This window comes from Roseobacter sp., from assembly GCF_039970775.1.
GTDB lineage: Bacteria > Pseudomonadota > Alphaproteobacteria > Rhodobacterales > Rhodobacteraceae > Roseobacter.
Genome location: NZ_JBDVLG010000001.1, coordinates 1 through 42,542, shown reverse-complemented (window position 1 = coordinate 42,542; position 42,542 = coordinate 1). Strand labels below are relative to the sequence as shown.

The 42,542-nt window shown below is 55.4% G+C and carries 37 protein-coding genes, 1 tRNA gene and 1 pseudogene; 21 read left to right on the top strand and 18 right to left on the bottom strand.

Annotated elements, in window-relative coordinates; all coding sequences use genetic code 11:
- Positions 1-38: 38 nt before the first annotated feature.
- The 7 genes and pseudogenes from ABJH13_RS00195 to ABJH13_RS00165 all read right to left on the bottom strand — a co-directional run bounded on the left by ABJH13_RS00195 (position 39) and on the right by ABJH13_RS00165 (position 5,534).
- Positions 39-122 carry a hypothetical protein gene (locus ABJH13_RS00195; protein WP_348404193.1) on the bottom strand — a complete coding sequence of 28 codons (84 nt, stop codon included), beginning with the start codon at positions 120-122 and terminating at the stop codon, positions 39-41.
- A gap of 39 nt (positions 123-161) precedes the next feature.
- Positions 162-797: an IS3 family transposase gene (locus ABJH13_RS00190; RefSeq protein WP_348404192.1), complete on the bottom strand. Its 636-nt coding sequence runs from the start codon at positions 795-797 to the stop codon at positions 162-164.
- Between the two features lie 508 nt (positions 798-1,305).
- Positions 1,306-1,476, bottom strand: a pseudogene (locus tag ABJH13_RS00185) (IS3 family transposase); the annotation flags it as partial.
- Positions 1,477-1,605: 129 nt separating this feature from the next.
- Entirely contained in the window at positions 1,606-2,472 is an 867-nt protein-coding gene (locus ABJH13_RS00180; RefSeq protein WP_348404188.1) for an SGNH/GDSL hydrolase family protein, read from the bottom strand.
- A gap of 24 nt (positions 2,473-2,496) precedes the next feature.
- Positions 2,497-3,357 carry an SGNH/GDSL hydrolase family protein gene (locus tag ABJH13_RS00175; protein ID WP_348404187.1) on the bottom strand — a complete coding sequence of 287 codons (861 nt, stop codon included), beginning with the start codon at positions 3,355-3,357 and terminating at the stop codon, positions 2,497-2,499.
- 676 nt (positions 3,358-4,033) lie between these two features.
- Positions 4,034-4,444, bottom strand: a complete 411-nt coding sequence (locus ABJH13_RS00170; RefSeq protein WP_348404186.1) for a DM13 domain-containing protein — start codon at positions 4,442-4,444, stop codon at positions 4,034-4,036.
- 451 nt (positions 4,445-4,895) lie between these two features.
- Positions 4,896-5,534, bottom strand: a complete 639-nt coding sequence (locus ABJH13_RS00165) for a VOC family protein (RefSeq protein WP_348404185.1) — start codon at positions 5,532-5,534, stop codon at positions 4,896-4,898.
- A 189-nt stretch (positions 5,535-5,723) separates the two neighbouring features.
- On the opposite strand from ABJH13_RS00165, the gene ABJH13_RS00160 reads away from it, so the two are divergent.
- The 10 genes from ABJH13_RS00160 to ABJH13_RS00115 all read left to right on the top strand — a co-directional run bounded on the left by ABJH13_RS00160 (position 5,724) and on the right by ABJH13_RS00115 (position 19,023).
- Positions 5,724-8,054, top strand: coding sequence for a molybdopterin-dependent oxidoreductase (locus tag ABJH13_RS00160; RefSeq protein ID WP_348404184.1), 2,331 nt, complete (start codon positions 5,724-5,726; stop codon positions 8,052-8,054).
- Positions 8,047-8,835 (top strand): IclR family transcriptional regulator, encoded by a 789-nt coding sequence (locus tag ABJH13_RS00155; protein WP_348404183.1) that lies wholly within the window; start codon positions 8,047-8,049, stop codon positions 8,833-8,835. Before ABJH13_RS00160 ends, ABJH13_RS00155 begins: the two co-directional genes overlap by 8 nt.
- A gap of 108 nt (positions 8,836-8,943) precedes the next feature.
- Entirely contained in the window at positions 8,944-10,218 is a 1,275-nt protein-coding gene (locus ABJH13_RS00150; RefSeq protein WP_348404182.1) for an FAD-binding oxidoreductase, read from the top strand.
- Between the two features lie 3 nt (positions 10,219-10,221).
- Positions 10,222-12,306 (top strand): hydantoinase/oxoprolinase family protein, encoded by a 2,085-nt coding sequence (locus ABJH13_RS00145; RefSeq protein ID WP_348404181.1) that lies wholly within the window; start codon positions 10,222-10,224, stop codon positions 12,304-12,306.
- A complete protein-coding gene (locus ABJH13_RS00140) occupies positions 12,306-13,952 on the top strand; it encodes a hydantoinase B/oxoprolinase family protein (protein WP_348404180.1) in 1,647 nt (548 codons plus the stop codon). Before ABJH13_RS00145 ends, ABJH13_RS00140 begins: the two co-directional genes overlap by 1 nt.
- Positions 13,953-13,955: 3 nt before the next feature.
- Positions 13,956-14,702, top strand: coding sequence for an SDR family oxidoreductase (locus tag ABJH13_RS00135; protein ID WP_348404179.1), 747 nt, complete (start codon positions 13,956-13,958; stop codon positions 14,700-14,702).
- An 11-nt stretch (positions 14,703-14,713) separates the two neighbouring features.
- The gene (locus tag ABJH13_RS00130) at positions 14,714-16,627 is read left to right on the top strand and encodes an AMP-binding protein (protein WP_348404178.1); all 1,914 of its coding nucleotides are present in this window, start codon (positions 14,714-14,716) and stop codon (positions 16,625-16,627) included.
- Entirely contained in the window at positions 16,624-16,968 is a 345-nt protein-coding gene (locus ABJH13_RS00125; protein ID WP_348404177.1) for a RidA family protein, read from the top strand. Before ABJH13_RS00130 ends, ABJH13_RS00125 begins: the two co-directional genes overlap by 4 nt.
- Positions 16,969-16,975: 7 nt before the next feature.
- Positions 16,976-17,935 carry a LuxR C-terminal-related transcriptional regulator gene (locus tag ABJH13_RS00120; protein ID WP_348404176.1) on the top strand — a complete coding sequence of 320 codons (960 nt, stop codon included), beginning with the start codon at positions 16,976-16,978 and terminating at the stop codon, positions 17,933-17,935.
- A 104-nt stretch (positions 17,936-18,039) separates the two neighbouring features.
- A complete protein-coding gene (locus ABJH13_RS00115) occupies positions 18,040-19,023 on the top strand; it encodes an MBL fold metallo-hydrolase (protein WP_348404175.1) in 984 nt (327 codons plus the stop codon).
- A 126-nt stretch (positions 19,024-19,149) separates the two neighbouring features.
- Here ABJH13_RS00115 and ABJH13_RS00110 read toward each other — a convergent pair whose 3' ends face one another.
- Together ABJH13_RS00110 and ABJH13_RS00105 are read right to left on the bottom strand one after the other, a co-directional pair.
- The gene (locus tag ABJH13_RS00110) at positions 19,150-19,797 is read right to left on the bottom strand and encodes a glutathione S-transferase N-terminal domain-containing protein (RefSeq protein WP_348404174.1); all 648 of its coding nucleotides are present in this window, start codon (positions 19,795-19,797) and stop codon (positions 19,150-19,152) included.
- Positions 19,798-19,875: 78 nt separating this feature from the next.
- Entirely contained in the window at positions 19,876-20,655 is a 780-nt protein-coding gene (locus ABJH13_RS00105) for a transporter substrate-binding domain-containing protein (protein WP_348404173.1), read from the bottom strand.
- A 129-nt stretch (positions 20,656-20,784) separates the two neighbouring features.
- On the opposite strand from ABJH13_RS00105, the gene ABJH13_RS00100 reads away from it, so the two are divergent.
- Positions 20,785-21,519 carry an amino acid ABC transporter ATP-binding protein gene (locus ABJH13_RS00100; protein ID WP_348404172.1) on the top strand — a complete coding sequence of 245 codons (735 nt, stop codon included), beginning with the start codon at positions 20,785-20,787 and terminating at the stop codon, positions 21,517-21,519.
- Between the two features lie 10 nt (positions 21,520-21,529).
- Entirely contained in the window at positions 21,530-22,267 is a 738-nt protein-coding gene (locus tag ABJH13_RS00095; protein WP_348404171.1) for an amino acid ABC transporter permease, read from the top strand.
- A gap of 623 nt (positions 22,268-22,890) precedes the next feature.
- Here the strand turns inward: ABJH13_RS00095 and ABJH13_RS00090 are convergent.
- The 5 genes from ABJH13_RS00090 to ABJH13_RS00070 all read right to left on the bottom strand — a co-directional run bounded on the left by ABJH13_RS00090 (position 22,891) and on the right by ABJH13_RS00070 (position 28,180).
- Positions 22,891-24,330 carry a sulfatase-like hydrolase/transferase gene (locus tag ABJH13_RS00090; RefSeq protein WP_348404170.1) on the bottom strand — a complete coding sequence of 480 codons (1,440 nt, stop codon included), beginning with the start codon at positions 24,328-24,330 and terminating at the stop codon, positions 22,891-22,893.
- 2 nt (positions 24,331-24,332) lie between these two features.
- Positions 24,333-25,157 carry a carbohydrate ABC transporter permease gene (locus tag ABJH13_RS00085; protein WP_348404169.1) on the bottom strand — a complete coding sequence of 275 codons (825 nt, stop codon included), beginning with the start codon at positions 25,155-25,157 and terminating at the stop codon, positions 24,333-24,335.
- Positions 25,150-26,037: a sugar ABC transporter permease gene (locus ABJH13_RS00080; RefSeq protein ID WP_348404168.1), complete on the bottom strand. Its 888-nt coding sequence runs from the start codon at positions 26,035-26,037 to the stop codon at positions 25,150-25,152. The genes ABJH13_RS00085 and ABJH13_RS00080 overlap by 8 nt, the downstream gene beginning before the upstream one ends.
- A 70-nt stretch (positions 26,038-26,107) precedes the next feature.
- On the bottom strand, positions 26,108-27,385 hold the full coding sequence (locus tag ABJH13_RS00075; protein WP_348404167.1) for an extracellular solute-binding protein: 1,278 nt from the start codon (positions 27,383-27,385) through the stop codon (positions 26,108-26,110).
- 30 nt (positions 27,386-27,415) lie between these two features.
- Positions 27,416-28,180, bottom strand: a complete 765-nt coding sequence (locus ABJH13_RS00070) for a helix-turn-helix domain-containing protein (RefSeq protein ID WP_348404166.1) — start codon at positions 28,178-28,180, stop codon at positions 27,416-27,418.
- Between the two features lie 154 nt (positions 28,181-28,334).
- Between ABJH13_RS00070 and ugpC the strand changes: the two genes are divergently transcribed.
- From ugpC to argE, 5 genes are all read left to right on the top strand, one after another.
- Entirely contained in the window at positions 28,335-29,414 is a 1,080-nt protein-coding gene (gene ugpC / locus ABJH13_RS00065; protein ID WP_348404191.1) for a sn-glycerol-3-phosphate ABC transporter ATP-binding protein UgpC, read from the top strand.
- Positions 29,414-30,229 carry a formylglycine-generating enzyme family protein gene (locus tag ABJH13_RS00060; RefSeq protein WP_348404165.1) on the top strand — a complete coding sequence of 272 codons (816 nt, stop codon included), beginning with the start codon at positions 29,414-29,416 and terminating at the stop codon, positions 30,227-30,229. The genes ugpC and ABJH13_RS00060 overlap by 1 nt, the downstream gene beginning before the upstream one ends.
- Positions 30,230-30,686: 457 nt before the next feature.
- Positions 30,687-32,060, top strand: coding sequence for an aminotransferase class III-fold pyridoxal phosphate-dependent enzyme (locus ABJH13_RS00055; protein WP_348404164.1), 1,374 nt, complete (start codon positions 30,687-30,689; stop codon positions 32,058-32,060).
- Positions 32,060-33,238, top strand: a complete 1,179-nt coding sequence (locus ABJH13_RS00050) for a M24 family metallopeptidase (RefSeq protein ID WP_348404163.1) — start codon at positions 32,060-32,062, stop codon at positions 33,236-33,238. The genes ABJH13_RS00055 and ABJH13_RS00050 overlap by 1 nt, the downstream gene beginning before the upstream one ends.
- 4 nt (positions 33,239-33,242) lie before the next feature.
- Positions 33,243-34,436 carry an acetylornithine deacetylase gene (gene argE / locus ABJH13_RS00045; protein WP_348404162.1) on the top strand — a complete coding sequence of 398 codons (1,194 nt, stop codon included), beginning with the start codon at positions 33,243-33,245 and terminating at the stop codon, positions 34,434-34,436.
- Between the two features lie 390 nt (positions 34,437-34,826).
- Here argE and yidD read toward each other — a convergent pair whose 3' ends face one another.
- The 3 genes from yidD to rpmH are packed head-to-tail and all read right to left on the bottom strand — an operon-like array spanning position 34,827 to position 35,643.
- Complete coding sequence (yidD, locus tag ABJH13_RS00040; RefSeq protein WP_348404161.1) at positions 34,827-35,069, bottom strand: membrane protein insertion efficiency factor YidD; 243 nt, start codon at positions 35,067-35,069, stop codon at positions 34,827-34,829.
- Entirely contained in the window at positions 35,066-35,479 is a 414-nt protein-coding gene (rnpA, locus tag ABJH13_RS00035; RefSeq protein ID WP_348404190.1) for a ribonuclease P protein component, read from the bottom strand. Before rnpA ends, yidD begins: the two co-directional genes overlap by 4 nt.
- Before the next feature lie 29 nt (positions 35,480-35,508).
- Positions 35,509-35,643 carry a 50S ribosomal protein L34 gene (gene rpmH, locus ABJH13_RS00030; RefSeq protein WP_084350332.1) on the bottom strand — a complete coding sequence of 45 codons (135 nt, stop codon included), beginning with the start codon at positions 35,641-35,643 and terminating at the stop codon, positions 35,509-35,511.
- Positions 35,644-35,962: 319 nt separating this feature from the next.
- Between rpmH and ABJH13_RS00025 the strand changes: the two genes are divergently transcribed.
- From ABJH13_RS00025 to ABJH13_RS00010, 4 genes are all read left to right on the top strand, one after another.
- Positions 35,963-36,697, top strand: coding sequence for a VTT domain-containing protein (locus ABJH13_RS00025; RefSeq protein ID WP_348404160.1), 735 nt, complete (start codon positions 35,963-35,965; stop codon positions 36,695-36,697).
- A gap of 2 nt (positions 36,698-36,699) precedes the next feature.
- On the top strand, positions 36,700-38,118 hold the full coding sequence (locus ABJH13_RS00020; protein ID WP_348404159.1) for an FAD-dependent oxidoreductase: 1,419 nt from the start codon (positions 36,700-36,702) through the stop codon (positions 38,116-38,118).
- A 13-nt stretch (positions 38,119-38,131) separates the two neighbouring features.
- Positions 38,132-39,559, top strand: coding sequence for a HAMP domain-containing sensor histidine kinase (locus tag ABJH13_RS00015; protein ID WP_348404189.1), 1,428 nt, complete (start codon positions 38,132-38,134; stop codon positions 39,557-39,559).
- A 113-nt stretch (positions 39,560-39,672) separates the two neighbouring features.
- A tRNA-Arg gene (locus tag ABJH13_RS00010) sits at positions 39,673-39,749 on the top strand.
- 235 nt (positions 39,750-39,984) lie between these two features.
- On the opposite strand, the gene ABJH13_RS00005 is transcribed toward ABJH13_RS00010, so the two are convergent.
- Positions 39,985-42,192 (bottom strand): P-loop NTPase fold protein, encoded by a 2,208-nt coding sequence (locus ABJH13_RS00005; RefSeq protein WP_348404158.1) that lies wholly within the window; start codon positions 42,190-42,192, stop codon positions 39,985-39,987.
- Between the last annotated feature and the right edge of the window lie 350 nt (positions 42,193-42,542).

Genomic DNA, 42,542 nt, shown 5'->3' with positions numbered 1-42,542 from the left:
TGGACCTATCACGGTTTAGTGCCGCCCCCGGTGCTTGTTTAAGCCACCTTGCGTTCGAAAGCGGCGGTGCTTTTCCAGCCCAGTGCTGAATGGCGTCGTCTTGGATTGTAGAAGCCGTTGATGTATTCGAAGATGGCGATCTCAGCCTGCCTTCGGGTGTCCTATGTGTCCCTCCAGATCAATCCGGCTTTGATGGTTTTGAAGAAGGTCTCGACGGCGGCGTTATCATAACAATCTCCCTTGCCGCTCATCGATAGCTTAAAGCCATGCTGACGCAGGTTCTTTTGATATCGTGCGAACAATATTGGCTGCCACGGTTGGTATGGTGGATGCAACCTTTGGGCGGTGCACGGAACCTTTAACGCTCGGATTGCTAAGTCCCACTTCATTCGATTGCTCACAACCCAGCCGATTGCGCGCTGAGAGTGTAAATCCAAGATCACAGCCAGATAAAGCCAACCTTCGCGTGTCCAGATGTAGGTAATGTCTCCAGCCCACTTTTGGTTTGGCTGATCCGCTGAGAAGTTAGGATCTAACAAGTTCGGGGCGATGTTGAACTTGTGTTTGCGTGTTCTGACAACAGATATTCCGTTCTGGCGCATCAACCTGCCGACACGGCGGTGCCCTACATTTAAGCCGATCTCTTTCAGTTCTTCGGTCATCCGTGGCCTGCCGTAGCTGCCAAGGCTGAGACGGGATTGCTCTTGGATATGCGACAACGTGACCATGTCAGATCGCTGCCTGCGGCTGGCAGGACGGTTCCGGAACGTCCGCAAGCCACGTGCGCTGATGTCCATCACGCGGCACATCCGCCCAATGGAAAACGCTGATCAGTGCTCTTCGATGTACTTAAAACTCACGGCTTTTGGCTCTCGAAGAACACGTTCGACCATTATCCTCGGACCAATGGCGGAAACCGGGCTCACCCTTTTTAGGATCTCCCTTTCCTCCTCGAGAATGCGCCCTCTCACACATGCAAGCATATGCTGTCAGGTAACAGTATCTCGCGACGAAGCCGGTCACTCCCTTGAGCAAGGCTTAAATCTTCTTTCAAAACCACGCCTGTATCTCGATGCGCCGTGATCCATTTGTTCAGCGCCAACATGCCCATACCCACCTTCTCGGGACATTGCTGCGCAATACCCTGCCAGACAAAGGATCGTCAGCTGCTTGCTATCGTCTCAGCCCACTGCTCAGTGCTACACGTACCGCATCTTGGCGAAATTCGCCCGCCCGTTTCAGTCCCATAGTCCATCTCCTTTGTTGCAGTGAATGCTATCAAAAGAGCGGCATCAAACCCCGACAGATCCAACCTTTCTTTGGTTGCCTTGATGGCACGTTAAGCCCCTCACATCGCCATAATCGTTCAACCGGTTCGTCGCTGATCTGCCAGCCTGCGTCTCTCAACGGGGCAGCAACCCCGCGATAGCCATATCGGCCGCACTGGTGTGTCAACTCGATCATATCAGCGATCAGACGCTCAGTGGCTGCATCAAGATGGTTGTCTATTTGGTTGGAAAACAGACTAATAAAAAACGACCGAAGTTTCAGGGGAGTAGGCCACGTTCAAAAGCCCCGTTGCGAGTGCCACTTGTTGTGCGTCCTTTAGTCTATTTGTTCGAAAATCGCATTGCATATACCGTTCATTTCTAACGCAAAGAAATTCCGGGCTGCGGCTGCGTTCGGATGGTAAGGGTCTTTGACCATTCCATTCTTATTGAGACGGAAATAATTCTTGTTGCCCTGATTTGCCAAAACAGTTTGTGGTGTGGCACCGGGGACAAAGGTGCACCGCGCGCCACTCGTCTCAAAGGCTGCCATCAAGTTCTTTTGCGCCTTTAGACGCAGATCTATGATCTTTTTCGAAAACGCGGGCGCGGTTGTCATGAAAATGCAAGGCAGGTCTTGTGGCAATTGCGACATCATTTGCTCGACGTCTTCTAACGCGCGTTCTGGGCTTTCTGCCCACCGTTTTGCAGAGTTTCCCAGGAAAGATAAAAGCAGCAGGTCCGGGGCATAGTAGTCTTGGCGGAACATCTCTTCGAATGCGGATTTTTTCGGTGCACAGAATTGATATTCCTTCCCTTTTCCGATTTGCACGTACTTGTTGTCAGTCATATTGACAAAGCCGTATGTGCCCGCGTTGACGCGCCATTTTCGATCTTCTTTGCAAATGGTGTCCTTGGCCGCGCCCCTTCTGGCGGTCCATGACCCGATAGAGCTCGAACGAACGCCGATAACACCAACGCGCATTTCACCGAGACGTTTGAGGTTTTCTTTCTGCTTTGGTGTAGGGTTGCAGTGTTTTTTGATATCCGAGAAAAATTCCAAAAACGCTGGGCCAGAACCGAATGAAATTTGACTATCGCCCAAGATAAGAATTTCCGGCGAGATAAATTCATCGGCTTGCGCCGGTTTAGACATTGCAACAGCCAGCAGGCCTGCGAAGACGAATTTGAAAATAGTGTGCATGGGCGTAGTCTCTTTGAAGTCGTGTTATTTGAGGGCTGAAAAGATAGCGTCGCAAAGTGCGGGCGTATTGATATCCAGAAATTTCCGAATGGCCGCTTTGCTTGGATGCAGCGGGTCTTTGACACGGCCGGACGCATTTTTCCGGAAATATTTGGCCTGACCTTCGATGGCTGCGCGTGTTTCGTGACTGAAACCTTCGACGACCTTGCAATGTCCCTTCGTTGACTTGAACGCCTGCGCGATGGCGGCTTGTGCTGCCATGCGCGTGTCGTTGGTTGCCTTTGAAAAGACAGGGGCCGTTGTGAGGAAAACGCAAGGAATGTCTTTGGGGATCTGGGCCTGTGTTTGCTTGGCATCCCGACGTGCGGCGTCAGGGTCGTCGCGCCATCTTTTGGCAGAATTGCCGATAAAGGCCAGCACAACGAGTTTCGGTTTATAGTAGTCTTCCGCGAAGGCCGCCTCAAACGGTGACACTTTGGGCGTACAAAATTGATAGTCGCGGCCCTTGCCGATTTGCACGAATTTGCGGTCGGGGTTTCCGGCGATGCCATAGGCCCCGGCGTTCACACCGTAGGTCTTGTCGACATCGCAAATTGCGCCTTTGGCAGCGCCTGATTTAGCCGTCCAAGAATTCAGAGACGTGGAGCGAACGCCAATTGCTGCGGTCTGACGATCGCCGAGTTTGGCAAGGCGCCGTTTGCGGGACGATGTCATTTTGCACCGGTCCGGCAGTTCATCGAAATAGTTGAGGTAGACCTCGCCAGCTCCAAAAGAGATTTGACTGTCGCCTAAGACCAAGATGTCAGGCGTGGATTGTGCCACCGCAAAGGTGGGCGCCACCGCAGCAAATCCGGCAAACAGGGCAAGGCGAAGTGCGCGTTTCATATGTGTCTTTGACCTTTTGACGTGCGCTAGGTGTGGTGAGCCACCCCAAATGATGCACGGTATCGTGGAGGAGTGTTCGACTATGCGGGACAGTCTGCACATCTAACGTGTCTTTTTCAACGCCGCATGCGGCTAAAGCCGGGTGCATGGGGGGTATCTTGTCGATACGGGCCTAGCGTTTGGGCCACTGGAAAACCGCAGCTCCCATAAGCGCCCAGCCCATAAGGGCCTGCCCGTGCGCCGCGAGGTTTTGACGGCCTTGGAACGTCAAAAGTTCAATTATTTTCGCCACGCTGACGGGTGGTTTGATCACCCATTGAACTGGCAGGTCGGTGAATAGAAACCAATAGTATGTGTAGTAAACCTGTGGTGACAGCCAAACGAACGCCCAGAAAAAACCGAGTGCCCCAGCGACCCGAAGCCATGCGGGCCTGCGCCACAACACGACCCGAGCGACAGCGAAGACGAGAGCAAACAAAGTGAGGCTAAGGCAGGCGAGCCCGAATTGCCCCAATGGGCTCAGGTCAAAAAATGAATCCTGCGTGTACATTTGTTGGTTTTCCGGGCCGCGGCGACCTGGCCGGTCAAAGAGCCGCGCATGTTGTTAGGCCGATGCCAGCAATCGCATACGACCGCCGATGCCGGCGATCGTATTGGGCAACTGTCAGACAGTCCCTTACTTCAGGGGAGCAACAGCCAAAATGACCGTGAATTGTTCACAATAGATGTAAAGTTCACTGTATTTGCTGGTGTCAATGCTGGCCGGAACTTCGAACGTAGCCGACCCTTTTTTAACGGTCAGCTCGTCGTGGATTTTCGAACCTTTGGCGTATTTTTCGCCGTTGCCGAAGCCGATTTTGATATCTGGTGGGTTTTTCGCTGGATCAAAGAGGTAATCGTCCCCCAAGATGACCACAGTTTTATCGCCATGTTTTTTGACCTGAACGCTACCAGATACTTTGTATCCTTGGCGACCAGACAGGCTGCCTTTGCGCTTTTCGGCCGCGAGCAGCGGAGTGGCGCCAAGCATTGCTGACGTTGTGCCGATGAGGGTCATGCCAACGAATTGGCGACGCGATAGTGTCATTTGGTGCTTCCCTTATTAAATTCACTTATGTGCACACCAGGTTATATGCCCCTTTATTGCGCCATTGGGGATTAAAATTATGTCACGTGTCAGTGATTGGGCTGCAATAAAATTTCAACGGGTACTTTCTGACGATGGGTGCCAGAGCCGCCCTATAGTCACTTGGATTGTTGCCGCCAGCATCGGGCCATAAGATGCGATTTGCAGGCGACGAACTGTCAACATTTCCATTGTCTGATATCGCCAAACGCATCAATGCGGTATCACGACAGGCGGTGCAGAATGCGACTGTGGCGCATTTTTATGCGCTAGACTGTCTTGATTTGTTATGAATGTTAAAATTTCTTGGTGCCTAGAGCCAATCCTGCGGATCTGTACTGTGGGGCTTTGCGGGAACATTCTGCCCAGCTGAAGCCCCATCCTGCCTCAGGGCAAAGTTTGCGACACGACCCTAATCAATCGTAACGGCCCCATTCGGGGTGTTCAGGGCAAAAGACAGGGCGGAATTGCCGGCCTGCACCTGCACCAGATGATCCACATTGAGCGCCTTTAGCACAGTGATCAATTCATCCGGGTTAGGGTGCGTCAGGTGGACCTTGTCCAATGTCACTCCAAGGTCTTGTTGACCTGTGCTGGGATGAGGGCCGGGGGACCATTCAATGAACGCCGGCAAGAGGCCGCCCATCGGTAAATGACCGTCTTGCGGTACGGTCAACCGCCAAGATCTATCCCCACGGGTAAATAAAACCACCTCGCCCAGATCAACAGGGCTGGCCGCGATCACGGCGTCTAGGTTATCGGTCCCAACGACCCAACATAACGCGCGCGGTCGCTGCGCCAAACGCGCCTGCGTGGCGGCATCATCCAAGGTAAACCACCGCACGCGCCCGGGATCGGCAGGGGCGTCGGGGTCAATCGCGATCAGTTCAAAAAAGCTTTCGTTGCCGGACTGCATCACGCAGTTATGCGTGCTCATGGCGTCGTGTTTGCCACCATGTGGGATGGTCACACCCAGTTGGGTTTCCATGGCCGCGACGCCTTGATCAAGGGTGTCAGCGCCAATGGCGAAATGGTCGATCTTATTGTGCATGGTCGGCTCCGCTGCGGTATTCAGGTGTGGATGGGTTGGGGCCCATGTTGGTCAGATCGTGTGTAATTTTGGAAAGGGATGAAGACATGACGATCTCATGCGTATTGCGTTTCGCAACGATGCCAGTCAGAGTATTTCGTGTCAATATTTGGCATTTCTGTGTTGTATAATAGCACATTGCGAGGCCGCATGAGCGAAGATGTAAAAATGCTAACCGCAAGCCATTGGGGCATCGGTGTGGCGACTGTTCGGGGCAATCGCATTGTCGCGGTGGAGGGCCACGCGGGCGACCCGGCGGCGTCTGCGATCAACCAGAACATCCCCCAAAGCATCCACGGCAAGGCGCGTGTTTTGCGCCCCGCAGTCCGCAAAAGCTGGCTGGAGGGCACGCCAAATGCGGTACCACGCGGGCGCGACAGGTTTGTCGAGGTCAGCTGGGACCGCGCGCTGGATCTTGTGGCGGCAGAAGTAACCCGCGTGCGCCGTGATCACGGCAATACTTCAATTTTCGCGGGCTCCTACGGGTGGTCAAGCGCCGGGCGGTTTCATCATGCGCAAAGCCAACTGAAACGGTTTTTGAACACCCAAGGTGGGTTTGTGCGGTCCGAAGGCAATTATAGCTACAACGCAGCGCTTGGTCTGATGCCTCACATCGTGGGCCCGTACCGCCAGCATATCATTCAAGCCACCCGTTGGACGGTCGTGGCAAAACACACTGATCTGGTGGTGATGTTCGGCGGCATGGCGTTGCGCAACAGTCAGGTCAGCGACGGCGGGGTTGGCAAACACCGGATGGCCGAAAACCTAACGCGCTGCGTGAATGCAGGCGTTCAATTCGTCAATATCAGCCCCCTGCGCAGTGACGCAACGGATGTGTTGAACGCCGACTGGATGCCCGTCACGCCGGGAACCGACACCGCGTTGATGATGGGGCTGGCCCATACGCTTTTGGTCGAGGGTCTAACAGATACCGCGTTTCTGGGCAGTCATACGGTCGGATACGACGCGATAAAAGCATACCTGTTGGGCAAGACGGATGGCCTGCCAAAAGACGCAGATTGGGCGGCAGGCGTAACGGGTATTGAGCCAGATGCGATCCGCGCACTTGCGCGCCGCATGGCGGCTGGTCGCACCATGATCAGCGTGGGCGCGGGGGTCCAACGGACCGATTTTGGCGAACAACCAATGTGGATGGCCGTGACGCTTGCCGCGATGTTGGGGCAAATCGGCCTTCCCGGCGGGGGGTACACCGTTGGCTATGGCGTGAACGCAAATATCGGCAATATCGAACGCCTGTTTCGTTGGGGAACGTTGCCGCAGGGTCGAAACCCGGTGCAGGAATTCATCCCGGTGGCCATGATCAGCGAGATGCTGCTGAACCCCGGCGCCGCGTATAGTTATCAGGGCGAAACCCGGACCTTCCCCGACGCACGGCTGGTTTGGTGGGCCGGGGGAAACCCATTTCACCACCATCAAGATCTGAACCGCCTGCACGCCGCGTTCCAGACCCCGGACACAGTTGTCGTGAACGAGATGAACTGGACGGCAACAGCCCGCCACGCCGATATCGTCCTGCCGGTTGCTGCGGCGCAAGAACGCACAGATTTTGGCGCGGGCAAGTCTGATAACGTTTTGGTGCCAATGCCACGGCTAGTGCCTCCGTCGGGCGATGCGCGGATCGAATATGATATTTACGCCAACCTTGCGGGGCGGCTTGGGGCTGCGGAGGTCTTTACCGAAGGCAAAACGCATCAAGACTGGCTGCGCGATATCTGGGACACCACACGTCGCAGCGGGCGCGAAAACGGGATCACCCTGCCGGAATGGGATGAATTCATCGCTGGCGACGTCATAGATCTGCCTGACCCAAGCCCAAACCAGATTTTCCTTGCCGATTTCCGTGCAGATCCGGTCGCGGCAAAACTGCCCACACCAAGCGGCCGGATTGAAATTTTTTCAGACAGGATTGCCAGCTTTGCGCTGCCTGATTGTCCGGGCCATGCCTGTTGGTTCCCGCCGCGCGACCGTACCAACGACCCAAATGCGTCCTTCCCGCTTGCGGTGCTGTCTGGTCAACCCAAGACGCGGTTGCACAGCCAGCTCGACAATGGTGGCTATAGCCTCAGCCACAAGATTGACGGGCGCGAACCCGTCTTGATCAACCCGCAGGATGCGGCGACCTATGGGGTGAACGACGGCGATGTGGTTGAATTGTCGAACGCGCGTGGGCGCTGCCTTGCGGGCGCCAAAATCACCGATGACATCATGCAAGGGTGCGTGTTTTTATGGACCGGTGCGTGGTTTGATCCTGATTTTGACGCCCCGCAGGCCCGCGACCGCCACGGGAATCCGAATGTATTAACCCATGACCTGCGGACGTCGTCGCTGACACAATCGCCCGCAGCGCATTCGGTCATGGTTCAGATGCGCCGGTTTGATGGGGCATTGCCCGCCGTCCAGGCGCATGATCCGCCGCCTTTTGCGCCCCCCACATCAGGGAAAGACCAGCCCCATGATTAGTCAAAACGACAGTGCCGCGCCCACGCGCAAAGCGCCGAAGGTGGATTCGACCCTTTCAAAGGGGTTGCTGATCCTTGAAACCCTCGCCGGGGCGCAAACCGGCAAGGGGGTGACCGAGCTGTCCAAGGAATTGGGGCTGACGAAATCCAATACCTTTCGCTTGCTGCAAACTTTGACGACGCTTGGGTATGTGCAGCACTTGCCAGACAAATCATATGCGGCAACCTTGAAGACATGGCGCGTGGGCCGCGCCTCTGTCGAGAGCCTGAATTTACGCCAAATCGCCGCGCCTGAACTGTCTTATCTGGCGCGCGAAACGGGCGAGACGGTCTATCTTGCGGTCCGCGAGGGCCTCAACGTGGTGTACATTGATAAGCTGGACAGCCCAAAACCGATCCGGTCGTGGAACACAATCGGCGATACCGCCCCATTGCATTGTGTCGGAACCGGCAAGGCGATGTTGGCGGCGGAATTTGCAAACCTGCGCGGCCCGATCAGCGGTGCGTTGACCCGCCACACAGACAAAACCCTAACAGATATGGCCGCACTGGAGGCCGATATCGCGCTAACGCTGGCGCGCGGGTATGCCTATGACACTGGCGAATTTCGGCCGCGCATTCTAAGTTTTGGGGCTGCGATCACGGTGCCGGGGGGCGATGTTGTTGGGGCTTTGGGGATTTCGCTCCCTGATATCAATTTGCCCGCTGATGGTGTGGGGCAGTTCGGCGGCTTGGTGTTGCACGCTGCAAATAGTGTCTGTGCGAAATTGGGCCGTGGGTGATCAATTGTGCTGATATACGGAACATGTATATCAAATATTGACACTGCAAAGACCGTGATGCACCCTTTTGCAAAACCTGCCGCACTGTTGAATTCGGGGACTAACCACATGACGCAGCAAGACGCGATATCGCTTTGGGATTCGTCCGCCACAGAACGCGATTACCATGCGCCACTCGGGGTTGATACAACCGCTGATGTGGCGATTGTGGGGGGCGGTTTCACGGGCCTGTCAACGGCGTTGCACTGCGCAGAAAAGGGCCTGTCGGCACATGTTTTGGAGGCAGAACAAATCGGGTTTGGTGGCTCGGGCCGCAACTGTGGGCTGGTGAATGCCGCGCTTTGGTTGCCCCCTCAACAGGTGCGCGAAAAGCTGGGGCAGACATATGGGCCGCGCTTTATCAAGACGTTCGGCAACGGCCCGGAGTATGTGTTTTCGTTGATCGAAAAGCACCAGATCCAATGCGACGTCACGCGCACGGGGACGATCCACGCCGCCCACGGACCGGGCGGTTTTGATGACCTGCAAGAGCGCCACAAAGAATGGCAGCGCCTTGGTGAACCTGTTGACCTGCTCGGCCGTTCTGAGGTTGCCGAGATGATCGGAACCGATCATTTCCACGGCGGTCTGTTGGACCAACGGTGTGGCACGATCAATCCCATGGGGTACTGTCGCGGCCTTGCGCGCGCGGCTCTTGGGGCGGGTGCGAAAATCAGCACGGGGGTGCGGGCGACAAAGCTGGTGCGCGATGGCGATGTTTGGAAAGTTGAAACCGGACAGGGTGTCGTGACGGCCAAGGCGGTGGTGTTGGGCACCAATGCCTATACCGACACGTTGTGGCCGGATCTGAACCGCATTTTTACGCCAATTCACTACTTTCAGTTGGCCACACAGCCCATGGGCCCTGAGGCGGACCATATTTTGCCTGGGAAGCAAGGCGTCTGGGACACCGGGCAGATCATGTTTAACGTCCGCCGGGATGCAGCCAACCGGTTGCTGGTTGGGTCGATGGGCAAGGTGATTGGTCGCAAAGATCGCGGGCTTTCGCACCGCTGGGCCAAAAAGCAGATCGCACGGATATTCCCGACATTGGGCCCTGTGGAATTTGATGAGGCGTGGCATGGGCGGATCGCCATGACCCCGGATCACCTGCCGCGCATTTATGAACTTGCAACAAACCTTTTCACACCGATAGGCTATAACGGACGTGGCATCACGACCGGTACGATGTTCGGCGCAACGATGTCGGGGCTCTTGACGGGGATGGACCGTGCAGATCTACCGCTTCCGATGACCGACCTGAGCATTGCCGCGTCGGCCCCTATCATGTCACGCATTTACCAGTCTGCCTTTACGGCCAATCAAATTTTAAAGGCGATCTGATCCATGACCACATACATGACCCGCGTCGGCGTTGACATCGGTGGCACGTTTACAGACGTCGCGCTGTCCCATGAAAACGGAATGTCGACCTGCAAGGTCCTGACCAACCACACCCAACCAGAACAGGCCATTCTGGATGGTATTCGCATTGCGGCGGACGCGGCGGGTGTCGCGATGCGTGATATCGGCCAGGTCATTCACGGCACAACGCTTGTCACCAACGCGCTGATCGAACGGCGCGGCGCCAAGCTTGCGTTCATCACGACCCAAGGGTTTCGGGACGTCATCGAAATGCGGTCTGAAAATCGGTTTGAACAATATGATTTGAACCTGACTTTGCCCAAACCCATGGTCCCGCGCGAAGACCGGTTGACGCTGAACGAACGTATGGGACCAAACGGAGAGGTGCTTCTGGCGCTCGACCCTGCCGAGGTTGATGCGATGGTCAAAACCGTTCTGGCAGGTGACTATGACGCCGTCGCAATTGGGCTGATGCATTCCTACGCCAATGACGCCCACGAGACACAAATGGCCAAAGCCCTGCGCGCGGCGGCTCCGGGTATGTCGGTCTCGTTGTCTTCGGTGATTTCGCCGCAAATGCGGGAATTACCACGCTTTAACACCGTGATCGCAAACGCCTATGTGCAGCCGAAGGTCGCTGATTATCTTGGGCGTTTGGTTGGTCGCCTTGAGGCGGCTGGCGTGACGGCGCCGGTTTTTATGCTGCATTCCGGCGGTGGGTTGATATCGGTTGATGTCGCGTCCGAACAACCCGTGCGGTTGCTGGAATCAGGGCCTGCAGGGGGCGCGATTTTTGCCGCCGATTTTGCGCGCGGGCATGGGTTAAACAGCGTGCTGTCGTTTGACATGGGCGGCACAACGGCCAAGATTTGCCTGATAGAAGACGGCGCGCCCAAGACCGCGAACACCTTTGAGGTTGCGCGCACCTACCGGTTTAAAAAAGGGTCTGGCATGACGGTGTCGACCCCGGTTGTGGAAATGGTCGAAATTGGCGCGGGCGGTGGGTCGATTGCGTCTATCGACACCTTGGGGCGCATTCAGGTGGGGCCGCGTTCGGCGGCATCAGAACCGGGCCCGGCGTGTTATGCACGCGGTGGCCAAGACGCCACGGTGACCGATGCAAACCTTGTGTTGGGGCGGCTTGACCCCGATAATTTTGCAGGCGGTGCAATCGCGCTATCAGCCCAAGCCGCCACAGATGCGATTGAGGCCAATCTGGCCCGCAGTTTGCAGATGGGGCCCGCGGACGCGGCCTTTGGCGTGACAGAAATGGTCGATGAAAACATGGCCAATGCCGCCCGGGTTCATACGGTTGAAAACGGGCGCGACATTGAACATTTCACTATGATCGGTTTTGGAGGGGGCGCGCCTTTGCATGCCTGTCGTCTGTGCGAAAAACTGGGCATCAAAGAGCTGATCATCCCCCCCGGCGCGGGCGTTGGGTCTGCCATTGGTTTCCTCAAAGCGCCGTTCAGTTACGAGGCCACGCGGGGGTTCTTTCAACGTCTGGACCAGCTCGACGTCGCGGCCGTGAATGCAGCACTGGTGGATTTGCAGACAGAGGCCACAGCGTTTGTTGAAACGGGCGCGCGCGAAGCCGCCACGACGACACGACTAACCGCCTTTATGCGGTATGCGGGGCAAGGCTGGGAAATTCCGGTTGTGTTGCCTTTCAAGGTCTTTGCTGATGCAGATCAGGCCGATATCCTTGCGGCATTCGAAACCGCCTATCGTGGGCTTTTTGGGCGCGTCATTGACGGTCTTGCCATCGAAATTACCAATTGGTCGCTGGTTGTTGCCTCTGTGTTGCCAGACACACTGCCCGTTGAACGTCACGCGCAGGGGGCGGCGGTCACACCATTGCGCACGCGGCAGTTCTTTGACGCGGCTTTGCGCAAAACCGTCGATGCGCAAGAGGTGGACCGCGCCGCCATGACAGCGGGGCAGGCCATAGATGGCCCCGCGATCATCATCGAAAGCGAGACAACGACAATCGTGACGTCTGGGTTTCGCGCCGTTGGCCAAGGTGACGGCAGCCTGCGTTTAGTCCGCAAAGGAGACAGCTGATGACCCCGTCTGCCATTGACTACCAGATCATGTGGAACCGCCTGATCGCGGTGGTGGAAGAACAAGCGACAACGCTGATCCGTACTGCGTTTTCAACATCTGTCCGCGAGGCGGGCGATTTGTCGGCGGGTCTGTTTGACCGCCACGGCCGGATGATGGCGCAAGCCGTGACAGGCACGCCGGGGCATGTGAATGCGATGGCCGAAAGCGTGACGCATTTCGTGCGTGAGATCGGCACAGAGAATATCTTTGAGGGCGATGTTTTCATCACCAATGACCCTTGGCTTGGCACTGGGCATTTGCACGATATTACGGTCGTTTCACCGACGTTTCGCGGGGGCGCGCATATCGGGTTTTTCGCCTGTACCGCGCATGTGGTCGATATTGGCGGGCGCGGGTTTGGCCCGGACGGCAATGAGGTCTTTGAGGAAGGCTTGCAGATACCGATTATGAAATTCGCCACTCGTGGCGAGGTGTCGGGCGACCTGATCCGCATTGTGCGCGCCAATGTCCGCGAGCCCGACCAAGTCGTGGGCGATATGTATTCGCTGGCGGCCTGTAACGAGGCCGGGGACCGTCGCCTGCAAACGATGATGGGCGAGTTCAAGATTGCCGATCTAGATGGGTTGTCGGACTTTGTGATCGACACGAGCCGTGAGGCCACGCGCGCCGCGATTGCCGCCGTGCCGGACGGGTCGTTCAGCCACCAGATGCAGGTCGACGGCTATGACGCGCCCGTATTAATGGCCGTGAAATTAGATATATCGGGCAACAGCATCACCGCAGATTTTGCCGGCACCTCCGGGATGAGCCGGTTTGGTGTGAATGTTCCAGAGGTCTATACCCGTGCGTATGCGTGCTACGGGCTGAAATGTGCGATTGCGCCGCAGGTTCCCAACAACACCGGCTCGCTCGAACCGTTTGTGATCACCGCCCCCGAAGGGTGCATCTTGGCCGCGACGCGCCCTGCGCCTGTGTCTGTCCGTCACGTTTTGGGGCATTTGGTGCCAGATGTCGTGCTGGGGGCGTTGCATCAGGCGCTGCCCAATACGGTGCCTGCAGAGGGGGCAAGCGCGCTTTGGAATATTCAGATATCAGCCAGACCCACCGACCCCAACAGCGGGTTGCGCAATGCCGAAGTGTTGATGTTTAATTCGGGCGGGACGGGCGCGCGCCCCACGTTGGACGGGCTGTCCGCGACGGCCTTCCCATCGGGGGTGTCCACCATGAGCGTTGAGGCAACAGAACACGTCGGGCCCATCACCGTTTGGCGCAAAGACCTGCGCGAAGGGTCCGGGGGGGCGGGTACCCTGCGCGGCGGGCTTGGCCAAATCATCGAGATTGAACCGCGCGCAGGTTATGATATCTACTTTAACGCCATGTTTGACCGCGTCGACCACCCCGCCCGTGGCCGAAATGGGGGCGGTTTGGGGAAAACCGGTCGTGTTGAGCTTGCAGATGGTGCAAAGCTACGCAGCAAGGGGCGGCAGCTTGTGAAAAACGGCCAGCGGCTGAAATTAAGCTTGCCCGGTGGTGGTGGATACGGCGATGCCAAACAACGGGCGCAAAGTGACGTTGCCGCAGATCTGCGCGCTGGGCTGATAACGCCCGAACAGGCCAAAAACGACTATGGATTCGAAGGATAAACGATGACTGACAAACCTCTTGCTTTGATTACGGGTGCCGCCCAAGGCATCGGCCTTGCCTGCGCAGAAGCGTTGATCGACGAGGGCTACGATGTGATCCTGTCGGACATCAATGCCGATGGCGTTGCAGCGGCTGGTAAAACATTAGGGGCGCCGGCGATTGTCTGCGACATGGGGGATCTTGCGCAGGTCGAGGCAATGTTTGCGCAGATCGCAGCCGACCATGGGCCGCTGACCGCGCTGGTGAACAACGCAGGCGTTGCCATGCCGGGCGATTTCCTGAGCTATGACATCGACACCTTTCAGCGGGTCATCGACATCAACATGCGCGGTGTCTTTGTGGCCACCCAAATGGCCGCCCGCGTTATGGTAGAGCACAAAATCGCAGGGTCTATCGTCAATATGTCGTCGATCAACGCGCAGGTCGCTATCCCACAGATCCCGGCGTATTGCGCCTCCAAGGGGGGTGTCATGCAGTTGACCAAAGTCGCCGCCCTTGCGCTGGCCAAAAACAACATCCGCGTGAACGCTGTGGGCCCCGGTTCTATCGATACCGAGATGATGGCCGGGGTAAACGCCAACCCCGATGCGTTCAAAACTGCGATGTCGCGCACCCCCTTGGGCCGTGCAGGCGATGCGCGCGAGATCGGCGACGTGGTGGCATTTTTGTGCTCGAAAAAGGCCAGTTATATCACCGGCGAGACGATCTATGTTGACGGCGGCCGCCTTGGCCTGAACTACACCTGTTAAGGGCATCTGACATGTCGCAATACCCCGCTACATACGCCGCCTGGCAATCTGATCAGGTTGGGTTCTGGGAAGAGGCCGGCGCACAGATCGACTGGTTCACGCCTGCAACATCCGTGTTCAACGCGGACAGCGGGGTGTATGGTCGTTGGTTTGATGGCGCGACGTGCAACACTTGCTACAACTGTGTTGATCGACACGTAGATGCGGGCCACGGCGACCGGTTGGCGGTTATCTATGACAGCCCCGTTACCGAAACGGTGGCGCGCTTCACCTACGCCGAGGTAAAAGATCAGGTCAGCGCCCTTGCCGCCGTGCTGCGGGGGTTGGGCGTCGCCAAGGGGGACCGCGTCGTCATCTATATGCCGATGGTGCCGCAGGCGGTTTTCGCGATGTTGGCCTGTGCGCGGCTTGGGGCTGTGCATTCGGTGGTTTTTGGGGGCTTTGCCCCCCAAGAGCTGGCCACCCGCATTGATGATGCCGCCCCCAAAGCGATCATATCCGCGTCTTGCGGGATCGAACCGGGGCGTGTCATCGCCTACAAACCCCTGCTGGACCAAGCTATTGACCTGTCGACCAGCAAACCGGACGCTTGCGTCATCTTGCAACGCGATACGCTGACCTGTGACCTGACACCGGGGCGTGACCATGATTACGTCCAAACGGTTGCGGCCGCGATGGCACGGGGGGAAGGCACCGAATGTGTGCCCGTCGCCGCGACGGACCCGCTCTATATTCTCTATACATCGGGGACCACGGGCCAGCCCAAAGGCGTTGTTCGCGACAATGGCGGACACATGGTTGCGCTGAAATGGACGATGGAAAACCACTATGGCGTAAAGCCGGGCGAGGTGTTTTGGGCCGCGTCTGACGTGGGATGGGTCGTCGGGCATTCCTACATTTGCTACGGTCCGCTGCTGCATGGTGCGACCACTGTCGTCTACGAAGGCAAACCTGTGGGGACACCGGATGCCGGTGCGTTTTGGCGGGTTATTCAGGATCACAACGTTGTTGCGATGTTCACGGCGCCCACAGCGTTTCGCGCGATCAAAAAGGTAGACCCAGCGGGTGCATTGGTCGCCGACTACGACCTGAGCAAATTTCGCACGTTGTTTTTAGCAGGCGAACGGTCTGACCCCGCGACGATAGAATGGGCACAGGCCAAACTTGACCGGCCCGTTATTGACCACTGGTGGCAAACGGAATTGGGCTGGGCCATGTCGGGCAATCCGGTGGGGCTTGGGGCCTTTCCGGTAAAATTGGGGTCGCCGGGCAAACCGATGCCGGGGTATGACATTCGGGTTTTGGATGACGCGGGGCACGCAGTGCCTGCGGGCACGCTTGGGAATATCGTTTGCAAACTGCCGTTGCCGCCATCGGGTTTTGCAACGCTATGGAACGCGCCTGACCGGTTTATGTCGTCTTACATGGCGGAATACCCCGGTTTTTATGCCACATCAGATGCTGGGATCATCGACGAAGACGGCTACGTTTTTATCATGGCGCGCACCGATGATATCATCAACGTCGCAGGTCACCGGCTGTCGACAGGCGCGATGGAAGAAGTGATCAGCAGCCACCCTGACATCGCGGAATGCGCCGTGGTTGGCAAAGCGGATGCGCTGAAGGGGCAGATGCCGCTTGGGTTTTTCGTGACCAACGACGGGGCAAAACGTGATCCGGCAGATCTTGAGGCGGAATTGATCACGCTTGTTCGGGCCAAAATCGGGGCGGTGGCTGCATTCAAATGTGCGCTCGAAGTCAAGCGCCTGCCCAAGACGCGGTCGGGTAAAGTACTGCGTGGCACGGTTCAGAAAATTGCGGATGGTGCGGCGTTTAAAATGCCCGCAGCAATCGATGATCCAGTGATCTTAGATGAAATCGAAACGGCGCTGGCCGCCCGCAACTTAATTGGAAATAAACCATGATCGAACGGCTCCATACCTCTGACCGGATGAGTAAAATCGTCAAACACAACGGAACGATTTACCTATGTGGGCAGGTCGGCGCCGGCGACACCGTGGCCGAGCAAACGAAGGACTGTCTGTCGCGTGTCGATGCGCTTTTGGCAGAGGCCGGGTCCGACCGTGAACACATGCTGCACGCAACCATCTGGTTGGCGGATATGGCGGATTTCGTCGAGATGAATGCGGTTTGGGATGCTTGGGTGCCCAAAGGCCACGCACCTGCACGGGCGTGCGGTGAAGCAAAGTTGGCGCGTGATGCTCTGAAGGTTGAAATCATCGTAACGGCGGCCGAGAAAGCCTAACGCCATCATGCAAACCAGACCACATATAACCGCCAAGACCCTTACGAAATGGCAATATGTGGTCGACCAAATATCGGAAATCGCGCAGGTTCCGGCGACGCTGATCATGCACAAGCAAGATCAGCAGCACGGTGTTTTTGTGAAAAGTACCGGTGAACAAAACCCCTATTTCGAAGGGCAAACGTTTGAGTTGCACGACAAACTGTATTGCTTTGGTGTGTTTGAGCAAGACGGAGAGCTGTGCGTAGAAGATGCGTCTGAAGATCCGCGGTGGCACGACAATGCTGATATGGATCTCGACATGAGCTTTTACGTCGGGCTGCCCCTGAAATGGCCAGATGGAGAGAATTTCGGGACCATCTGCATGCTGGATAGGTTTCGCAATACGCGTGCTTTGTCGTTTCGCGATGGGCTGCGGCAGTTCTGCCGTATCGTTGAGGATGATCTGGCGATGTTGGAAGAAATTGAACACCGCAAGTTGGCCGAAGCCAAGTTAAAGCAAGAGTTGGAGACACGCGAAACCGTTATCCATGAACGTACGCAGGATTTGGAGGATGCCAACACCGCCTTGCGCGTTCTGCTAAAGGGGGTCGAGACGTCGCGGAACGAGGTTGAAAACCGGATCGTACAGGAGATCAAAGGGTTGGTGTTGCCACATGTCAGTCGGATGCGGCACCTGACGGCTGGGGATGAAACGGCGCAATCCCACCTTGATATCGTCGAAGCGAACCTGAGAAATATTACATCAGAATTCACCGGGAGATTGGCGCAAACCCTTGAACGGCTCACTCCAACAGAGGCTGAAATTGTCCAGCTGATTGTGCAGGGGCGCAGCACCAAGGAAATCGCTAAAACACTGTCGCGTGGCACCAGTACGGTTGATTTTCACCGCAATAACATACGGCAAAAACTGGGGTTGCGGCATGGAGGTAAAAACCTGCGGCAACATCTGATGGCTCTGTCATAATATGGGGGTTTCCCCCACATTAACCCCTTAGATAACTGGTGATACAACTGGCATGTTGATCCCTACTCTTTGCGTATCATGCACGCGATACAAGGAGATCCAAGGTGGACAAGAAAGATCTGAAACCAACAAAACTGAATGGGCAAACCGATGCCTTGGCGCCGGGTTTGTCGCGCCGTTCGTTTTTCATGGCAGCAGGCGCCGCTGGTGTTGGCACCGCTGCGAGCCTGATCACGCCAACAAAAGCACAAGCGCAATCAACCGATTGGACACAACCGGGCAACAACAACCACGTCATCGAATTGCAAAACACTACAAGCTTTGCGGACGGCGCGGTCAACATAGAATACTTCGGGCATTGCGCCTTTAGAATTACTTCACCGGGTGGCGCGACCGTTGTGGTTGACCCGTGGCGCGATGATCCGTCGGGCGCGTGGGGGTTGTGGTACAAGTATAAATTCCCCGAAATCGTGACTGATATCACGTTGTCGACCCACACGCATTTTGACCATGACGCGATTGATAGACCCGTTTCAACGATGGTTCTTGACCGTATGGTTGGGTCGTTTGAATTTGCAGATCTGAAAATCACAGGGTTCGCGGATAAACACGTTTGCAAAGCGCCGGGATATTACAACTGGACAAATGCGCTGGCCGAATTTGGTGTTGAAGCCTGTGGGCCCAATAACGTGAGCCATATGGATATGGTCGTTTATCTCATTGAAACCGGTGGTATTCGGACCCTGATTTGGGGCGATAACCGCGCAGATCCGGGGCCTGGGTTCTGGGACGCGATCGGTCAGGTAGATGTGTTGACGTTGCCGGTTGATGGGTCAGAACACATTTTGTCTTATGAACAAGGCAATGCAATTGTTGATAAGCTCAAGCCCAAGGTCGTTATCCCAACGCACTACCTCAATGAGACCACGACCTACACGTTGTCCACGCTCAGACATGCGGATGATTGGGTGAAAAGCCAGCAGAGCTATCAGATGTTGGACAGTTCGAAATTTGCACTAAATGCCGCCGATATGAGCAGCATGGACCGTGAGTTCATGTACTTTGGCAGCAATGTCGCGACCGGATAATCAGCCCAAATTTCGGTTCCAGCGGCTTGTATGCCGGTGGGTTAAGCGCTGCATTTTTGTGCAGCGCTTTTTTCATTGTACTGCCGCTGGGCTACGTTTGAGTGCGGCACCACCGATGGCCGTGGCTTAGGATGGTTTGGCCTTTTCCAGATAGGCATCCATCGCCGGGCGATATGCCGCCAGCTCATCTGCGACAACCTTGAACCCTTCAAGGCGGGTTTTGTAGGCGCGCACGGTGTCCGGCCATTCGACGGGGACATTGATGGCCTCTTCAAACGCTGTGATCCACGCGAACGTCATGGCAAACCCACAATCACACAGCCACAGCTTGGTGGTGTCCAGCGGGTTAGACGCCAACAATAATGCAAGCGAAGACAGGTGTTTGGAGATCGCAGCACCGCCGAGTTTCACCGCCTCTGTATCACGGGTGCCATATGCGACTTGCGGATACAGCGCGCGCACAGCAGGTTCCAGCCGTGTGTCGTGGGAGCGGCTAAATTCGCGCGCTTTGGCACGGAGTTTCACGGTGTCTGGCAACATCGGCGTGTCGGGGAATGCCTCTTCCAGATATTCGGCAATCGCCTCGGAATCCGACAGCATGAAACCGTCGTGGATCATCGCGGGCAAGTTGCCTGATGGCACGATGGCGCGGTATTCGGCCGACCCATAGCCGCCGGGGGGCGGCAGTTGTTCAAACGCGATGCCCTTGTGGTGCAGGATAATACGCAATTTCGCACAGTAGACAGCGACGGGAACGGAGTAGATTGTCAGCATTCGGGCCCTCGGAGAAACAGAAATGAAAGGGGCCGGCCCCGAAAGGCTGGCCCCAATGCCTTAGAATTAAGCGCCTAATTATTCAGCGTTCAGGCCCCATTTGGCGCCAAGATCGTCAAAGAAGCCCTGCTCCTGTTTGAGACCAATCCATGTGTTCACATAATTGATCCAGACCTGATCGGCCTGCGGCAACAACATCGCGACGGGCGTCGGGGAACGGCCTGCATCGACGGGGACAACCATGATGTTGTCGTATTTTTCGACCAGCGTTGCCGCTTCGATGTTTGACGTGATGCTCGCATCTGCGCGCCCCGACAGAACCTCTTGGAAATCGCGGGCGGGGGCTTCGACGATGCGGTGTGTCGCCGTTGGAAAATACTGCTTGACCTGAGCCTCTTGCGTGGTGCCCAGCGTTGCCGCAACAGACACGCCTTTGACGTTCAGATCATCCCAATTGGCAAACCGTTCTGCGTTCTTTTTCAGCGTCAAAGGCACCGTCACCAGCGCGAAATAGCTGTTGGAATACCCGGCGGCTTTGGCGCGGGACGGCGAAACCGATGCCGAGCCTGTGATGTGGTACTGCCCAGATGTCACGCCTGCGACCAACGTTTTCCAATCCGTTGGCACAAATTCAACCTCAACGCCCAGATCAGCGGCGAGCGCGGTCATCACGTCGATATCGTAGCCTTCATAGCTGTTTGTGGCGACGTCGCGCATGGTCATCGGGTTCCAGTCGCCTGTCGTTCCGACCTTGAGAACACCTTCTGACAGGATCTCGTTTAACGCAGATTGCGCGGACACTTGCACCGCCGAAGTCGCAAGGATGACCGCAGCGGCGGCGACTTTAAAGAATTTCATGGGTTTCCCTTTTTAAGTATTCGTTGGACATAGGATGCCTGAACGATTTGAAAATGCAAACAGCGCAACAAGATCAAAATCTGCAACAAATCATCACATATGTTAAGTTCGGTTAGGGGCTCGGCGGCCATGTCCATCATATCCATGCAAAACGTGTCCAAGTTTTTTGGCGAGTTCCAAGCCCTCAAAGAGGTGTCTTTGGACGTGGCCCTGGGGGAGCGTGTCGTTGTCTGCGGTCCGTCGGGGTCGGGCAAATCGACGTTGATCCGCTGCATCAACCGGCTCGAGGCGCATGAGGTCGGTGATATTGTGGTCGATGGCACGGTTTTAACGGATGCCCCTGCCGATCTGGACAAAATCCGTGGGACCGTGGGGATGGTGTTTCAGCAGTTCAACCTGTTTCCGCATCTGACCGTGATGGACAACCTGTGCCTGGGGCCAAAACGGGTGCTTGGGTTGTCTGATGCGCAGGCGCGCGACCGGGCAATGACCTATCTGGAGCGGGTGCAGATCCCCGATCAGGCCGACAAATTCCCGCGCCAGCTTTCGGGAGGGCAGCAACAGCGCGTTGCGATTGCGCGGTCGCTCTGCATGGAGCCGCGGATTTTGCTGTTTGACGAGCCCACCTCAGCCCTCGACCCCGAGATGATCGCAGAGGTCCTTGAGGTCATGACCGAGCTGGCCTCATCGGGGATGACCATGATCGTGGTGACACACGAGATGGGGTTCGCCCGCCGTGTCGCCGACCGGATGGTGTTTATGGATCAAGGCGAAATCATCGAAATCGGCGCGCCCGAGGATGTCTTCAACGCGCCGAAATCAAAGCGGTTTGCGCGTTTTATCAACCAGATTTTGAACCACTAGGGGTGTGATCATGAGAAATTTCTTTGTCCTCGCATCCGCCTTGCTGCTGCTGTCGGGCTGTTCTGGCAATTGGGGGTGGTATGTCGTCGACCCCTCGACGGTGTCTGGCTGGAACAACCTGAAATTCATGGCCAGCGGCGCCTACTACACGATCATTATGTCGCTGACCGCGATCTCAATCTCGGTGGTGGTGGGGCTGCTGGTGGCGTTGCCCGGCCTGTCAGAAAAACGCGGCTGGCGCCTGTTCAATCGAACCTACGTCGAGATTGTGCGCGCAGTGCCAATCTTGGTGCTGATCTTGTGGGTGTATTACGGCCTCCCGGCGCTTTCGGGCATCACACTTAACGTCTTTTGGGCGGGCGTTTTGGCCCTCGCCCTTAGCGATAGCGCGTTTCAGGCCGAAATATTCAGGGCGGGCATCCAGTCCATCGCACGGGGTCAATACGAGGCGGCGCAATCGATTTCTCTTAGCTACCGCGACACAATGCGCTATGTGATCCTACCACAAGCGATCCGCCGTATCCTGCCGGCTTTGGGGAACCAGTTGGTCTATATGCTCAAGATGTCGTCGCTGGTGTCGGTCATCGGGCTGCAAGAACTTACGCGGAAGGCCAATGAATTGGTCGTTTCAGAATACCGCCCTCTCGAGATCTACACGATATTGGTTCTCGAATATCTCGTCTTGATCCTTATCGTCTCGGCGGGCGTGCGCTGGTTTGAACGGCGCCTGCAAGCGGGCGAAACGTAGTGCCGTAGGGGGCAATGACCGCCGAAACTCACCAAAAGCGGCTTTCGTAGACCATTTATTTGGTGTGTCCCTGCCGTTGTGCCAGGTGAACACGGCGATATCCCCCACTGTTTCACGGCGCGCTCGGAGGACAGTGTTCCTCAAGATGCGAAGGCGGGGCTGTGCCGTATACCCAAGGTGCAACAGCCGTAGCCGCACCCTGTTAAAATGGGAGGATTGCCGGACCAGACGTTCTTCGTACCCGGCAAACACAACATGCTGAACCTGCCAGTTTCGGAAGGGCGATCTCACAGCTGCTCCCAACGATCAACTGGGAACGCGTCGACCTCGTGACAGGGAAATCAATCAGTTACATCGACAAAACTGGATCTGGTCATAGCAGACTGGTGCAATTCTGGTGTCGATAGAGGGGCGGCCGTCAGACGAGAAACCGAAATAGTTTGCGGATCGGTGAAGGGGCCTTCAAGTCAGGAAACAGATAGCGCCGCTAAACTTTGGGCTGAATATTTTGCGTGTTTTTACTGCTTTCCAGTTTCATAAACACCTTGTCTTGGTCTTCGCAAAACTGACGGAAACTAAAATATATAATTATATCAATGGCGCGGTTTCGATATTAGGTTTTATTACTCTCTACCCCTCGCTAGCATCTGAACAAATCCCTGCGACTTTCGTGCGCTCTCGATCCGCCATTTCAGGATTTGGTTGATAAGTTCGGCCTTCACGAGGGAGTGGCCTGTATCACCCCAAAGATTGTTGATCTCATCGGGGTCGGCATCAAGGTCAAACAGTTGGCCTTCGTCGGTATCGACAAAATGCACCAGCTTCCAATTGTCCTGACGGATCATCGTCATGAAATCGGTCCCTGTCAGGATCGCATCGTCGGCGTGTTCGGCAAAAACCCGGTCACGGGTCGGTCCATTTTGCCCCTGCAGCAGGTCATTGAGCGACTTGGCTTCCATCCAATCAGGGACTGCGACTTCCGCGGCCTCTAGGATTGTAGGACCAAAATCGAACAGCGAGACGAGCTCTTTGAACCGTTGCCCTGCCTTTACTTTTTCAGGCCAGCAAATCACCGCAGGAACATGCACTGACTGCTCGAACATGTTCCACTTTTGCGAATGACCATGATCGTTCAGGCAATCGCCGTGGTCGGATGTGAAGATAATAATCGTATTGTCGAGCACGCCACGATCTTTCAGCGCCTTGACGATGTTGCCCACCTGCACATCGATCATCGTGACGTTGGCATAATAGTGGGCACGCTGGCGATGCAACTGCTCTTTGGTCGGGTTTTCGATGTGCTGCACAGCATCATGACCACTATCAAGATGGTTCTGGCGTAACGCGCGCAAAGGGGCCGGTTGCGTCGAGAGGTCGTAGTTCCGAATGGCCTCGGGCAGTTCTTTGTCGAGATACATGTCGAGATAGTCTTGCGTTGGATCATAGGGCGGATGCGGCCCAGGGAGACCCACCTGCAAGAAGAACGGCTCATTTCCGGGGTACCGCTCTAGCCACCAACACGCAGTTTCGCCGACGAAAACGTCTGGGTGCAAATCCTCGTCCTGCTCCCAAACGAACGCGCCCAAGGCATCATCGTAATCGGGGCGCTTGGCGTAGGTCACGCGTGACGGTTTGTAGGCGCCGCGCGCGTGGATCGCCTTGTCCCAGTTGTCGAGGTAGAATGGCAGGTTCGGGTGGTCGCGATCCTTGTTTTCGACGACATGGCGTTCATGGAACCCAAAGCTGCCTTCAATTGGCATCGTGTGCATTTTGCCCACATTGACGCAGCGATAGCCTGCCGCGGCGAGTTCGGACACCCAACAGTAATTCCATGGTTCATCATTGCGGTAAACGCCATTGGTATGCGGATACACGCCGCTAAACAACGACGCCCGTGATGGGGCACACGATGGTGCTGTCACGTACATGTTTTCGAAAACCGCACCGCGATGGACCAGCGCATCGATGTTTGGCGTAATCATATGGTCAAAGCCATTGGCGGCAATCGTGTCGATCCGTTGTTGATCGGTGAGGATGAAAACTATGTTGGGACGCTTGGTCATAATCAGCCTTTCACTGCCCCGCCCATCGACTGGACGATATATTTGTTTGCGAAAATAATGACCGGTACGGTTGGCAACGTCAGGGCTATGCTGGCCAACGCGATACTGCCCCAATCAACGGTCGCGTAAGACACAAAGTTCATGATAGCCACGGGTGCCGTGACGGTATCACCGCGTGTGATAATGAGCGCAAAGAAGAAATCGTTCCATGCGATCAAAAACGCGAGCACAGCAGTGGCCACGATACCCGGCCGCGCCGCGGGCAAAACGACCTTATACAGCGTCTGAAATAGGGACGCGCCATCAAGCAACGATGCCTCGATCAACTCATCAGGGATTTGCGCCAGGGATGTCCATGATGACCAGACGACCATGGGGAGCGTCAGCACCATATAGGCCGCCGTTAAACCGACCCGCGTGTCGAGCAAACCGACGTTTAAGTAGATCAAAAACAACGGAATGACGAAGCCAACGGGAGGGGCCATGCGCAATAACAGCAGCGCCCATGACGCAATGAATTTGCGGTGCGAGCGCCCCTTGGCCAAGGCAAAACCTGCGGGCACCCCGATGATCATCGCCAGCGCCGTGGATGCACCCGCCGTGATCAGGCTGTTCATCAGCGCAAAGGGGAAATCGGAACGACCCAACGTTTTAAAGTTCTCCCACGTCAGCGCCGTTGGAGAGTGCCAAATCGGTTCAAACAGGTGGGTCGTCGGGCGGAATGACAAGATGATGGCCCAGATAATTGGCAAGAATGTAAACCCTACGAAGGCCAGCATCATGGTGACGCCTGCGATTTGCTTGAGGCTAAGGTCGCGTTTACGCATCGGTCAGTCTCGCGTTGGCTTTGGCGACGTAAAAGCTGATGAGCCCTGCGAAGATAAACAGGAAAACAGCAATAGCCGCGCCGTAGGATACATTGGACGATTGGAACGTCTGGATGTAGGCGTAATAATTCGTAGCTTGGGTGGACCGCCCCGGCCCGCCGTTGGTCATGACGAAAATCAATGGGAAATGCTTGAGCGTTTCAATGAAACGGAACAGCGCGACCATCAGCAGCGCGGGCTTTAAAAGCGGCAAAGTGATGCGCCAGAATATTTGCATCTTTGTGGCCCCATCGATTGACGCGGCTTCATCAAGATCCCCTGAGATGCCCTGCAATGCCGCCAAGATCAGCAGCATCACAAACGGATAGCTCGCCCATGTGTCGGCAATCACGATCGCAGCAATCGCGCCGTATTCAGTCGTAAGAAATGACGGCACTTGGATGCCGAATATGTCAAAGAAGGCGTTGATGGGGCTTAGGGTCGGGGTGAAAAGACTGAGCCAGATAAGGGCCACAGCAACGGCGGGCACCACAAAAGGGACCACAAAGACACCGCGCATGAAACGCCATTTGGGAACGATCTTTTCAAGGCCGACAGCAATGAGGGTGCCAAGAACGACTTGGAAAATAACACCAAAAACGCTGAGCATTAGCATGACACTGATCGAGGCAATGAACCGGCGATCATTGGCCATTTTGACAAAATTCTCGATGCCAAAACTTTGGCCCCAACCTTTGATCAGGTGAAAATTGGTGAAGGACAACGCGACCATCCCCAACAGCGGGACAATCGAAAAAATCCCAACCGCGATAACGGCAGGATATAGCATATTATTGTAGTTCTTTTGGAAAATGGGCTGAACGCCCTGAAGCTTTTGCATGCGATCTCTAAACCTAAGATGCCTCCTCGGGCCGGAAAGCCCGAGGAGATCAGTATTATTGTCAGGTCAATTACTCGGACATGATGTCAGCGATGTCTTGATCTGACGCGGCGAGCGCTTCTTCACTGCTCATAATGCCGTTCACAGAGGCGTTGATGTTTTCACCAACGGTCGCACCCATTTGCGGCCATTGCGGCAACAACGGGCGATAATGACCAATCGCATCACCCAACATCTGAACTTTGAGGTTCAGGAATTCCGGGTGAATGGATTCGTATTTTGCGATCACATCGGCGTTCTGCGCAACAGACGCCCGCGTGAAGTCAGGATAGGATTGCGACAGGGCGATCTGGGTCAAAACATCTTCGCTTGTGGCCCATTCGATGAAGGCAAATGAGGCCTCTGGGTTCGGTGCGTCCGCTGGAACACCAAGACCATGCACCGCAATCGCAGGCGAACGCCCTTCGGGGCCGGACGGCACGGCGGCAATACTGATTTTATCCGCGAACTGGCTTTTCGCTGGGTCAAGTGATTGTGCCACAATGGATGTGCCGTCGACGATCATTGCTGCTTGGCCCGATTGCATCGCAGCGGCGACTTCACCGAAATTGAAGTTACCGATCCCTTGTGGGCCGAAATCATTCATCAAGGTCGAATAGACCTTCAAGCCTTCAAGCGCCTCTGGTGTGTTCATGTTGGGCGTCAGATCTGTCGGGTAATCCGCAAAGAATGAACCGCCGTAAGCCCGCATAATCATCGGAAACACGAACATGTTGAACCCTTGGCCCGGGGCCACACGCATCGCGATGGCGGCATGGTCGTTGGCCTTCAGGGCCGCACCCGCTTCGAGCATTTCTGCCCAAGTTTCAGGCGCATGATCGAACCCAGCTTCGGCCAAAAGGTCTGTCCGGTAGGCCATCATGCCGGTCTCGGCAAAGAATGGCAGCGCCCAACGTTCGCCGTTTACGAGATACGCATCAAGCGGACCGGCAAGGATATCGCCCTTTGTGTCCATTGCATCGACATTGGCGGTAATCGGGTGAAGCCACCCTGCTTCGATCCAGCGCTGCACCTGAATGACAGGTGTGTGCACAACATCAAGATCGCCTGTTTTGCCGGTGAAAGACAGCGTGATGCGGCTTTCGAACACGTCTTGGCCGACCACGTCGATGTTGACTGTGTGACCGGTCTTGGCTTCAAAATCGGCTTCGAGTTCGGCGAGGCCTTGCGTATATGGCATCGAGAACAAGACGACGTTGAGGTCGTCAGCGGTTGCAAATGTTGGCAGCGCCGTTGAGCAAGCCAGCAGTGCGCCAAAGGTGGCGGTCTGAAGTTTCGAAAGTTTCATGGTATCCTCCCTAAAGATCTATGAAGTTGGTTATTTAACCAGTTTTAAGGTCGCGTAGTCTGTGCCGATGCCGTCGCTCCCAGCGGCCTCGGTTTTGATTTGGGCAGTGAGCGTTGCTCGTGCCTTGTCCAGAACACGGCGCGCGTTGGCGATATGTTCGTCTTTGTCCCGCACAGGCACGGCAGCTTCTGCAATGCTAAGCAGGTGCAGGAATTTCCCACGTTCGTCTTCGATGATGGTGGAAAAACGGCGCACACCTACGTGGTTGCCGTCGAAATCCATGGCGAAATTATCGGACACGGCCTCTTCGATCACACGGCGTGCTTCGCTTGGGGCAAGGCTGCCCATCTCAAGGCCCGTCTTGAAGAAACCACCCGTGAAATATTTATAACTGACCTCGTCCCACCCCAAGCGACTCAGGTAGAGACGTGACATGGCGTCGAGCTCATAAAGACTGCGCCGGAACCCACGCGCCGCGCGGATAGCCACGCTGGGGTCAGGCAGCTGTGTCCGCGAATGCCACAACAGGTCAAAACCTGTGACAACAACCGCCTCAACCGAAACACTGTGCGCGGCGGTGATATCATTCATAAGGTCGCTGAGAACCGACAGATAGCTTTCGGACATCGGTACGTTGCGGATCAGGCGAAAGTTCGGGATGCAGTATTTCTCGCTTGTGTGAAACAAATAGCCACGGTCCGCCAACGTACGCACGATCCGGTTCACGGTCGCTGCCGAAATGCCAAGGTCCCGAGAGATATCGATTTGCTTCACGGGGTCAGGCCCCGAGGCCATCAGATATTCCATGACTTGCAAGAGGCGTTCACTTGGTCCCAATAGATTCCCCTTTCAATCTTTCATATATGAAATTATGAATACGGATACTGAAAGACGAGTCAATCCAGAAACCTCGACATTTGGGATATGCCTCACGATGGAAGGACTGCGAATGGCCACTGTAACGCTCAACGGAATTCAGAAATCCTTTGGCAAAGTCGATGTGATCCACGGTATCTCGCTTGATATTGCTCAAGGCGAGTTTGTGGCGCTTGTCGGGCCTTCCGGCTGCGGCAAATCAACACTCTTGCGCATGATCGCGGGGCTTGAAGACCCTTCCGCTGGCGAAATTTCGATAGGTGGAAACGTCGTAAACGACCGCCTGCCAAAGGATCGGCAGATCGCGATGGTGTTCCAGTCTTACGCGCTCTATCCGCATATGACTGTGCGCGAAAACATGTCTTTTGCTCTTGATCTTGAGAAACGACCAAAGACCGAGATTGAGGCGGCTGTGAGGGAGGCCAGTGCGATCCTTGGTCTTGATGACTATCTGGATCGTCGCCCAAAGGCTCTCTCTGGTGGGCAACGGCAGCGCGTTGCGATGGGCCGCGCGATTGTGCGCAACCCAGAGGTATTCTTGTTTGACGAGCCGCTCTCAAACCTTGACGCAAAGCTGCGCACCACCATGCGCAAAGAGGTCAAGCGGCTCCATCAACGTCTCAAGACCACATCCATTTATGTAACCCACGACCAGACCGAAGCCATGACAATGGCGGACCGCATCGTTGTGATGCACGCTGGACGGATTGAACAAGTGGGCACGCCGCTTGAACTCTACAACGCCCCCGACAACCTATTCGTCGCGAGCTTTATAGGTGCGCCGCAAATGAATTTGCTCACAGGGAGGGTTGTCGCGAAAAACGGCGGTTTTGTCATGATGCATGAAACTGCCGAACTTGCGCTGCCCAATGGTCTGCCGCTGACGGATGGTCAAGATATCATCCTTGGCATCCGACCAGAGCATCTGCGCGTCGCCCCAAACGGCCCGCTGCAAGCGACCGTAGAAGTCATTGAACCGATGGGAAGTGAAACTCACTTAACCTGTGAAATCGGTGGCACAGAAATGCGTTTGGTCGAGGCGGCTGACCTCGATACCCAGCCGGGTGCTGTGATCAACCTGTCGTTTGACGCGGCAAAGGTGCATGTTTTTGACACCCAAAGTGAAGCACGACTGATCCACAGCGAGGAGTAATGACGACTAAATCGACACCTATGATGTCGCTTGATGGTGGGCAATTCTTGATGGGGTCGGATCGCCATTATCCAGAAGAGGCCCCCGCACGGATAGTCGAGGTGGCCCCGTTTCAGATAGATACTGCTGCGGTAACCAATGACGCCTTCGCCGCGTTTGTTGCAGCGACAGGGTATATCACCACAAGCGAACGTCCCAACGACAAAGAGAATAAAGTTGCGGGCTCATTCGTTTTTCAAATGACGAAAGGCCCCGTTAGCTTGCTTGACCCAAACCAATGGTGGCAGTTCGTGCCGGGAGCGAATTGGAGGCACCCTGAAGGACCGCAGAGCAATCTCGTTAAGCGCGGTTTGCACCCCGTGGTGAACGTCTCTTTTATCGACGCCTTAGCCTATGCCAACTGGGCTGGAAAATCTCTCCCATCCGAAGCTCAATGGGAATTTGCCGCCACGATCGCCGCGTCAGATCGGCTCGATATGAATATTTGGCGTGGTGATTTCCCCCACCGAAACGAAAGAACCGGCATGCCACCCTTTACAGTCCCGTCACGCAACAATGACACCCCGCGCAGTAGGCTTCACAATATGCTGGGTAACGTGTGGGAATGGACGACAGACCCGTTTTCACAAACATCAACAGGTCGGCCAAACTGCTGCGTTCCAGAACCCCAATCCTCGCAAGACACCCGCATCCTGAAGGGCGGATCATACCTTTGCGCAGAAAGCTATTGCCGCAGATACCGACCCGCAGCGCGGATAGCCCACGCCGAAACGAGCGCGACAAGCCATATCGGGTTTCGATGTGTTGCCGGATGAAGGATAGCCTGTGACGGATACAGGTTTCTATCTCGGGTTTGGATCTGTCAGGGTTTTGTGCCCTAGCATGTGCTATCAGGTAATAGGATCGTCAGCTAACTACTTAGGTCCAAGCCCACAGGTCAGCGCGATGCATCTTGGCTGAATTTATCTCTCCGTTTAGTCTCATAGTCCATCTCCTTTGTCGCAGTAAATGTTGCCAAAGGAGCAGTATCAAACCGCGGCAGGTCTAGGATTCCCCAAAAAGGCAAGTATCTTTTTCAACACCGAAATTCTGCATTCCTAACGCGCCTTCTTTCATCTACAATGAAAGGACCTTGGCAATAAAGGCATTGTGCGCTGCTGCTTTGGTGAGCGGAGCTTCCCGCCCATTGCAAGGTCGATCAGTCGAACTTGGCGCGCAAACGGCTCCCTTCATGTAACTTCGCTCAATTGAGCCGAAACAAGGAGACCAGCCATGCTGCACAACGATAAACTTGAAGAATGGGATCGCGAGAACTTCTTTCATCCCTCGACACATCTTGCTGAATTTGCGCGTGGGAATGTCCCGCATCGCGTCATCACTGGCGGTGTGGATTGCCAAATCGAAGACCGTGACGGTAACCGCCTGCTGGATGCTTTTGCCGGGCTTTATTGTGTGAACGTGGGCTATGGTCGCAAGGAGATCGCCGAAGCGATTGCGGCTCAGGCAAGCGAGTTGGCCTATTATCATTCCTACGTCGGTCACGGCACAGAGGCGTCGATCACATTGGCCAAGATGGTCTTGGACCGTGCGCCGGATAACATGTCCAAGGTCTATTTCGGGCTGTCAGGATCGGATGCCAACGAAACCAACATCAAGCTGATCTGGTACTACAACAACATCCTTGGTCGTCCCCAGAAAAAGAAAATCATCTCGCGCTGGCGTGGATATCACGGGTCCGGTCTGATGACAGGGTCCTTGACGGGGCTAGAGTTGTTTCACAAGAAATTCGACCTGCCCTTGACCCAAGTCCTGCATACCACTGCGCCGGACTACTTCCGCCGTGCCGATCTGGGACAATCTGAGGCGCAATTTGTGGCACAATGTGTGGCCGACCTTGAGGCGCAGATCGAAACCGAAGGCGCAGATACCATCGCAGCCTTCATTGGCGAGCCGTTGCTAGGCACCGGTGGTATTGTGCCACCTCCCGCAGGCTACTGGCCCGCGATCCAGGGTGTTCTCGACAAACACGATATCTTGCTGGTCGCCGATGAAGTTGTCACCGGTTTTGGCCGTTTGGGCAGCATGTTCGGTTCTGATCATTACGGTATGAAACCCGATCTGATCACCATCGCGAAAGGTCTCACGTCGGCCTATGCGCCGTTGTCGGGGTCCATCGTGTCTGACAAAATGTGGAAGGTGCTTGAACAGGGGACCGATGAAAATGGCCCCATCGGCCACGGTTGGACCTATTCTGCGCACCCTATCGGCGCAGCCGCAGGTGTTGCCAACCTGAGCCTGATCGACAGCCTTGGGTTGGTTGAGAACGCAGGCACCGTCGGCGCGGACCTGAATGCCAAAATGCGTGATGCACTGGGGGGCCACGACCACGTCGGCGATGTGCGCGGCGAAGGAATGATCTGTGCCCTAGAATTCGTCAAGGATAAGACAGACCGCGTGTTTTATGACCCTGCTGACAAGATCGGCCCACAGATTGCCGCGAAGCTGTTGGAACAAGACCAGATCATCGCGCGTGCCATGCCGCAAGGTGACATTTTGGGTTTTGCGCCGCCTTTTTGCCTGACAACGCAGCAGGTTGATCAGATCGTCGCTGCCACGGAACGCGCCGTGAAGGCGGTGTTGGGGTGATGGGTCAGGCCCCTTTTGATGCGGCGGAATACGACCGCCGCCTAACGCTGACACGCAAGGCGATGCAAGAGGTGGGCCTTGATGCGATATTCGTCACTGATCCGTCCAATCAGGCGTGGCTGACAGGGTATGACGGTTGGTCGTTTTACGTGCATCAGGGCGTTATCGTCACCCAACAGGGTGAGCCGATTTGGTGGGGTCGCCACATGGACATGATGGGAGGGCGGCGGACCTGTTGGATGGATCACGCCAACGTCCTTGGCTATGGCGATCATTATGTGCAATCCAACGAATTCCACCCCATGCAGGACTTGGCTTCTGTTTTGAAGAGCCGCGGTCTTGAAAGCGCACGCGTCGGCGTCGAGATGGAGAATTATTACTATTCCGCAAAGGCCCATGCGGTGTTGGCCAGCGAAATGCCTGACGCGCAATTGCAAGACGCGACCGGCCTTGTGAACTGGCAGCGCCTTGTAAAGTCAAAAGCCGAAATTGGGTTCATTCGAAAGGCGGCGCGGATATCCGAGAAAGTCATGCACGTGGCGCTTGAACGGGCAGCTCCGGGTGTGCGCAAAAACGATCTTGTTGCGGACATCATGCACGCGGGTATCACAGGTGTTGGTGATGATTGGGGCGACTATCCAGCCATTGTTCCACTGTCACCCTCGGGCCTGGATGCAACCGCTGCCCATCTGACGTGGAACGGTGATCAGATGCGGACGGGTGAAGCGACGTTTTTTGAACTGTCTGGATGCTATCGCCGCTACCATGCGCCGTTGTGCCGTACGATATTTCTGGGAACACCATCAGATGAGATGAAGCGCATCGAGGCGGCACAATTAGAAGGCATTGCCGCGGGGCTGGACGCAGCCCGCGTGGGCAACCAGACGTGCGATATTGCGAATGCCTTTATGGGCGTCATGGCAAAACACGGGATCGAACGCAAAGGGCGCATGGGCTATCCGATCGGGCTGAGTTATCCGCCGGATTGGGGTGAACGCACAGCATCCATTCGCAGCGAGGATGAAACGATTTTACAGGCAGGTATGGTGTTTCATTTCATGCCCGCGCTTTGGATGAATGATTGGGGGTTAGAAACCACCGAGACTATTCTCATCGCCGACGATGGTCCAGCGCAGACGCTGTGCGATGTGGACCGCAAGCTATTCGTTAAAGGATGATGGCATGCTGAAAACCACCACCGATATTCTGCGCGATCTGGTCGCATTTCCCACCGTGTCATCTGACAGCAATCTGGAAATGATCGCCTATATCGCGCAACGCCTTGAGGACTGCGGGGCCGACGTGCAGCTGTTCAGGGACCTCAGCGGCAAAAAGGCCAACCTTTTTGCTACTATCGGCCCTCAGATCGATGGCGGACTTGTTTTGTCGGGCCATAGTGACGTCGTGCCTGTCGTTGATCAGGAGTGGGCAACAGATCCGTTCACGATGGTCGAGCAGGATGGAAAGCTCTTTGGGCGCGGGACGTGCGACATGAAGGGATTTATCGCCGCGGCTTTGGCCATGGCCCCGACATTTGCGCACGCTCAAATCAAGCGCCCTGTGCATTTCGCCTTTACCTATGATGAAGAAGTCGGATGCATTGGCGCCGGGCATTTGATGGCATCTTTGGAACAGATGGGCCTGCGCCCTAGCGTTGCGATCATCGGAGAACCGACCGAGATGCGGGTCATCGAAGGGCACAAGGGGTGCTACGAATACACAACACGTTTTCAGGGCCTCGAAGGCCATGGATCCGACCCGGATTTGGGCGTAAATGCGGTGGAATATGCCGTGCGCTATGTGGCGCATTTGCTGGGATTAAAAGAGCAGTTGCGTGACATGACCCCGGCTAACAGCCCCTTTGCTCCGCCTTGGACAACAGTGAATGTAGGCGCATTGCAAGGTGGAACGGTTCACAACGTGATCGCCTCCAAAGCGCATGTTGATTGGGAAATGCGCCCAGTGCAGGCCTCTGATGCCGAATTCATCAAATCCGAACTCAAAGCGTATTGCGAGGATATTTTGCTTCCCCAGATGCAAGCTACTTTCCCTCAGTCCTCCATCAAGACAGAAACCGTCGGCGAGATTGATGGATTGGTGCCTACACCAGAAAACGAGGCCCGGAATATTGTGTTTGAACTAACAGGATGCAATCACGCTGGTGTTGTGCCCTTTGGCACAGAGGCGGGGATTTACCAGAACAGCGGCATGGATGTTGTCGTTTGCGGCCCTGGTTCGATTGAGCAAGCACACAAAGCTGATGAATATGTGGCCATAGATCAGCTAGCAAAGTGTCTTGCTATGTTGGAAAATCTTGCGGCAACGCGCGCTGAAACATCACCTTGTACCCAAGGCGGGCCTGAACGCGTGCTTTAACGCCAAACGTGATATGTGGGGCATTCGAAGAGTTCGCCAGACAGGTCCATATCGACCAGAGGCCCGCGTGGAAGAAGCCAGCAATGGATCACGATTATGTCCGCCCAAGATTGGCCCTATGCCGATTGACAGCCTGCATGAACCCGACATGCCTGTATCTTGACCACCGAAGGCGGAATTGATCAGGATCACCTCGATGTTGACCAATGTACCGCTGTGGATATTCGTTCGTTGTATTGTTCATCGTCCACTCCTCGGTGGTTGCGATGAGCAACAAACCTTCTCCTAGCAAATAGAGTTATTTGGACCACAGGCGCTGACGTCAGATAGGCTTAAGGATATCGCAGTTCTAAAATGTGGTATCACATGAGCACCGCATATAAAAATGCGCTACTTGCCATCGTCGGATGTTGTCTTGGGGATCGGGTCATAGCCGCTTTTTCCAAAGGGATGGCAGCGAGCGATTCGGCGCAGGGCCAACCAGCCGCCTTTGATCGCGCCGTGTTGGGACAGCGCTTCCAGCGCATAGGCGCTGCAAGTCGGCTGATACCGGCAATTGTGGCCCACCCACGGGCTGAAAACTAAACGATAAGCTCGAACTGGTAGACTAAACACATAGGCAAGCGGGCTCATGTCAGCCGTGCGTGCAGGCGGTCAATCGCCTTGCGTAAATCGGTTTGCAACTGATCAAACGGCAGGTCAGCCGTCTGCGTCTTTCGCCCAATCAGGACATAATCCAAACCCGTGCGCCCTGTGCTGGGCAGGACATAGCGCGCAATTTCCCGTAGCCTTCGTTTGGCACGGTTACGCGCAACCGCATTGCCAACCTTTTTCGAACAGGTGTAGCCGACGCGCATACCTTTTGCTTCGTCTTGGTGCCGCGCACGGACTTGCAAGACAAAACCCGGCATAGCAACACGCAGCGCGCGGGATGCCCGTTGGAAATCAGCGCGTTTGTTAAGGGTCTCAAAACGCAAAGAAACCGCCGCTCTCTCATCGTGCTCCGGTGTGGTGCGAACGAGAGGAGAGTGCGACGGTGTCATATCTATCAACGGTGCCCCAAGGCGCCCGGTTACGCGCTGAGCGACTTCCGGCCTTGAGCGCGACGCGCGTTCAGGATTTTGCGGCCTGCTTTTGTTGCCATGCGCGCGCGGAACCCGTGGCGCCGTTTGCGCACGAGATTTGAGGGTTGAAAGGTGCGTTTCATCGCTCCGTCTCCATATCTGCTGCCCGGTGGCGCGGAATCAGAGCCCGCCGGATGTCTATTCGAAGCCCGTCCCTAAAGTGGTCTGGGCCCCAAGTCAAACCCCCAAGGCAGCAATCGTCCGCAATATTGCAACATTTCCATCACCATTGGTGTAACTGGCCGTCAACTTGTTTCAATTATGCCGGTTTTCGGGCCTTAGTCCGCGTCTGGTCTCACGGGCGATCAAGCGCCCGTGAACACCCTATCGTTGTGGCTCTTGAACCGTCATTTAGCTACTGAATTGTAACGCCCGGTCGAAGAGGAAAGTGGAGTGACAGATATGACGGATAACCCAAAATCTCAGCCAAAGTCAGGTTTTATGAGGTATTTGCCACTTATTGTGATCTTTGGTGTGGCTATGGTAGGGGCCTTTACCCTGCGCGATTACATCAGCTTTGACGCCCTGCGGGACAATCGTGAAGCGCTGATCGCGTTTCGAGACGGGAACTTCATGCTCACGGCGCTGGTGTTTTTGCTGGCGTATATCGTGATCGTCGCGTTTTCCCTGCCCGGTGCGCTTATCGCGACGCTCACTGGGGGGTTCTTGTTCGGCACCTTGGGCGGTGCTGCGCTCAGCGTAACGGCGGCAACCACAGGGGCGGCCGTGATCTTTTTGGCCGCACGTTATGGGCTGGGCGAAAAGCTAAAGGCGCGGATGGATGCGTCGCAAGGGACGGTGCGCAAGATCAAAGAAGGCATCGACGATAACCAATGGTCGATGTTGTTTTTCCTGCGCCTTGTGCCTGTCGTCCCGTTTTTCGTGGCCAATTTGGTGCCTGCGTTCTTGGCCGTTCCACTGCATCGCTTTGTTATCTCTACCTTCCTGGGGATCATTCCGGGGTCTTTGGTCTATGCGTCTGTGGGCGCGGGGCTGGGCACTGTGTTTGAACGGGGTGAGACGCCCAATTTCGGGATCATATTTGAACCGCATATTCTGGCTCCTATTCTCGGGCTCAGCGCGCTGTCGTTGTTGCCGGTGCTGATCAAGGCCGTCACGGGCAAGAAGGAACTGTAAGCATGACACGACTTAAAACCGATGTGTTGATTATTGGCGCAGGGTCCGGCGGGTTGTCTGTGGCCGCGGGTGCCGTGCAAATGGGCGCAGATGTGGTTCTGCTCGAAGGGCACGAAATGGGCGGCGACTGCCTGAACTACGGGTGCGTTCCGTCCAAGGCGTTGATCGCCAGCGGAAAGGCCGCCTACGCCCAACAACACGCCGCGCAATACGGCGTCGCGGACGCACCCGGCACGGTCGATTACGCAGCGGCCAAAGATCATGTGGCTGATGTTATCGCCCAGATCGCGCCAGTCGACAGCCAGGAGCGGTTTGAGGCGCTTGGCGTCAAGGTGATCCGGGCGTTTGGTCATTTTATCTCTCCGACCGAGGTGCAGGCGGGCGACGTCACAATCACCGCGCGGCGCATTGTCATTGCGACAGGCTCTTCGCCGTTGGTTCCGCCTATTCCCGGCCTCGACAGCGTCCCGTTTGAGACAAACGAAACCTTGTTTAACCTGCGCGACAAACCCGACCATTTGTTGATTATCGGCGGCGGGCCTATTGGCATGGAAATGGCGCAGGCACATACTCGGCTGGGCAGCAAAGTCACCGTGATCGAGGGCGCAAAGGCATTAGGCAAAGATGACCCTGAGCTGGCCGATGTGGTCCTGAACAGCCTGCGCGATGAGGGCGTCGTGATCGAAGAAGACGCCAAAGCTGCTGAAATCAAAGGCACCGCCGGCGCCATTGAGGTGCTGACCGAAGATGGGCGATCAATCAAAGGCACCCATTTGCTGATGGCGGTTGGCCGCAAACCCAACACGGGCAAGTTGAATCTCGACGCTGCGGGGATCAAGCCCACACGCGCCGGCATAGAGGTTGACGCGGGCCTGCGCACCACGAACCGCCGTGTCTATGCGATCGGTGATGTGGCAGGCGGGCTGCAATTTACCCACGTGGCGGGTTACCACGCGGGGGTGATCATCCGGTCTATGCTGTTTGGGCTGCCCTCCAAGGCCAAAACCGCGCATATACCGTGGGCCACCTATACGGATCCTGAATTGGCGCAGGTTGGTTTGACAGAGGCGCAGGCCAAAGCCGAACACGGAAGCCAGTTGGAAGTTGTGCGGTTTCCCTACGAACACAATGATCGCGCGATTGCCGAACGCAAAACCAAAGGGCTGATCAAAGTGATGGTGCACAAGGGACGCCCTGTTGGCGTGTCGATCGTGGGGTATCAAGCGGGGGAACTGATTAACCTTTGGGCGCTTGCCTTGGCAAATCGCATGAAGATGAGCCAAGTCGCGGCCATGGTTGCCCCCTATCCCACGATTGGTGAAATCAACAAGCGTGCGGCTGGGGCGTATTTTGGCCCACGTTTGTTTGAAAATCCAACCGTCAAACGCGTTGTCGGGGTTGTCCAACGCTTCATCCCGTGAAACGTTAACCCTCATGTTCAATTCGCTGTCCGGACGTCTCGTTGTATTGACCACCATCTTTGTGATGTTGGCTGAAATTCTGATTTTCGTGCCATCTATCGCGCGATTCCGGGAAGATTACCTTATGAACCGGCTAGAGCGCGCGCAGATTGCGTCGCTCGCGCTGCTGGCCGACGACATGATTGATCGCGAACTCGAAGCGGAGTTGTTGGAAAACGCCGGGGTGTTCAATGTGGTGCTGCGCCGTGATCAGGTGCGCCAACTTATGCTGGCGTCTGACCTGCCGCAGCCGATATCACAAACGTTCGACATACGTGACAACAGCGCGGCTCTTTTGATCAGGGACGCAATGGCCCGCCTTGTCGCGCCAGAAAACGAGGTGATCCGCGTGATCGGGGCGCCGGTGCGCGACGCCGGTTTGTTGATCGAGATTACCGTCGAAACAGCACCGCTGCGTGCTGCAATGATCGACTATGGGGTGCGCATTCTGGTCCTGTCGGCCGTCATTTCCATCTTTACGGCGTTTCTTTTGTTTTTGGCGATGCGGGCGTTATTGCTCAAACCGATCAAAGGAGTGGTGGGGCATATGCAAAACTATGCCGCCGCCCCGGAAGATGGGCGGCGCATTATTACGCCATCGGCAAGTGTGACTGAATTGCGCGAAGCCGAAGAAGCCTTGCAAACTCTCGAAACGGATCTGACCCAAGCCTTGCGCCAAAAAGAGCGCCTAGCGCAGCTGGGCAGTGCCGTAAGCAAAATCAGCCATGATTTGAGGAATATTCTCACGTCTGCGCAACTGTTTACTGACCGGATCGAGATGAGCGAAGACCCGACCGTCAAACGCATGGCCCCGAAATTGGTCAGCAGTATCACGCGGGCTGTGCATCTTTGCGAAAGCACACTGGCCTTCGGTAAGGCAGAGGAGCCGAGCCCAACGTTGACCATGCTGCCGTTGGCGGACCTCGTCGAGGAGGTCATTGATGGTGAACGGCTTGCCATTGGCGACGCCGACGTCAGTTTTTCCTGCGCGGTGCCCTTCGGGATGAACGTGCGCGCGGATCCTGAGCAACTTTACCGTGTGCTGGCCAACCTGATCCGAAATGCAAGGCAGGCCTTGATTTCATTGGCTCGTCCCGGCGAGATCAGCGTGGATGCACGGGAAGACGACACCGCGTGGTGGATCACTGTTTCGGATACAGGGCCTGGCTTGCCAGCCAAAGCGCAAGAGCATCTGTTTACGCCCTTTCAGGGCGGCACCCGCAAAGGCGGAACAGGTCTTGGCCTCGCAATTTCGGCAGAGCTGGTGCGGGCGCACGGCGGCAGTCTAGAGCTTGAGGCAACGAGTGCAGGTGGGACCAGTTTTGTTATGCGTCTGCCGAAAGGGGACGGAACGCTTACCACCCCGTCTGTAGCTGTAAAGGCCGTCGAAATAACGGCTTAGCCCACATGCGGACGGTTCATTGTGCCGCGCGTGGGGGCTAGAGTTAAATAGACGATTATTTTGTCCGATTGGGCTTGCATAACATCGCGGGGACCACTAAACCGCCCCTCAGTGGACCGATAGCTCAGCTGGATAGAGTACTTGACTACGAATCAAGGGGTCGGGGGTTCGAATCCTCCTCGGTCCGCCACTGCCATATTGTAGAACGTCAGACGAATTTGACCTTTACGTCAACAACTGACCCAATTCACTGAAAACGGCATAGCTGACCTTCGTTCAGATTGCAGCGAATGGCGGTTCCGAGCCCATTTTACCGACATTCTGCATAGCAGCCAAAGTCCGCTTTCGGGAAGCGGACGAAATTGCCCCTGAAATCCGGCTCTTACCGAACATTCAACGGTACGTGCGCCGAATGTCTGCTTCGCTCAATGCCTTGATTGCTCAATTGCCGATTGAAGCTCTGCAACTTGATCTGCAAACTCACCATCCTTCAAGCCATCCAAGCGCGCAGTTGTTTCGTCCCAATCAAGAAATCCTTCGACGGCATCTTTGGACAGAGGGTAATAAACTTTGTCGCTCATTGACCATCCCCTGAGATGGTCAAGTATATGAAGAAACCCCTCGTCGGTTTCACTGTATTCTCGAACCCAGTAGACGGCTTGATTATCGCCGGTTATGTTCAACCAACCATATAGGTAGGCTGAAATATCAGGCAGATTTTGTATCAGTTCTTTTGTGGCTTGTTCGTTGACGCGCGCTTTCAAGATTTCTATGGCTTCATCCAGAACATCTTCCGAAATTTCCCATTGGTCCGGACTATCTGCTTCATTGCCGATTTTCCCGTGGCGAAACAGTTGGCTTCTAAAAAACTTGCCAACCAGCCAATTTATGGCCTGTCCTTCCCTTGCTATCTGTCGGACCGTCTCAGCCTGTGTGTCCGGGTTCAGACCATGCAATCGATTTAAGCAACTCTTGATAACGATGTTCGCGATGCTATCGATGGAAATTGAAAACGCACGATGTTCACCAGCTTCTTTCATAGCGCAGTCCATCATTCCGGACAGCGCTTTGACAATACCGACAAGCTGATTTTCATCTAGAACTGATATGCACTCGTCATCTAGTCGGTTCAGCACATGCTCGAACCACGTTTTGCCTGAGCTACGACGCTTCATAACTTCTTCGGCAAGGCGTATAGTCAACTGCGGGACATTTGCTCGCGCCAACTCCAAAAGGCCTTTGAAATCGTCGTCTGACATGACTGTCTTTGGGCCAGTGAGCGCAAAATAAAACCGATAATGCAATGGGCTACCGAGCCTTTTGAGCGTGATAGCTTCGGAAACAGCGGCCGAATTCATCGTGCTAAAAACCCGCTTTTCTGCCTCTTCCACATCAGCGACGCCCGGAATGAAGCGTCCCAAACTCCAGATCGAACGTCCAGAGTCAGGGCCCTTGGAAGGCAAGAGCGTCTTTAACTGTTCACCCATTTGGGCCTTTTCATCACTTGCAACCGTTGCATCTCCTGTTACCAATACTGAGCGCATTGAAAGATACACCTCAAGCCATTGATATAGTTTGTAATTGGTGGTTTTGATCAAGTGTAGACGGCAAAAATCTGGGAAATATACATCGCCTTTTACCTGTGGGAACACAAAACGAATGCTGTTCAATGCAAGTTTGACCTCGCGTGGTGTAGATAGCCCCATTCCTTCTCGGTCGACAGCTGAGCATAAATCTTTGAGTAGTTCGCCGTCAGCGTCAGTCCCCATAACTTCGGCATAGATGGCTTTTGCTTCATCTCGAAATTGGGTGCGAAGATCAAAGGGCTCTGGAAGCGGGATATTGAAGGTGAGTTGCACGATTTTCTGAAGGAAAAGATCACCGTCTGCAACTTTGAGGCCGGTCTTTAGGGCCTGAGCCAAGACTTCACGATCATAACACATCAGGTAAGCAACTCTTGGAAAGTCAGCGACGGAACGAACTAGCCGAACAACCTCAACCGCTTGTTCTGGTTCAAGGCGATCTAAATCATCGAGAATGACAATAAACCCGACATCCAGCTCTTGGATTTTGTGCGCTATTTTTTGCTTTAGTTCGGATGGTGTTGGTCCACCCGGCATCAACTGATCTGCCGCATTTGCAGCGGCTCCTAGTGCATCTCCAAGCAACTGGCCTCCGGGGACGAAGTACCCAGCAACATTCGCAACTGACGCAATCCCGCGGGCAGTCTTTGGACCGTAATCCCTTAGAAGTTGGCCGACTTCGGCCATCTTTTCCTTCGCTGCATTTTCCTGCACGCCATCAGCTGCAGCGATTGCATTCTCTTTTGATTTCAGTATTGCAGCCATCGGTTCCAACAATGACGCGACCATCGATGAAGTATCCCCATTCAACCACGGTGCGATCGTAATGGTATGGATTCCTTCGTCTTGCGCTGCGACAAGTTCGGTTCTGAGAAAGTTCAAGAGAGAAGTCTTTCCCGAACCCCAGCGACCCTCCAGCCCGATGACCATCCCATCGCCCTTTGATGCTTCAACGATTGATGGAGCAAGTCGTTTCGCCATGCCAACAAAGCCGAATTTATCTTCGCCCTCGTTTTCGAGTGCGCGATCTGAATCTAATGCGGTTGGCATGAATTTCCCCAATGTTTATTGCTCAAAGCTATTTATGTTGAGTAACTTGCACTAGAGGAAACTACCATTTCAATTTAGCGTCAGGCCTTCTGAAAGCTGTCGTTCGTGCAGATTGCAGCGAATATCCAGTGTCCGCCCGTGCAGCTTTTCGCTGCGCTGGCAACTTAGCGAAAGCAGCCATTGGTCGGAAAAATCCTAAGGTCTGTTTCGTCCGCACTGCGCCAGTTCATGCGGTACGCAGCGAACGGGCGGTTTAGGTCAGAAATGCTTGACGTTTGGGTCAGTATTGTCTGACGCGGCCCTTTGATTAGATTCAGAAAAACCGCAACATCGAGTCAATGATCCGTGAC

What these genes read in the sequence shown, in the direction of transcription:
- rpmH (WP_084350332.1), bottom strand. Translation starts at nt 35,643, where the DNA reads ATGAAACGCACCTTTCAACCCTCAAATCTCGTGCGCAAACGGCGCCAC.
- ABJH13_RS00170 (WP_348404186.1), bottom strand. Translation starts at nt 4,444, where the DNA reads ATGACACTATCGCGTCGCCAATTCGTTGGCATGACCCTCATCGGCACA.
- ABJH13_RS00095 (WP_348404171.1), top strand. Translation starts at nt 21,530, where the DNA reads ATGAGAAATTTCTTTGTCCTCGCATCCGCCTTGCTGCTGCTGTCGGGC.
- ABJH13_RS00180 (WP_348404188.1), bottom strand. Translation starts at nt 2,472, where the DNA reads ATGCACACTATTTTCAAATTCGTCTTCGCAGGCCTGCTGGCTGTTGCA.
- ABJH13_RS00050 (WP_348404163.1), top strand. Translation starts at nt 32,060, where the DNA reads ATGGGTCAGGCCCCTTTTGATGCGGCGGAATACGACCGCCGCCTAACG.
- rnpA (WP_348404190.1), bottom strand. Translation starts at nt 35,479, where the DNA reads ATGACACCGTCGCACTCTCCTCTCGTTCGCACCACACCGGAGCACGAT.
- ABJH13_RS00005 (WP_348404158.1), bottom strand. Translation starts at nt 42,192, where the DNA reads ATGCCAACCGCATTAGATTCAGATCGCGCACTCGAAAACGAGGGCGAA.
- ABJH13_RS00155 (WP_348404183.1), top strand. Translation starts at nt 8,047, where the DNA reads ATGATTAGTCAAAACGACAGTGCCGCGCCCACGCGCAAAGCGCCGAAG.
- ABJH13_RS00100 (WP_348404172.1), top strand. Translation starts at nt 20,785, where the DNA reads ATGTCCATCATATCCATGCAAAACGTGTCCAAGTTTTTTGGCGAGTTC.
- ABJH13_RS00160 (WP_348404184.1), top strand. Translation starts at nt 5,724, where the DNA reads ATGAGCGAAGATGTAAAAATGCTAACCGCAAGCCATTGGGGCATCGGT.
- ABJH13_RS00125 (WP_348404177.1), top strand. Translation starts at nt 16,624, where the DNA reads ATGATCGAACGGCTCCATACCTCTGACCGGATGAGTAAAATCGTCAAA.
- yidD (WP_348404161.1), bottom strand. Translation starts at nt 35,069, where the DNA reads ATGAGCCCGCTTGCCTATGTGTTTAGTCTACCAGTTCGAGCTTATCGT.
- ABJH13_RS00075 (WP_348404167.1), bottom strand. Translation starts at nt 27,385, where the DNA reads ATGAAACTTTCGAAACTTCAGACCGCCACCTTTGGCGCACTGCTGGCT.
- ugpC (WP_348404191.1), top strand. Translation starts at nt 28,335, where the DNA reads ATGGCCACTGTAACGCTCAACGGAATTCAGAAATCCTTTGGCAAAGTC.
- argE (WP_348404162.1), top strand. Translation starts at nt 33,243, where the DNA reads ATGCTGAAAACCACCACCGATATTCTGCGCGATCTGGTCGCATTTCCC.
- ABJH13_RS00080 (WP_348404168.1), bottom strand. Translation starts at nt 26,037, where the DNA reads ATGCAAAAGCTTCAGGGCGTTCAGCCCATTTTCCAAAAGAACTACAAT.
- ABJH13_RS00060 (WP_348404165.1), top strand. Translation starts at nt 29,414, where the DNA reads ATGACGACTAAATCGACACCTATGATGTCGCTTGATGGTGGGCAATTC.
- ABJH13_RS00135 (WP_348404179.1), top strand. Translation starts at nt 13,956, where the DNA reads ATGACTGACAAACCTCTTGCTTTGATTACGGGTGCCGCCCAAGGCATC.
- ABJH13_RS00105 (WP_348404173.1), bottom strand. Translation starts at nt 20,655, where the DNA reads ATGAAATTCTTTAAAGTCGCCGCCGCTGCGGTCATCCTTGCGACTTCG.
- ABJH13_RS00090 (WP_348404170.1), bottom strand. Translation starts at nt 24,330, where the DNA reads ATGACCAAGCGTCCCAACATAGTTTTCATCCTCACCGATCAACAACGG.
- ABJH13_RS00015 (WP_348404189.1), top strand. Translation starts at nt 38,132, where the DNA reads ATGTTCAATTCGCTGTCCGGACGTCTCGTTGTATTGACCACCATCTTT.
- ABJH13_RS00145 (WP_348404181.1), top strand. Translation starts at nt 10,222, where the DNA reads ATGACCACATACATGACCCGCGTCGGCGTTGACATCGGTGGCACGTTT.
- ABJH13_RS00020 (WP_348404159.1), top strand. Translation starts at nt 36,700, where the DNA reads ATGACACGACTTAAAACCGATGTGTTGATTATTGGCGCAGGGTCCGGC.
- ABJH13_RS00130 (WP_348404178.1), top strand. Translation starts at nt 14,714, where the DNA reads ATGTCGCAATACCCCGCTACATACGCCGCCTGGCAATCTGATCAGGTT.
- ABJH13_RS00175 (WP_348404187.1), bottom strand. Translation starts at nt 3,357, where the DNA reads ATGAAACGCGCACTTCGCCTTGCCCTGTTTGCCGGATTTGCTGCGGTG.
- ABJH13_RS00055 (WP_348404164.1), top strand. Translation starts at nt 30,687, where the DNA reads ATGCTGCACAACGATAAACTTGAAGAATGGGATCGCGAGAACTTCTTT.
- ABJH13_RS00165 (WP_348404185.1), bottom strand. Translation starts at nt 5,534, where the DNA reads ATGCACAATAAGATCGACCATTTCGCCATTGGCGCTGACACCCTTGAT.
- ABJH13_RS00140 (WP_348404180.1), top strand. Translation starts at nt 12,306, where the DNA reads ATGACCCCGTCTGCCATTGACTACCAGATCATGTGGAACCGCCTGATC.
- ABJH13_RS00085 (WP_348404169.1), bottom strand. Translation starts at nt 25,157, where the DNA reads ATGCGTAAACGCGACCTTAGCCTCAAGCAAATCGCAGGCGTCACCATG.
- ABJH13_RS00150 (WP_348404182.1), top strand. Translation starts at nt 8,944, where the DNA reads ATGACGCAGCAAGACGCGATATCGCTTTGGGATTCGTCCGCCACAGAA.
- ABJH13_RS00190 (WP_348404192.1), bottom strand. Translation starts at nt 797, where the DNA reads ATGGACATCAGCGCACGTGGCTTGCGGACGTTCCGGAACCGTCCTGCC.
- ABJH13_RS00110 (WP_348404174.1), bottom strand. Translation starts at nt 19,797, where the DNA reads ATGCTGACAATCTACTCCGTTCCCGTCGCTGTCTACTGTGCGAAATTG.
- ABJH13_RS00070 (WP_348404166.1), bottom strand. Translation starts at nt 28,180, where the DNA reads ATGGCCTCGGGGCCTGACCCCGTGAAGCAAATCGATATCTCTCGGGAC.
- ABJH13_RS00120 (WP_348404176.1), top strand. Translation starts at nt 16,976, where the DNA reads ATGCAAACCAGACCACATATAACCGCCAAGACCCTTACGAAATGGCAA.
- ABJH13_RS00025 (WP_348404160.1), top strand. Translation starts at nt 35,963, where the DNA reads ATGACGGATAACCCAAAATCTCAGCCAAAGTCAGGTTTTATGAGGTAT.